Here is a 55,189-nt window from a genome sequence, read left to right as displayed (position 1 = left end):
GAAGAAATCGCGGTGTACGACGTGGACGCCCGCGCCACCGACAAGCTTGTGCGCAACCTGTCGGCTTGGCCGTCGCTCAAGGTCATGCGCGCCAAATCCACCGCGGAGGCGGTGCGCGGCGCCGACATCGTGACCACCGTCACCGCCGACAAGGCCTACGCCACCATCCTCACCCCCGGAATGATCGAGCCTGGCATGCACATCAATGCCGTTGGCGGCGATTGCCCCGGCAAGACCGAACTGCATGCCGATGTGCTGCGCGGCGCGCGGGTGTTCGTGGAGTACGAGCCGCAAACCCGCATCGAGGGCGACATCCAGCAACTGCCGAAAGACTTTCCGGTGGTGGACCTGTGGCGCGTGCTCGCCGGCACCGAGGTCGGGCGCCAGCATGCCGGCCAGGTCACGGTGTTCGACTCGGTCGGCTTCGCGCTCGAGGACTATTCAACGCTGCGCTACGTGCTCGACCAGGCCACCCGGCGCAGCATGGGCGTCGACGTCGAACTGGTGCCCTGGGCCGACGACCCGAAAGACCTGTTCCGCTACACCCGCGCCGGCGCCTCGCGCACCGTGATGCGCCGTGTTGCCTGAGGACGGCACCGGTTGTTGAAGCGCCGCCGGGCACGGTATCGTGCAGGCCATGGACATCGACTTCGCCACCCTTACCGAGCATCAGCGTTACAAACTCATGGCCAGCCTGATCGTGCCGCGGCCGATTGCGCTGGTGACAACGCTCGGGCCCGATGGCGTGGTCAATGCCGCACCCTTCAGCATGTTCAACATGCTGGGCGAGGAGCCGCCGATCGTGATGATCAGCGTCAATCGCCTGCAGGACGGCGTGCTCAAGGATACGGCCGCGAACATCGTGCGCAGTAAGGAGTTCGTGGTGCACCTGGCCGACGAAGACACGGCCGAGCAGATGCACCGCTGCGGCGACCGGCATCCGCCGCACGTGAGCGAGCTCGACGTGGTGGGCTTCACGGCATTGCCAAGCAACGCCGTGAAACCGCCGCGCATTGCCGAAGCACCCGTGGCCTTCGAATGCACGCTGTGGGAAACGCTCGAGACCGCAAGCCGCCAGATCTTCATCGGCCAGGTGCGCTGGATGCATGCGCGCGACGAACTCATCGACACCGAGACCTGGCGTGTGCGGCTGCAGCACTACTTTCCGGTCGGGCGCTTCGGCGCCAGCTTCTATGTGAAGACGCGCGAGCGCTATTCGCTCGGGGATCAGGGCGCCGTGCGCAGCACCCCGATCGACGAGATGTAGCGCCGGCTAGAGCGGAAACGGCACCAGCCCGGCCTGCCCCTCGGCCGCCTTGACCGGCGTGTGTGCCACGTTCATGACCCAGCACACCATCGTGAAGTAGCCGATCAGCGCGCTCAGCTCGACCACGGTGCGGGTGCCGAAGCGCGCATCGGCCGCGCGCCAGGTCGGCTCGCTGATGCCATGCTGCTGCAGCAGCTCGAGTGCCAGGTCGACCGCGAGCTGCTCGTCGTCGGCCAGCGGCACCGCGCGGCGGCCAAGCCGCAGCGCCTCGATCGCATCGACGCTGACGCCGGCCTTGACCGCTGCCGGCGCGTGCATCGCCCACTCGAACTGGTTGCCGGTGTGGCGCGCGACGACGCAGGTGACGAGTTCGCGCACGCGCGGGTCGATCTGGCTGTCGAAGCGCAGGTATTCGCCGGTGCTGCCGATGCGCTCCATCAACACCGGGCTTTGCAGCAGCGGCAAAAAGGGGCCGAACACGGCCTTGCGCGGCCCGTCGATCAGGGCCTGCGCGGCGGTGCGCTGTTCGGCCGACATTGCGTCGGCCGCCGGCATCGGGATGCGTTCGGCCCAGGGTTGGGTGTGTCCTTGCTGGAGCATGGGATTCTTCCTTTCAAAAAGTGGGGGCGGGCCGCTCGCGCCAGAGCCAGGCCGCGCTAGCGAGCAGCGCCAGCGCGCCAACGGCCAGCGCAATGAACAGGCCGGTGAAGTCGTCAGCGCTGCGGGTACTCAGCAGCGATGACAACATCGGCCCCGCCATCTGCCCGATCGCGAACGCCGCAGTCATGCGCCCGAGCGCCGCGGTGGGATTGTCCGACACGCGCGCCCTCGCCTCCTGCATGCCGGCCATGGTCGCCACCATGAACGTGCCGCCGACCAGCAGGGCCGCCGCCAGCACGGAGCCCACCGACAGGTGCAGCACCGGCAGCAGGCAGCCGATCGCCATCAGCAGGTGGCACAGTGCCAGCAGGCGCAGCCGGCCGACACCGCGCAGCAACACGCTGGCGAGCCAGGTGGAAATCGCCGCGGCCGCGCCGAACATCGGCCAGGCCGCGCCGAACACCGCCGGGTCGTCGAGCACGGCGCGCGCCAGCACCGGCAGAAAGGTGGCCGGAAGGATGTAGCCGAAGCCGAGCACCCCGTAGCAGATGACCAGGCTCCAGTCGGCGCGGCCGGTGCCGGCTTCGGCCCGGGCGCCTGCAGCCGCTGGCGCCGGCGCTGCGGGTGTGGTGCGCGGCATCCACACCGCGACCGCGCCCGTTAGCAGCAGCGCCAGCGCGCCGAGCTGCAGCCACAGCGTGTCGGCACGCACGCCCGCAACGCCGGCCTGCCAGCACCAGAGGCCGGCGAGCGCGATGCCCGAGCCAACCCCTGCGTACAGCATGCCGGCCCCTGCAGGGCGCTCGAAACGCGCCAGCCAGGCCAGGCCCCAGACGCTGGTGCTGACCAGCGCCCAGGCGCTCGCCACGCCGGCCACGAAGCGCAGCAGCAGCCAAGGCCCGATCGACGAAGTCCAGCCCATGGCCGCCGTGGTGAGCGCGATGGCGCCCAGCGCGGCCAGCCCGAGCCGCTGCGGCGTGAGCGCAATGCGCGCCGCCGTCAGCGCGCCCACCAGGTAGCCCGCGTAGTTGGCCGCGGCAAGCCAGCCGCCGCTCGCAAGATCGAGGCTGCCCTCGCGAACCATCAGCGGCAGCATGGGCGTGAAGGCGAAGCGGCCGATGCCCATCGCGATGGCCAGCGCCAGCGCGCCGGCAGCGCACACCGCGAGAAAGGAGGTGTGTCCGGCCATCGGCCGGGAGGAAGCAGGGTTGTTGGGGTTGTTCGACATGGCGTCCCATTGGACGCACAATCGTCACACGGCACAAATGAATAATCCAGAACAATCATTCTGTTTATGAGAATCATCGACCTAGACTCGCTCGAAATCTTCCGCACCGTGGTGAGCGAGGGCGGCGTGATCCGCGCGGCCGGCAAGCTCAATCGGGTGCAGTCGAACGTCACCACGCGCATCAAGCAACTGGAAGAGCGCCTGGGCCACAAGCTGTTTCGGCGCGAGGGGCGCTCGCTGGCGCTGTCGCCGGCCGGCGTGGCGCTGCTGCCCTACGCCGACCGGCTGCTGCGCCTGGCGGACGAAGCGGAGAGCGGGTTCAAGAGCGGCCTGCCGCTGGGCACCTTCCGGCTCGGCTCGCTCGAAAGCACCGCCGGCAGCCGGCTGGCGCCGGTGCTCTCGCGCTTTCACCAGCGCTACCCGGGCGTGGTGGTCGAGCTGGTCACGGGCACCACCGGCGCGCTGCTGCAGCGCATTAACGCCTTCGAGGTGGAGGCCGCCTTCGTGTCGGAGCCCTTCTCGGCGCCGGGCCTGCAAACGCAACCGGTGTTCGAGGAAGAGCTGGTGCTGATCACGGCGCGCAGCGTGGCGGCAGTCAAGCGGCCGGCCGACCTGGCCGAATCCACGCTGATCGCCTTTGCCAATGGCTGTTCGTACCGCCGCCTGCTCGAACAATGGCTCGGCAGCGGCGGCGTGGCGCCGACGCGCTCGCTCGAGTTCTCGTCGTACCAGGCCATGATCGCCTGCGTTGCGGCCGGCACCGGTTTTGCGATCGTGCCGGTCTCGGTGCTCAAGGCGCTGCGCGCCACTGCCGATGTGCGCCAGCACGCGCTGCCCGAGCGCATACGCACCAGCCGCACGCACCTGGTGTGGCGCGGAACGCCGTCGGTGGCGCTGCTGCGGCTGACCGAGATGCTGCAAAAACCATAGCGCCAGGCGCCCCGCGCGATAGACGCCGCGAGCCCTTCTTCTACCGTAGCTGCAGATCCTTCGGCAGGGCGGCCGACGCGCAGCGGATCACCGTCCGGCTGCGGGCTTCGGGTTCGATCAGGCGGTGGCAACCGCCGACGGCTGCGCCCCCGCAATCTGCCGCAGCGCCCGCTCGAACACCTCGACCGGCTGCCCGCCCGAGATCAGGTGCTGGTTGTTGATGATGATCGCGGGCACCGAATGGATGCCGGCGTCGGTGTAGAGCTTTTCGCGCGCACGCACCGCGTCGGCGTATTCGTCGCCGGACAGAATCTCGCGGGCGCGGGCCACGTCAAGGCCGGCTTCGCCCGCCACGCGCAGCAGCAGGTCGTGATCCGACGGGTTCTCGCCATCGGTGAAGTAGGCCTTGAACAGCGCCTTCTTCAGCGCGCGCTGGCGTTCCACGCTTTCGAGTTCGGCCCAGTGCAGCAGGCGGTGCGCGTCGAAGGTGTTCCACACGCGCTTGCGCTGGCCTTCGCCGAACACGAAGCCGACCGCCTCACCGCGCTGGCGGATCATTTCCCGCGCCTGCGCCTGCTGCTCGCGCGAGGAGCCGTACTTCTGGTTCAAGTGTTCAAAGATGTCCTGGCCCTCGGGCACCATCCCGGGATTGAGTTCGAAAGGCTGAAAGTGCAGCTCGGCTTTCACATCGGGCGCCACGCGCGCCAGTGCGGCCTCGAGCGCGCCGAGCCCGATGGCGCACCAGGGGCAGGACACGTCGGACACAAAATCGATCTGGAGTGAAGAGGTCATGGCAATCGCCGCACAGGCTGTGAAGAAACAGGAATCCCTGATTCTTCACAGTGGCGGCGACCTTTGCCATTGCAAGGGCTTGCAAGGGCTTGCCGGCCCCGGCTCCCGCCGGGGCGTCTGCGTTCACGCAGCCTGGGCGGCACCGGCGAGCGTCTGCTCGCGCAGCCGGTCGTACTCCGGCCTGGGAACGGGCACCGCATCGGCATCGCCCAGATCGTTCATGTGTACCCGATAGGTCTCGCGGGCGGTAAAGGCCGCGATGGCTGCGACCACGCAGACGCCGAGCGTGATGGAGCCGATCAGCATCGGGATGTTGGTGGCGCCAGGGGGCGCCACGGCCACGAACAGCGCCGGCAGCAGTGCCGTGACGAGCGTGCCGAGGTTCTGCGAGATCGCCATGCCGGAGACGCGGGTGCGGGTCGGGAACATTTCCGGGTAGAAGCTCGGGAACACCGCGTTGTAGCCTTGGTAGACCACGCCCCACATCAGCAGCGACATGACGATCGCCATGGGTACGTTGTGGATGCTGATGGCGTAGAGGTAGCCGAACGACAGCAGCCCGGCACCGATGGCGCCCACCATGATCGGGATCCGGCGGCCGATCTTGTCCGACAGGTTGCCGACGAACGGAATCACGATCACCGCCACGATGTTGCCCATCACCGGGATCCAGAGGTAGACGTCTTTCTCGAAGCCGATGCCGTATCCCGGCTGCACTGCGTACGCCGCGCCGAAGATCGTGGTGACCACCGGGATCACGTTCATCAGCGAGCAGCACATCACGCGCAGCATGTCGCGCCAGCTTTCCATGACGGCCTGGACGACGGGTGCCTTCTGCACCTTGCCGGCCTTGTCGACTTCGGCGAACGCGGGGGTCTCGTCGACCTCGCGGCGAATGATGTAGCCCGCCACGATGACAAGGAAGCTCATCAGGAACGGAATGCGCCAGCCCCACGAATTGAACTGCTCGGCCGGCATGTAGTGCGCCAGCGGCAGAAACACCGCGGCAGCCAGGATCTGCCCGGCCTGCACGCCCTGCAGCGTGAAGCTGGCGAAGAAGCCGCGCCGGCCGAACGGTGCGTGCTCGAGGATCATGGAGCTGGCACCGGAGATCTCGCCGGCCACTGCGAAGCCCTGGATCAGACGCATCAGCACCAGCAGCGCGGGTGCCCACAGGCCGACCTGGTCATAGGTCGGCAACAGGCCGACGGCCACGGTCGAAAAGCCCATCAGGAACATGCACATGATCAGCACGTTCTTGCGGCCGTGCGTATCGCCCCAGTGGCCCAGCACGAAGGCGCCGATCGGCCGCGCCACGTAGCCGACGCCATAGGTCGCGAGCGACGCGATGATGGCGATCTGCGGATCGCCCTTGGGAAAGAAGATCTGCGGAAAGATCAGCGCCGCTGCCGTGGCGTAGATGAAGAAGTCGTAGTACTCCAGCGCCGAGCCGATCCAGCCGCTGGCTGTGGCTTTCTTCGACTGGTGCCTGCCGTGAGGCTCATGCGTGGCTGTATTGGCCATGGTTGTCTCCCTTGTTGATGAGATGAAAAGTCATTCCTGCGCCTGCGATGCCATGCGCGCCGGTGCATTGCTGGCGCCATAGCCGTCGTACGCGTCGATACGCTGCACGATTTCAAAAAACAGTCCCTGCCCGAAACTCTCGGTGTAGCTGTGCAGATAGACGCCGGCCGGCGAGCGGTCGAACAGCACGCCGGCCGCTCGCATGCGCGCGACCAGTGCAGCGTCGATGTCCAGCCGCGTCGGCAGGTCGTCGTAGTAGTTGTCGGAGATCGGCACGAAGCGCGTGCCGTTGGCACGCAGCCGCGCGACCGTGGCGAAGATGTCTTCGCAGCGCAGCGCGATGTGGTGCACCGCGCCGCCGCCGGTCTTGCTCACCGTGCGCGCGGTGCGCGTGCGCTGGCTCTGCGACACGTTGAGCACCAGCCGCACGCTGCGCTCGGCATTGGCCACCCCGCGGCTGCGGATCAGGCCGAACGGGTCGGCCAGCTCCAGGCTCTCGCCCGGCTCCAGGCCCAGCACTGCACGCGAGAACAGCACCCAGGTGTCGAGCTGGTCTGGCGCCAGGCCGAGCGCCACGTGGTCGATGACCTGCAGGCCGGCGTCGGTGGCATCGGCGCCGCCGTCTTCCAGAACGAAGTCGGCCTCGTACAGGCCCGTGGTGCCCAGCGCCGACGAGACGAAGTGAACCAGGTTGCCGCCCGGCGCGATCATGGCCGGCACCGGCAGTTCGCCCGGCCCGAGCGGGCTGTCGTGGCGCTGTGAGCGCATGCCGGTGGCGCGCTCCACTGCCGCCACCGGGTCGGCCGCGCGCAGGCCGAGCGCGCACACCGATGCGCCGTGCGCGTCGAAACGGCCGCGTGCAAACGAAGCCGGCTGCGCATTGACGATCAGGTGGATGTCACCCTGCCGGTACAAGACCACGGCCTTCGAGCGATGGCGCCCGACGCGGCGAAAGCCAAGCTGCCGCAGCAACGTGCCAAGCGTTTCGGCCGCTGCCTCGTCGGCGGCGAACTCGAGGAATGAGAAGCCTGACAGCGCCGGCACCGGGGGCGGGCTGAACAGTTCGACAGTCTCCAGCACGCGCTGCGGGCGTTCTGCCTGCGCGGCCGCCAACCGGGTTCGCGCCTCGCTTTCAAGGTACAGCAGCGAGCGCATCGCATCCACCGCGGTGCGGCGGTTCGGCGTTTCCCGGAACACGTCGTTGAAGATCTCGAGCGAGAGCGGGCCGGTGTAGCCGGCCAGCAATGTCTTCTCGAAGAAGGTCACGACATCGAAGTCGCCCTGCCCCGGAAACGAGCGGTGGTGGCGCGCCCACTGCAGCACGTCCATGGCCAGCAGCGGCGCATCGGCCATCTGCAGAAAGAAGATCTTGTCGCCCGGAATGTCGACGATGCCGGCGGGATCGTCTTTCAGCGACAGCGTGTGGAAGCTGTCGAGAACCAGCCCGAGCTGCGGGTGGTCGGCGCGACGCACGATGTCCCAGGCCTGCCCGTACAGCGAGGTCGCACGGCCCCAGGCCAGTGCCTCGAACCCGACGCGCATGCCGCGCCGTGCGGCGCGCTCGGCCAGTTCGTGCAATTGCGCGGCAGCGCGCGCCGGGTCGTCGAGGGTCAGCGGCGAGGTGTTCGAGCAGCACAGCATCAGCGACGCACCCATCGCCTGCATCAGATCGAACTTGCGCTCGGCGCGTTCCAGGCTGCGCTGGAACTGTGCCTCCGGCATGCCCTCGAAATCGCGGAAGGGCTGGTACAGGTCGATCGACAGGCCAAGGTCGGCGGTGATGCGCCCCAACGCGGCGGCGGTGCCGTTGAAGTTGATGAAGTCGTTCTCGAACAACTCGATGCCGTTGAAGCCGGCGGCCGCAATGGCTTCGAGCTTCTGGCGCAGCGTGCCGCTGAGCGACACCGTGGCGATGGAGCGGTGCATGGTCAGTACTGGTGGATGTGCATGCCGCCGTCGACCTGGATCGCCGCACCGGTCGTGAACGGCAGATCGCCCGCGGCCAGCGTGGCCACGGCCCGGCCCACGTCGTCGGATTTCGGGTTGTTCATGGTGCGTTGTCTCCTGGATCGCGCCGTCCGGATCGACAGCGCGATGCGACTTTAGGAGCCCGCCATGCCTCTCACAACGCTGCCGGCCTAGGGTGTGATCGATCATCGTTCAAATGCGCGCGCTATTCGGACGGACCTGGGGTTTCACCTAGGCCGCCTCGCCCTGCACACCCCCGCGCCGCTTCGCTGCCATTGTTGAGTTCAGGTTAACGACGGTTTCACTTCGAGCTCGAATCAACATCGCCCGCGAAACCTACAGTCCCCGGACTTCCAAGGAGACAGACCATGCAGACACCCGGATTCCGCCCCCGCGCGGCACTGACCGCGCTCGCTCTCGGCCTCGCTGCCAGCGCTGCCGCCGCACAAGGCTGGCCTGCCAAGCCGATCACGCTGGTGGTGCCGTTCCCGCCCGGCGGCAGTTCCGACGTGCTGGCCCGCGCGCTGACCACGCCGCTTTCGCAAAGCCTCGGGCAACCTGTCATCGTCGAGAGCAAGCCCGGCGCCGGTGCCACGTTGGGCGCGGACTATGTGGCCAAGGCCAAGCCGGACGGCTACACGCTGCTGATGGGCGCCGTGCACCACACCATCGCCACCAGCGTCTACAAGAAGCTGCCCTACGACTTCGAGAAGAGCTTCGCCCCCGTCACCACCGTCGCGCTGGTGCCCAACGTGCTGGTGATCAACGCGAAGTCGCCGGCGACAGACGTCAAGAGCCTGGTCGCGCTGGCCAAGGCGTCGCCCGGCAAGCTCTCCTACGGATCGAACGGCAATGGCACCGTTCAGCACCTGATCGGCACGCAGTTCTCGAGCCAGACCGGCATCGACATCCTGCACGTGCCCTACAAGGGCAGCGCGCCCCTCACCACCGACCTGCTCGGCGGCCAGGTCGACATGTCGTTCGACACGCTGCCGCCGGTCGTCCAGCACATCAAGGGTGGCAAGCTGCGCGCACTCGCCGTGACCACGGCCAGGCGCTCGAGCACCCTGCCCGATGTGCCGACGCTGGCCGAGGCCGGCCTGAAGGACTTCGATCAGGGCACCTGGTTCGGCATCCTCGCCCCCGCGGGCACGCCGAAGGAGGTGGTTGCAAAGCTCAATGCCGAGATGGTCAGGATCATCCAGTCGCCCGACTTCAAGAAGCGCATGGAAGAAGCCGGCGCCGAGCCGGTCGGCAACACGCCGGCCGAGATGGCCGCGCAGATCAAGGACGACACGGCGAAGTATGCAAAGCTGGTGAAGGACGCCAAGGTCGCGATCGACTGACCGGCGCCTCAGGCCTTGTCAGGGGCCGACTGCTGCTCGAATGACAGCGCCATGAAGTCCACGAACGCCCGAACCCGCGCGGCCAGCTGATGCCGCTGCGGGTACACCGCGTGGATGTCCGCATCCGGCGTGTGGTACTGCGGCAGCACCTGCACCAAGCGGCCGTTGCGCAGATAGCGCTCGATGTCCCACTCGGCACGCATCAGGATGCCATGGCCATCGAGCGCCCAGTTGACGGCGATCTCGCCGTCGTTGGTGGTCAGGTTGCCCCGGGTCTTGACCGCCTCGACGCTGGCATTGCGCCCTCTTCCGCTGGCCAGGCGCCACACGCCGTAGGCCTCTTCGCCTTGCCGGATGCCGATGCAGTTGTGCCTGGTGAGATCGTTGGGCACCTTCGGCATGCCGTGCTTCGCCAGGTAGGCTGGCGCGGCACACAACAGCCTGCGATTGCCGGCGATGCGCCGCGCGATCACCCGCGAGTCCGGCGGCGCGCCGAAGCGGATGCAGATGTCGAAGGCGTCGTCGGTCAGGGGCGGCGGGTTGACCGACAGCTGCAACTGAACCTCGACCTGCGGGTGCTTGCGCACGAAGCGCGAAATCACGGGCGCCACATGGCTGCGCCCGAAGCCCAGCGTCGCGTTTACGCGCAGCAACCCCTTGGGCGTTGCCTTCGAGACGCCCAGCAGTTCCTCCATGCCGTCGATCTCCCCGAGGATGCGGCGCGCATGCTCCAGGTACAGCTCGCCCTCCGGCGTTAGGCTCATGCGCCGCGTGGTCCGGTTGACCAGCGCCACGCCCACCCTCGACTCCATCAGTGCCAGATGCTTGCTCACGGCGGGCGTGGTCACGCCGAGCTCGCGCGCCGCCGCGCTGAGGCTGCCGGCGCTCGCCAGCGTCGAGAAGAAGCCCAGGTCGGCCGGCTGGATTCCGCTGCTCATGGCGCTCCGATTGTTGAGTTGAGGTTAAGGATGGATTCACTTCGGCGGCGTGCCGAAGCATCCCCTGGTTTTTACAGTACTGCATCCCTTCAACAAAGCGAGCTGGACACCCCATGAAGACCTACAAGATTGCAACCATCCCCGGCGACGGCATCGGCAAGGAAGTCGTGCCCGCCGGCCAGCAGTTGCTGGAAGCGCTGGCCTCGGCCGGCAACGGTTTCCGCTTCGAGTTCGAGAACTTCGGCTGGGGCGGCGACTGGTTCCGCGAACACGGCGTCATGATGCCGGACGACGGCCTGGACGCCCTGCGCGACAAGGACGCGATCCTGTTCGGCTCGGCCGGCGATCCGCACATCCCCGACCACATCACCCTGTGGGGCCTGCGCCTGAAGATCTGCCAGGGCTTCGACCAGTACGCCAATGTGCGCCCGACCCGCATCCTGCCCGGCATCGACGGGCCGCTGAAGCGCTGCGGCCCGGACGACCTCGACTGGGTCATCGTGCGCGAGAACTCCGAAGGCGAATACGCCGGCGTGGGCGGGCGCGTGCACCAGGGCCACCCCATCGAGGCCGCCACCGACGTGTCGATGATGACCCGCGCCGGCGTCGAACGCATCATGCGTTTTGCGTTCAAGCTGGCCGAGGCGCGCCCGCGCAAGCTGCTGACCGTCGTCACCAAGAGCAACGCCCAGCGCCACGCCATGGTGATGTGGGACGAGATCGCGCTGCAGATCAGCAAGGAGTTCCCGGACGTGACCTGGGACAAGGAACTGGTCGACGCCGCGACGGCGCGCATGGTGAACCGCCCCGCCACACTCGACACCATCGTCGCGACCAACCTGCATGCCGACATCCTCAGCGACCTGGCTGCGGCGCTGGCCGGCAGCCTCGGCATCGCGCCCACCGGCAACATCGACCCCGAGCGCCGCTACCCGTCGATGTTCGAGCCGATCCACGGCTCGGCCTTCGACATCATGGGCAAGGGCCTGGCCAATCCGGTCGGCACTTTCTGGTCGGTCGTGATGCTGCTGGAGCATCTCGGCGAGACCGAAGCCGCCCGGATTGCAATGGCCGCGATCGAGCAGGTCACGGCCGACAAGTCGCTGCACACGCGCGACCTCGGCGGCACAGCCACCACGGCGGAGGTCACCCGTGCCGTGTGCGGCCAGGTGATGGCGGGCACGCAGCGCAAGGCGGCCTGATCGGGCCGCGGCCGGCGCGCTGCGCAGAGGAGATCGCTGCGATGCTAGGCGGCACGGGCCGGATGCCCGCTGACGCGGCTGCCGGCATCGCGCGGCAGCCGAACCGCATCGATCAAGGCCAGCAGGGCCAGCAGCGTCACCAGCCCCAGCGCGATGCGGAAGTCGATGGCGCCGGGATGGCCGGCGTTGCCGGTGAAGCGCTCGGCCACGCTGAGCGCGATGGCGCCGAACGCGATGCCGATGCCGGCGCCCAGTTGCTGGAACATGCTGAACAAAGTGGTCGCGCCGCTGGTCTGCGCCGGCGTGGTGTCGCAGAAGGCAAGCGTGTTGAAGGCGGTGAACTGCATCGACCGGCACATGCCGCAGAACACCATCACCGCCGCCATGAGCGCCAGCGGCGTGTCGGCCGAGAGCGCGGCGCAGGCGGCAAAGCCCAATGCCACCAGCAACCCGTTGGCCACCAGCGTGCCGCGAAAACCGAGGCGCCGCATCACCCAACTCGTGGCCGGCTTCATGCCCAGATTACCCGCGAACAGCGCCAGCATCATGAAACCCGAAGCGACCATGCTGAAGCCGAAGGCCAGCTGGAACATCAGCGGCAACAGGAACGGTGCGCTGCTGATCGCGATGCGAAAGAGCGAGCCGCCCAGCACCGACACGCGAAAGGTCTGCACGCCGAATACCGACAGATCGACCAGCGGATGCGGCGTGCGTCGCAGGTGCCACACCGCATAGCCGAGCGCCGCCGCGCCGGTACAGATGAAAGCGCCCGCTTGCGGCCAGTCGATGCGCGTGTGGCTCAGCAGGTCGAGCCCGTACATCAGTGCAGCCAGCCCGGCCCCGCTGGCGACGAAGCCGCGCGCGTCGAACGGGCGCTGCCGTCCCGGCGCGTCGTCGATCCAGCGCAGCGCGAGCAGCAGTGCAATAGCGCCGAGCGGCACGTTCAGGAAAAAGATCCAGTGCCAACTCCAGGTGCTGGCGATCCAGCCGCCCAGCGGAGGGCCCAGCACCGGCGCGGCCAGTCCGGGCCAGGTGATGGTGGCAATGGCCTTCACCAGCCCGCTCTTGGGCGTGCTGCGCAACACGACGAGGCGCCCGACCGGCACCATCAGCGCGCCGCCGATGCCCTGCGCGATGCGCGCCATCACGAACGTCGGCAGGCTCTGCGCCAGACCGCAGGCCACCGAGGCCAGCGTGAACACCAGCACCGCACCGGCGAACACATGGCGGGGCCCGAAACGGTCGGCCACCCAACCACTCACGGGAATGAAGACGGCCAGCGCCAGCAGGTAGGCGCTGATGCCGATCGCCAGCGCCGCCGGCGCCACCCCGAAGCTCTGTGCCATCGCCGGCACGGCAGTGGTAATGACCGTGGCATCGAGGTTCTCCATGAAGAACGCGGCGGCCACGAGCCATGCGATGAGGGTGCCGCGGCGCGGGTCGGTGGCGGATGCCTCGGTTGGAGCAGATGTCATGAAGGCTCCGAGCATAGCCAGCGGAACTGACTTAACCTCCCCGCTCAAGATTGACGAGACACGCCATGGCCGACAAGACTCCTTTCGAACCCGGTGAATCGGCCGGCTCCTCCGGCATGCGCCGTGGCCTGACCAGCTACGGGGATCAGGGCTTCTCGCTGTTCCTGCGCAAGGCGTTCATCAAGGGTGCCGGCTTCACCGACGCGGCCCTCGAGCGCCCGGTGGTCGGCATCGCCGACACCGGCAGTGCCTACAACCCATGCCACGGCAACGCGCCGCAACTGATCGAGGCGGTCAAGCGCGGCGTGATGCTGGCGGGCGGCCTGCCGATGGCCTTTCCGACGATCTCGGTGCACGAAAGCTTCGCAGCACCAACCAGCATGTACCTGCGCAACCTGATGTCGATGGATACCGAGGAAATGGTGCGCGCGCAGCCGATGGACGCCGTGGTGCTGATCGGCGGCTGCGACAAGACCGTGCCTGCGCAATTGATGGGCGCCGCTTCGGCCGGCCTCCCGTCGATCCAGCTCATCACCGGCTCGATGCTGACGGGCAGCCACCGCGGCGAGCGCGTCGGCGCCTGCACCGACTGCCGCCGCTACTGGGCCAAATACCGCGCCGGAGAGATCGAAGCCGAGGAAACCGCCGACGTGAATAACCAGCTCGTGGCCAGCGTCGGCACCTGCTCGGTGATGGGCACGGCGAGCACCATGGCCTGCATCGCCGAAGCGCTGGGCATGACGATGCCGGGCGGCGCCTCGCCCCCGGCAGTGTCGGCCGACCGCATCCGCATCGCCGAGCAGACCGGTGCGCAAGCCGTGCAGATGGCGCGCGACGGCCTCACCATCGACAAGGTGCTGACGCCGGAGGCCTTCGAGAACGCGATGCGCGTGCTGCTGGCCATTGGCGGCTCGACCAATGGCATCGTGCACCTGACCGCGATCGCAGGCCGGATGGGCCTCGAGACCGATCTGGCCGCGCTCGACCGCATGGGACGCGACACGCCGGTGCTGCTCGACCTGAAGCCTTCCGGCCAGCACTACATGGAAGACTTCCACCATGCCGGCGGCATGGCGACACTGCTGCGGGAGCTCAAGCCGCTGCTGCATCTGGGCGCGATGACCGTGACCGGCCGCACGCTCGGCGAAGAACTCGAGCGCGCCGGCCCGGGCTTCCGTCAGGACGTGGTGCGCAGCATCGCCGACCCGATCTACCCGCAGGGCGGCATTGCGGTACTGCGCGGCAACCTGGCGCCGGGCGGCGCGATCATCAAGCAGTCGGCCGCCGACCCGAAGCTCATGGAGCACGAGGGCCGCGCCGTGGTGTTCGAGAACATCGAAGACCTGGTGACCCGGATCGACCGCGACGACCTCGACGTGACGCCGCAAGACGTGCTGGTACTTAAGAACATCGGCCCCAAGGGCGCACCGGGCATGCCAGAGGCCGGCTACATCCCGATCCCGCGCAAGCTGGCGCGTGCCGGCGTGAAAGACATGGTCCGCATCTCGGACGGCCGCATGAGCGGCACGGCCTTCGGCACCATCGTGCTGCATGTGACGCCGGAGTCCGCCATCGGCGGGCCGCTGGCGTACGTGCACAGCGGCGACCGGATACGGCTCAGCGTGGCGAATCGCGAGATCGCACTGCTGGTGTCCGACGAAGACCTGGCGCGCCGTGCCATGGCCGCGCCGGTGGTCGAGCCCAGCGCCGAGCGCGGCTACCTGAAGCTCTTCCTGCAGACGGTGACGCAGGCCGACCAGGGGGTGGACTTCGACTTTCTGCGCGCGCAGAGATCGACGGGCAAAGTGCCGCGCTGAGCGCTCAGAGGCTGCGCCAGAAGTCGATCAGCAGTTCACCGAACTCGGCCGGCTGCTCGACCGCGCTCAGATGCGCAGCGTCAATGGTCACCAGCCGCGCACCCGGGATCGTATCGGCCAGGGCCTGCGACATTTCCATCGGCGTGGCTTCGTCCTGCACGCCGCCGATCACCAGCGTCGGCACGGTGATGCGGCGGTTGCTTTCGCGGAAGTCGATCGCCGCCACCGCGTTGCAGCTTGCGATATAGCCATCCGCGTCGGTGGCTTCCAGCGTCTGCTGCAGCGCCTTGGCGGCGGCCTCTCCTTCGAAGGTCGACGCCCAGGCCGGCGTGAGCCAGCGCGAGACCGCGCCCTGCGAGATCGCGGCCACGCCTTGCGACGCGACGGTTTGCACACGCGCACGCCACGGGGCCTGGTCCGGATAGTGCGACGACGAGTTGGCAATCACCACGCTGCGCAGCAGCTCGGGACGACGCAGCGCCAGCGCCTGCGCCGTCATGCCGCCCATCGACAGGCCGACGAAGTGCACCGGCTCGCCAGCCGCCTCGCGTTCGATCAGCTCGGCGGCGTCGTCGGCCAGCGTCACCATGTGCAGCGCGCCGGCGACCCGCTCCGAGGCGCCGTGGTTGCGGTGGTCGTAGCGCAGCACCGTGTGGGCGCGCGCCAGCTGCGCCGCCAGCGCGTCCCACATGTGCAGGTCGCAGCCGAGCGCATGGCTCAGCACGACGATGGGGCCGTTTCCTTCGCGAACGACGTTGATTTGAATGGTCATCAGGTTTCCTTGTCGGGGGGCGCCAGCGCGGCCAGCAAGCCCTTCTCGCGCAGGATACCGGTCGCGATGCCGAAGGCATGGTTGGCCACCGGCACGCCGCAGTAGATGGCAGCCATCATGATCACTTCCTTGATGTCCTCCGGCGTCAGACGCGACTCGGGCGGCCCATCGAGCGCAGCGCGCACGTGCATCGCGAACTCCTCGTACGCGTGGATGCCGAGCATCATCGAAAGCACCATGTAGCGGCGCGTCTTGTCGCCCAGCGCGGGCCGGCCCCAGATGTCGTTCCAGGCGTGGCGCGTGATCAGCGCCTGGAACTCGGCGTTGAAATCATTGCGGTTGGCGAGCGACTTGTCGACCCACGCGTCGCCCAGCACGCGGCGGCGGTTCAGCAGCCCCTGCTGGTAGTCGTCGGCGGGGGTGGGGGTATCGCTCATCGGGAATTGCCTTTCTTCGGTACGGTGGCCTTGCGCATCTGCCCGACCTGGGCCAGCGCGAGCTGGCCGGCATGCTGCGCGAGCGCGGGATTGAACCATTCGTCGGCTGCATCCTTCGGCAGCTCGGCGCGCAGCCGCTCGATGTTGGCCAGCATGCGGGCCGCGTCGACCTGCAGGCCGGGCAAGGCCGTGGCCAGCGCCCGCACGCTCCCGTGCGCGGACATCAGCAGCTGCGGCCACTCGGCCAGCTCGGCCTGCCAGGCGCCCAGCGCACGCTCGTGCGCCTGCGGCATCGCGGCCAGCAGCGCAGCCACGCGCTGCGGCGCGCGCTGCGCGGCCGCCAGTGCGACCATCGAAGCCACCGGGTTGCGCTTGTGCGGCATCGCCGACGAGCCGCCGCGGCCAGGCTCGCTCGGCTCCATCACCTCGGCCACCTCGTATTGGCCCAACAGCGAAATGTCGAGCGCGATCTTGCCGAGGCTGCCGACCATCAGGCCGAGCTCACAGCCGAGCGCGACCCATTCGTCGCGCTGCGTGTGCCAGGTGGCCTGCGCATCGCCGAGGCCGAGTTCGTCGGCCATGCGTTGCATCACGTCGCCGCCCTTCCCTTTCATCTGCGCCAGCGTGCCGACGGCGCCGCCGAGCTGCACGTTGAGCGCATTGCGGGCGGCCAGCCGCAGCCGGGCCTGGCTGCGCACCAGCGGCGCGACCCACCCGGCGCACTTGAAGCCGAAGCTGGTGACCGACGCAGGCTGCATCAGCGTGCGCGCCAGCATCGGCGTGGTCGCGTGCTGCGTGGCGTGCTGCAGCAGCGCGTCGACGGCGCGCGCCAGGTCGGCCTCGACCAGCGTGATGGCGTTGCGCGTGACCTGTGCCATCGCGGTGTCGATCACATCCTGGCTGGTGCTGCCGAAGTGCACGTAGGGCACGGCATCGGCATTGAACAGGCCGACCGCCTCCTTCAGCGCCTTGACCAGCGGAATCGCGACGCTGCCGGCCCGGCCGCTTTCGCGCACGATGCGCGCCACGTCGAACAGTTCGACCTTGCAGCTACCGATGATCGACTGCGCCGCCGCTTCGGGAATGAGTCCAACCGCGGCTTGCGCGCGCGCGAGGGCCGCCTCGAAACGCAACATCGCGTCGACGAAACTGTGGTCGTCGAACGCGGCGAGCGTTTCGGGTGTTGAAAGAAAGCCTTCAAAGATGCTCATGGAAGCGGAGCCGTGGTGCTCCCGTTCAAACAGCCCAGGTGGGCGATTGGCGTGGTCTCGCCGCTGATCATGGAGCTTACTTGCGAACCTTGGCCAGTTCGTCCTGCATCTCGGCCACCGTGGCGGCGATCGCCACGCCGTGCTTGTCGATCACAGGCTTGAGCTTTTCGCGCAGCTTGGCTTGCTCCGCGGCGCTGAATTCGGTGACCTGCATGCCGGCCTTCTTCAGTTCGGCGAGCGTGCCGGCCGCGGCGTCGCGTGAGGTCTGGCGCTGGAACTTGGCGGCTTCAACCGCGGAGTCCTGCAAAACCTTCTTCTCGGCGCCGGAAAGCTGATCCCACACCTTCTTGCTGAAGATCAGCGACTGCGGGTTGTACTGGTGGTTGGTGATGGCCAGGTGTTTCTGCACCTCTGCAAACTTGTTGGCCAGAATCACGTTGAGCGGATTTTCCTGCCCGTCGATGGCTTTCTGCTCCAGCGCCGCATAGACCTCGGGGAAGGCCAGCGGCGTGGGGTTGGCGCCCAGCGCCTTGACCCAGTCGACGTTGATGGCATTGGGGATCACGCGCAGCTTGAGTCCGGCGATGTCTTCGACGGTGTTGATCGGCTTCTTGCTGTTGGTGATGTTGCGAAAGCCCAGCTCCAGGTAGGCCAGCCCGACGATGCCCTTGTCGGCCAGCTTGGCATGCAGCTTCTGGCCCAACGGGCCATCGACCACGGCGTCCGCCTCCTTCGCGTTGGCGAACATGAAGGGGAAGTCATAGACCTCGAAATCCTTGACCTGCGAAGCCAGGATGCCGGAGTTCAGCGCCACGAGCTCGATGGTGCCACCCTGCAGCGCAGACACGTTGGGCGCGTCGCCGCCAAGCGTGCCACCGGGAAAAACGGTGACCTTCATCTTGCCGCCGGATTTGGCGGCCACCAGTTCGGCGAACTTCTCGGCCCCGGTGGCCAGCGGATGGCCCTTGGGGTTTTGCAGTGCGTACTTGAAAGTGCGCTCCTTGATGTCCTGCGCCAGGGCAGCGTTAAACGGCAGCACGGCGACCAGGGAAGCCACGAGGGCGCGGCGAGCGAATGAAAAATGCATGGTTGTCTCCAAGTAAGTCAAACAGGAAAGAAAACTAAACGGCAAACGCGGCCCCTTCCAGGAACACCGCGGAACCGGCTCTGCCGGGCCGCCGGTGTTGCCCCCTTGAGGGGGAATCGAGCTACACGCAGTGAGCGAGGAACGGGGGTGGGAGTCATTTCAGCCACTGAACCATTTGGCCGGCACCGTGACGAGCTGCGGGAACAGCACCATCAAGAACAGGATCGCGAATTCGGCCAGCATGAAAGGCAGCACACCCTTCGTGACTTCGTCCATCTTCATGCGCCCGACGCCCGCCACCACGTTGAGGACGGTGCCTACCGGTGGCGTGACCAGGCCGATCGAGTTGTTGATGATGAACAGCACGCCGAAGTACACCGGGTCGATGCCCGCCTGCTTGATCACCGGCATCAGCACAGGCGTCAGGATGAGGATGGTCGGCGTCATGTCCATCGCTGTGCCCACCAGCATGCACAGCACCATGATGGCGATCAGCAGCAGCGTCTGGTTGCCCATGAAGGGCTCGAGCAGCGTGATCACCTTGCTCGGCAGGTCGGCCACCGTGATGAGCCAGGCCGACACCAGCGCCGCAGCCACCAGGAACATGATGACCGCGGTGGTCTTGGCCGCACTCACGAACACCGCGTACAACTGGCTGAGCTTGAGTTCACGGTAGATCACCGTGGCCACGAAGAGGGCATACACCGCGGCCACCACCGCCGCCTCGGTCGGCGTGAACACGCCGAAACGCAGGCCCACCAGGATGATCACGGGCAGCATCAGGGCCCAGGTCGCCTGGCGCAGCGCCTTCAGGATTTCGGCGGTGGACTTGCGCGGCGGCGGAACAAGCGTTTCCTTGCGCACCAGGTACATCCAGGTCAGCCACAACGCGGCGCCGATCAGGATGCCGGGAAAGATGCCGGCCAGAAACAGCTTGGAGATCGACACGTTGGCGGCGACGCCGAAGATCACGAAGCCGATCGAGGGCGGAATCACCGGACCGATCACGCCCGAGGCGGCGATCAGCCCGCCCGCCTGCGCCTTGTTATGGCCGGCGGCCACCATCATGGGTAGCAGCAGCGCGGTGAGTGCCGCCGCATCCGCCACCGCCGAACCCGACAGGGCCGACAGCAGGATGGCCGCCACGATGGTCACGTAGCCCAGGCCACCCTTGACGTGGCCGACCAGCGCCAGCGCGAAATCGACGATGCGCCTGGACAGCCCGCCCACGTTCATGATCTCGCCGGCCAGCATGAAGAATGGCACGGCCAGCAGTGGAAAGCTGTCGGCGCCGTTGATCACGTTCTGCGCCAGGATCTGGGCATCGAACATGTCCAGATGCCACATCAGTGCAACGCCGGTGGCCAGCAATGCATAGGCAATTGGAATGCCCAGCGCCATCGCGCCGATCAGGGCGCCGAGGAAGATGGCGACGGTCATGACTTGCTCCCGGGGCGCGTGTCGATGCTGGGAGGCGCCTCGGCGTTCTCACGCGCCAGCTGAGCCTGCAATTCCTCGAGTTCGCCCGCTTCTTCGGATTCCTTGACCATCACCAGCTCGTCCTCCCGCAGCTGGCCGGAAAGGTTGCGCCACAACTCGCGCAGCAGCAGCAGGCCGGCCGACACCGAGAACACCACGCCGGCGGAATAGAAGATCGCCATCGACGCGCCGGTGACCGGTGCCTCGACGTCCAGGTTGATCCTGGCCTGCGCCAGGCTGCCGGAAAAGATCAACCAGGTGATGTAGAGCATCAGGAGCTGGCCCAGCACCAGGCAGATCTTCTTTCCCATCACGGGCAGGCGCGACACCAGCATGTCGCTGCCCAGATGGGCGTGTTCCTTCAGGGCAACGATGGCGCCCAGGAACACCAGCCAAACGAACAACCAGCGCGACACCTCCTCCGACATGGTGATGCCGGTGTTGAAGGCATAGCGCAACACCACGTTGCCGAACACCAGCACCACCATGGCGGCCAGCGCCAGTGCGATCAGGCCATCGAGCAGCTTGCAGTAGCCATCGACCAGCTTGTTCATGACTGTCTCCCTTGTTCTTTCGTTGATGAATCGGTCGCTGTCGCGTCAGGCGACGCTGTCGGAGTGGTAACGCTGCGGTGCGCGGATCTCGCCGGCCATGGCTTCGGGGTAGATCAGCTCGCGCAGGAAGGTTGCGTCCTTGCGCACGCCTGCGGCGGCCTCGCCATAGCCGAAGTAGTCGAGGTAATAGGGAATCTGCTGGATCAGCATCTCGAAGCCGGGCTGCGCACACAGCCCGCGCGCTCGCGCGGCCTGTACCAGCGGCGTGGGCTGACCGCGCAGCAGGATGTCGAACAGGGCGGCATGGCTGTCCATGCGCCCCACGTCACAGGCCAGCGCATCGCCGGGCGCCAGCCCCAGCTGGGTGGCATTGACCACCACGTCGTAGCCGGCCGGATCGTTCGAGCCGACGGCCACCACGGTGGCGTCGAAGAAGGCGTCGAGCTGCGCGGCGAGTCCGGCCGCCTTGCCCGCCATCGGGTCGTAGAAGGCGATGTGCTCGGCGCCGTCGACCGTGCCGCCGTCCGCTAGCGCCACGCCGATGGCCGCGCCGGTTACGCCGGCGCCCAGCAGCAGCACGCGCTTGCCGCGAAACGGAATATTGAAGTAGTCGAGCGCACCGGCGAAGCCTTCGCCATCGAACAGATCGCCTTCGAGTTCACCTTCGGCGGTTCGGCGCACGACGTTGACCGACCCGGCCACCCGGCCGAACAGGCCGCAGCCGTCGAGCAGGCCGACGACCAGCGGCTTGTGCGGTGGCGCGATCACCATGCCCCTGAGGTTCCGGGCGAGAAAACTGGCCTTGAAGAACACCGCCAGGTCGCGCGCTGCAACGCGCGTCGGCGCCAGCACCGCGTTGATGCCGTAGCGCTCGAACACCGCGTTGAACATGCGTGGCACGCGCACGTTCGCCACCGGATCACCAGGGATCAGGTAGAGGTCGGTGTTGCCGTCAATGGGTTGCATGTCTCGCTCCGGGGGTTCGACAATCGCGCTTTTGATGCAGCGATTCGTGCGCGGACTGTAGTGGGCAAATCAGAAAGTGGGTCGGGGGTCAATCCTGATTCCGATCGATGATCGATCGGTACAAAATGATAATCGAACGTTTTTGGGGTTTACCTGAAGGAACCTATGGAGAGAGATGACAGCAGTCCACCGCCCGGCCTCGAAAAGCGCGACTGGATCGCAGGGCTCGAGCGCGGCATCAGCGTGATCGAGGCGTTCGACGATGCCAATCCACGCCTGACCGCCAGCCAGGCCGGCCATCGCACCGGTATGACGCGAACCGCGGCCCGGCGCTACCTGCTGACGCTGCAGCACATGGGCTATGTGGCAAGCGACGGCAAGCTGTTCTGGCTCACGCCGCGCGTGCTGCGGCTCGGGCAGTCGTACCTCGAATCGGCGCGTCTGCCGCGCATCGTGCAGCCCTTCCTGCAACGCGTCGCCGCCGGCACGCACGAGATCGTCTACCTCAGCGTGATGGACGGTGACGAGGTGGTCTACATCGCACGCAACGGACCGAACCGGAGCATGAGCACCGGCTACGTGCTCGGCGCGCGCGTGCCGGCGCAGGTGACGGCTGCCGGCATGCTGATGCTCGCCCTGCGCAGCGATGCCGAGTTGGCCACGTGGCTCGAAACGCACGAACTCAGCGTGTTCACCTCGCACACCATCGCAAGCAAGGATCGGATGCGACTGGAACTGGCGCGCATCCGGACGCAGGGCTGGTCGATTTCGGAGCAGCAGCTAGACCTGAATTCGCGCGGCATCGCGGTGCCGCTGCGCGACCGCCGGGGCGACCTGGTCGGCGCGCTCAACATCACGATGCCGATGGGGCACGAGAGCAGCGAGGACGCAGTCAAGCGGGTGCTGCCGGTGCTGCGCGAAACGGCGCAGGCGATGCGCAACCTGATCTGACGCCAGCGCTGCGCCCTACTGTGCAAGCCCCTGGAGATAGGGCTCCGGGTCGACCGCCGTACCCATCTTGCGGATCTCGAAATGCAGCTTCACCTGGTCGCTGCCGCTGCGGCCCATCTCCGCGATCTGCTGGCCTTCGCGCACCGACTCGTTTTCCTTGACCAGCACCTTGTCGAGGTGGGCATAGGCGGTGATGAAAGTGTCGCCGTGCTTGAGCACGACCATCGTGCCGTAGGCAGGCAGCGCGCTGCTCACCACCACCACGCGGCCTTCGCGCGATGCGAACACCGGGTCGCCAAGATTGCCGCGGATGTCGATGCCCGGATTGAGCCGCCCGTCGAACCGGGCGATCAGTGCGCCCTGCGCGGGTCGCGCGAAGCTGGCGCCGGGCACCCGGGCTGGCGGCCCCGACGGGCGCGCCGGCACGACGATGGCCGGCTCGACCACAGCGGCACGCGGTGACGGCAAGGGAGCAATCGGGGGCAGCGGTACAGACGCGCTGCAAGCGGCCAGCCCCGCGACGACGGCCAGGCCCAACATTCGGGCGGAAAAAAACATCCAGCTACTCCTCGACGAAAGCCTCACTTCGTTTGAACTCCATTGCGGTTTGCATCATAGGCCCCGAGAACCGCCGGGAGCGCCACGCGGCCGCGCTGCTGCCGGCGGCTCAGGCCGCCTTGAGGAACACGTCGTGATCAGGCGCGAAACTGGCGTGCAGCGGGAGCATGGCGCCGCCGAGTGCGCTGGCCCGGGCGCCGGCCTTGCCGCCATGCAGCTGGGGGCGCCACAAGCCCTCCCAGTTGCAGCGCTCGAGCGCCGCGCGGGTCTGCGCCAGCAGTGCGTCGAGCAGCGCGCGCGACATCGACCCGTCCATCACCACATGGCCCAGGTCGAGCACGGCGGTGCCGCTGGCGATGGCATGCGCCAGGGCTGGGGCGGCGCGGGCTAGCCAGGCTTGCGTGGCGGCTGCGAAAGGCGGCTGCAGTGCGCGCTCGTCGTAGGCTGCCGTCGCGTCCAGTCCGGCGCTGCGATAGCCCTGCTCCAGCTCCCACAGCGAAGCCTCGCTGATCAGCTGGGTTCCGGCCTGGCCTGCGTGCGCCGGCTGCAGGGGCAGCGAGGCCAGCGCGCCCGCATTGCCATGCACCCCGGTGTGCAGGTGCGAGTTGACCACCAGGCCGCCGCCCACGAAGGTGTCGACAAAAATGTAGAGAAAGCTCTTGAGGTCGTGCCCGCGGCCGCTCACCAGTTCGGCCACGCAGGCGGCCGCGGTGTCGCGCGCAAAGCTCACCGGCAGGTCGGTGCGCGCCTGGATCTCGGCGCCGAGATCCATCTGGTTCCACAGCTCGGACTGCGCCTGCGACACGCCCAGCATGCGATGCCATCCCCCCAACTGGAACGGTGCCGCCAGACCGACGCCGGCGGTGCGGCTCGCGAGCGGCCCCAGCCCGTCGCGCAATTGCTGGATATACCGCGCCACGGCCGGCAACAGCTTCCTGGCATCGGGAAAGGCGTAGCTCAGCGCGTGCTGCTCGCGCACGCGCGCGGCAAAGTCGATCAGCAGCCACTCGCAACCGCGCCGCCCGATCTTGATGCCGATGGCAAAGGCCCCGTCGGGGTTGAGCGCCAGCGGCACCGAGGGTTGGCCGATGCGCCCGCGAACCCGGCTCTGCTTGACGACCAGCTGGTCTTCCTCCAGCCGCGCCGTGATGAGGCCGATGGTTTGCGCGCTCAGACCCGTCAGCCGCGCGAGGTCGGCCTTGGGCAGGCTGCCATGGACCCGCAGCGCCTGGAGCACCACGCGTTCGTTGAACTGGCGCATGCCGACCTGGTTGGAGCCGCGCGGCCGCAACAGGTCGGGCGCTCCTACCGTGTCGGGCATGCTCAGGCGAGAGCCTCTGGCGGCAATTGCTCGGGCAGCATGGCGCCGGTCATGACCGCCACCGTGTCGCTCATGCTGATGTTGCGCGGGTTGAGCACCGCCGCACGCTTGCCCAGCCGCGCCACGTGAATGCGGTCGGCGACCTCGAACACGTGCGGCATGTTGTGGCTGATGAGCACCACCGGCAGCCCCTTGTCGCGCACCCGGCGGATCAGCTCCAGCACCATGTTGCCCTCCTTGACGCCGAGCGCCGCAGTCGGCTCGTCGAGGATGACCACATGCTCGGCAAAGGCTGCGGCGCGCGCCACCGCCACGCACTGGCGCTGGCCGCCCGACAGCGTCTCGACCGCCTGCGTCATCGAGCGGATGCCGACTTTCAGGTCGTTCATGCGCGCGACGCTCAGCTCCAGCATTCTTTTCTTGTCGAGCATGCGCAGCACATTGCCGAGGAAGCCTTCGCGCCGGATTTCGCGGCCGAGAAACAGGTTCTCGGCGATCGTCATGGCCGGGGCCACTGCCAGATCCTGGTAGACCGTCTCGATGCCGACGCGGCGCGCATCGATCGGGCCCTTGAAGTGGATGACCTCGCCGTCCAGCACGATCTGACCCTCGTCCGGCACGGTGGCACCCGACAGGCACTTGATCAGCGAGGACTTACCGGCACCGTTGTCGCCGATCACCGCCAGGATCTCGCCGGCGCGCAGTTCGAAGTCGGCGCCGTCGAGTGCGGTGACCTGGCCATAGCGCTTCACCAGGCCCTTGGCCTGCATCACGATTCGAGGAGTGGACATCAGCGGCCTCCCCGACGTGAGAGCTGGTCGACCGTGACCGCCACGATCACCAGGATGCCGGTGATCAGCACCTGGTAGACCGACGACACGCCCATCAGCGTCAGCCCGTTGCGCAGCACGCCGACCACGACCGCGCCAACCAGCGTGCCCAGGATCAGGCCGCGGCCGCCGAACAGGCTGGTGCCGCCGAGCACCACCGCGGTGATGGCGTCCAGGTTCTCGGTTTGCCCGGCGTTCGGGTCACCGACGCCGGTTCGCGCCACCGACAGCAGGGAGGCGATGCCGTAGAACACGCCGGCCAGCACGTAGACGCCGAGCAGCACGCGCTCGGGCGGAATGCCGACCAGGCGCGTCGCTTCGGGGTTGTTGCCGACGGCATAGACGTGGCGCCCGGCGCCGGTCTCGCGCAGCCAGAACCAGACGCCCAGGTACAGCAGCATCATCAGCACCGTTCCATAGGCCATGTTGGCGCCGCCGATCGGAAACGTGCTGCCCAGCCAGGTCATCATCGGCGGCACCTCGGTCACGGTCTGCGCGCCCGAGTAAAGCTGCGTGATGGCGAAGGCGATGTTGAAGGTGCCCAGCGTCACGATGAACGGCGGCAGCTTGATGCGCGTGACCAGCAGGCCGTTGACCAGCCCGAACAGCGCCGTGACCGCGATGCCCGCCAGGATGGCCAGCGGTGCGGGCACGCCGGAGTCGGCGGCCAGCTTGGTCATGACGATGCTGCCGAGCGCCATGATCATTCCGCACGACAGATCGATGCCGGCCGTGAGGATGATCAGGGTCTGGCCGATGGCGATCACGCCCACCACCATCACCTGCTGAAGAATCAGCGAGAAGTTCTCCGCGCTGAAGAACCGGTCGGTTGTCAGACCGAACACCACGCATGCGATGAGCAGCGCGATGAAGGGCCCGAGCTGACCGAGCGGCGGGAGTTTCTGTTTCCAGTTTTCCACAGTGATGGCCTGCCGGTCAGCCGCTTACTTCTTGCCCCAGCACAACTCGGTGCCGACCTTGGTGTCCTTGCTGTCGATGCCAGTGACCGACTTGCCGGCGATCAGCGTGACGCCGGTGTCGGTGTAGCCGCTGACCTTCTTGCCGGTCTTGGCGTACTCGATGCCCGCGGCCACGCCCATGGCGGCCATCTTCAGCGGGTACTGCTGCGAAGTGGCGGCGATCTTGCCGCCGGCCACGTCCTTGATGCCGTCGCAGCCGCCGTCAACCGACACGATCATCACGCCCTTGTCCTTGCCGGACTTCTGCAGCGCGTTGAAGGCGCCGGCAGCGGCCGGTTCGTTGATGGTGTAGACGAGGTTGATGTCGGGATTTTTCTGCAGGCAGTTTTCCATCGCGGTCTGGCCCTTGGCGCGATCGCCGAAGCTGTCGGCCATGCACACCACTTCGGCCGGCTTGGCCAGCTCGTTGTTCTTCGCGTCGTTGCTGGCAAGGCCGAAGCCCTTCAGAAAGCCGTTGTGGCGCTGCGCGCCGACTGGGTGGCCGGGGAACAGATCGAGCGTCGCGATCTTGACGGGCTTGCCCGCCATCGCCGCCTTGGCGTACTCGCCGATCAGCACACCGGCCTTGTAGTTGTCGGTGGCGAACAGCGCGTCGGTAGCTTCCTGCGGGTCGGTCGGGCTGTCGAGCGCGATCACCATCACGCCTTTTTCCTGGGCCTTCTTGATCGCCGGGATGATCGCCTTGGAGTCGCTCGGCGTGATCAGGATGGTCTTGGCACCGGCAGCGATCATGTTTTCCATTGCCGCCACCTGGCCGGCGTTGTCGCCATCGGCCTTGCCGGCGCCGCTGAGCAGCTTCGCGCCCTTGGCCTTGGCCTCGGCCGTCGCGCCCTCCTTCATCTTCACGAAGAACGGGTTGGTTTCGGTTTTGGTGATGAGGCCGATCACCGGCTCGCCGGCCGCGAAGGCCGATGGTGCGGCCATCGATGCGGCCAGTGAGAGGGTGGCCAGGGCCAGGGTGGAACGCTTGCTGAACATTGTTTGTCTCCAGTGGGCAGGCGGATCGCCTGCGATGCTTGAAAAAAGAACCTGCGCCGCCTCGGCGAGGTCTTTGCAACGGGGGGCGAGGCAACTATAGTTGCGGTCGACTAATTAAATCAAGTTGTTGTAGTTAGTGATAACCCGAAGGAGACGCAGGATGTTCGTGGTCTGTGGCGAGGCTTTGATGGACGTTTACATGGGCGAGTCCACGCCTGTCGGCATGCTGCTCGATGCGCGCATCGGCGGCTCGCCGCTGAACGTGGCGCAGGGACTGGCCCGCCTGGAACGGCCGGTGGCCTTCCTCTGCGGCCTGTCGACCGACGCACTGGGGGAGCGCTTGTTCGCCTCGTTGCAGGCGGAGCGCGTCGACACCTCGCTGGTGTTGCGCAACGACGCACCGAGCACGCTGAGCGTGGTCAGCGTCGATGCGGGCGGCGTGCCGCGCTATGCCTTCCACGGCAACGGCGCGGCCGACCGACAGCTCACGCCCGCCAACCTGGCGGCGCTGCCGCCGGCGACGCGCGTGCTGCAGTTCGGCTCCTATGCGCTGGCGGTGGAGCCGATCGGCAGTACGCTGCGCGCCCTCGCCGCGCGCGAGCGCGAGCGCTGCCTGATCGCCTACGACCCCAACGTTCGCCTCAACGTGGAACCCGACCTCGCGCACTGGCGCGAAGTGGTCGAGTTGATGGCCTCGCTCGCGCACCTCGTGAAGGTGAGCGACGAGGATCTGGGCCTGCTCTACCCCGCCGAAACGCCCGAGCAGGTTGCGGCCCGCTGGCTGGCCGGCGGCGCGGCGCTGGTGGCGATCACGCGCGGCAGCAAGGGCTCGAGCGCGTGGACTGCCAACGCACAGGCCGATGCGCCAGCGCAGCCGGTGCAGGTGATCGATACCGTCGGTGCCGGCGACACCTTCCAGGCCGCCCTGCTGACCTGGCTGGACGAGCACGATGCGCTGACGCCCGCCGCCCTGGCCGCGCTCGATGCCCGACAGCTGGAAGCGCTGCTGCGCTTCGCCGCCCAGGCCGCCGCCATTACCTGCTCGCGGCGCGGCGCGGACATGCCGCGGCGCGCGGAACTGCCGCGCTGAGCCGCTGAGCCGCTTAGCCGCTCAGTTGCTCAGTTGCTCAGCCGCTACCCCCACGCTAGCGCCGGCCCCAGCCGAACGGCGGCTGCCCCCGCCAGTAGCGCAGCGTGAGCCAGCCGCCCGCGATGCCGCCCAGGTGCGCGAAATGCGCGACGCCGTTCAGGCTGCCGGTGACGCCGAGCCCCAGTTCGACCAGGCCGTAGAGCAGCACGAAGAGCCAGGCCGGCATCGGGATCGGCGGAATCAGCGGCACGATCTTGCGGTGGGGGAACAGCATCGCGAAGCCGAGCAGCAAGCCGAACAGGCCACCCGAGGCACCGATGGTCGGCACCATGCTGCCGCTCAAGGCGGCCACGCCCAGCTGCGCCAGCGCCGCGCACAGCACGCTCACGAAGTAGAAAACCAGCAAGCGCCGCGCGCCCCAGACGCGCTCGAGTTCGGCACCGAACATGAAGAGCCCGAACATGTTGAACACCAGGTGCGAGAGGCCGCCGTGCAGGAACGAATAGCTCAGCAACTGCCAGGGGAGGAACTCGCCGGAGCCGATCGGCCAGAGCGCGAAGGCATCGAGCCCGACCATCGCCTGGGCAAAGTACACGATCACGCAGGACAGGATCAGGGCCTGGGTGGCAGGCGGCATGCGAAACATCGGGATTCCGTTCTCGGGGTCAGGGGGGGTGGCGCCGTCGCGGCGCCTGCGTGCGACTCGTGTCGCGTCTCAGGGTTCCGTGCGGCTACATGCGCTCCAGGCGCTCCGCGCGCTCGATGCGCCCGAGCCGCCACGCGCAGCCGGTGGCCAGCAGGCACAGCAGTGCTGCCACGCCGAACATGATGCCAAAGCCGAAGCGGCTGGCGATCGCACCGCCGAGCAGCACGCCCGCGACGCCGCCGATGCCGTAGCCGACCACGGTGAACAGCGCTTGCCCGCGGCCACGCAGCCGCCCCGGAAAGTAGCGCGTGACCAGCGCGATGCAGGTGGTGTGGTGCGCGGCAAAACTCAGTGCGTGGAGCGCCTGCGCCAGCAGGATCGCCCACAGCCACTGCCCGGCTGCGCCGGTGATGGCCATGCGCGCCACGCCGACCGCGCCGCACACCAGCAGCCAGCGTGCCATCGGCAAGCGCGCGATGAAGCGGCCCTGGCCGAAGAACCAAACCACTTCGGCCAGCACCGAGACGGCCCAGAGAAAACCGATCATGCCCTTGCTGTAGCCGAGCGCGTCGAGGTAGAGCGACAGGAAGCCGTAGACCGCGAAATGCGCCGTGACGTGCAGGCAGAGCGCCGCCAGAAACCAGCGCACCGCCGGCTGTCGCAGCACCGGGCCCACCGGCACCCGCTGCTGGTGCGCAGTGGCCGGCGGCTCGCGCACGTCGGGCAGGCGCCATGCCGCGAACAGCACCAGCGCCAGCGTGGCGCCGGCCCACATTGGAAGGTGGCGCATGCCGAAGCGCTCGAACCACTCGCCCGCGACGAACACTGTCACCAGAAAGCCGGCCGAGCCCCAAAGACGGATGCGGCCGTAGCGGCCCCAGTCGCCGGCCACCAGGTGCGCCATGGCGGCTTCGGTGAGCCCCATCATCGAGCTGGTGTGGGTGAACAGCACCAGCAGCACCAGCGCGATCCACCATGCGCCGCCCTGAAGCCAGAGCCCGAACGACGCCGCGAGCGCAATGGCCGCGCTGATGCGCAGCAGCCGCACCCGCTCGCCGGTGTGGTCGGACAACGCGCCCCATGCGTACGGTGCGAACACGCGCGTGAGCGACTGCACCGCCGCCAGCAGGCTGATCGTGAAGATCGGCAGGCCCTGATCCTTGAGCCAGAGCGGCAGGTACGGATTGAAAAACCCGATGTGCGCGAAGTAGCTGGCCGAGAGCGCCGCAAAGGCAAGCAGATGGCCGCGGCCACCAGGCGCAGGCGCGCCCGCGCTCACAGAAACGAGGACTGCGGGCCCTCGGCCTCGCTCGAAGTGCCGGCCTCCGCGCCGCCGCCCGCAGCCCGGCGACGCTCCTGTGCATGCACGTCACCGTTCTGCGCGCGGTTGCGCAGCGCATGTTCCATCACCACCAGCGCCAGCATGGCCTCGGCGATCGGCGTCGCGCGGATGCCGACGCACGGGTCGTGGCGGCCCTTGGTGATCACGTCGACCGGCTGGTTGTGGACATCGATCGACTGGCGCGGGCTGATGATCGAGCTGGTCGGCTTGATCGCGATGCTCACTTCGAGATCCTGGCCCGAGGTGATGCCGCCGAGCGTGCCGCCGGAATTGTTGGTGGCGAAGCCCTGCGGCGTGATCGAGTCGCCATGCGTGGTGCCGCGCTGCGTGACGCTGGCAAAGCCGGCGCCGATCTCGACGCCCTTCACCGCGTTGATGCCCATCATCGCGTAGGCGATGTCGGAATCCATCTTGTCGAACAGCGGCTCGCCAAGACCGATGGGCACCTTCGATGCGGTCACGCGGATGCGTGCACCGCACGAGTCGCCAGCCTTGCGCAGGGCGTCCATGTAGCCCTCGAGCGCGCCCACGTCGGCCATCGGCGCGAAGAACGGATTGTTCGGCACATGCTTCCAGCTCTCGAACGGAATCACGATCTCGCCGATCTGCGCCATGCAGCCGCGAAACACGGTGCCGTACTTCTCGAACAGCCACTTCTTGGCGACCGCGCCTGCCGCCACCATGGGAGCCGTGAGCCGCGCCGACGAGCGCCCGCCGCCGCGCGGGTCGCGAATGCCGTACTTCTTCCAATAGGTGAAATCGGCGTGGCCGGGGCGAAACTGCTGGGCGATCTGGCCGTAGTCCTTGCTGCGCTGGTCGGTGTTCTGGATCAGCAGCGCAATCGGCGTGCCGGTGGTCTTGCCTTCGTAGACACCGCTGAGGATCTGCACCGCATCCGGCTCGTTGCGCTGCGTCACGTGGCGGCTGGTGCCGGGGCGGCGCCGATCCAGGTCGCCCTGGATGTCGGCTTCGGTCAACGCCATGCCGGGCGGGCAACCGTCGATCACGCAACCGATCGCAGGGCCATGGGATTCACCAAAGTTGGTGACTGCGAAAAGGGTGCCGAAGGTGTTGCCGCTCATGGGGCGGAATTATCTCCCGGAGGGCAGCGCCTATCTGGCTGACACAAAACTTGCACCGAATCGACCGGCCGTGGCCGAACGGCGTATGGACAGTCGCCGCGACGCTGAATAACGTTGCACCCAGTCGAATTTCCGGCCCGCCAGCGCAAAGGTCTTCATGCAGCCCCATCTCCAGATTCGTTGCATCGCCCCCCGGCTTTATGCCTACAGCCTGAGCGCGGGCGGTGCTCCGACGCAGCTTGTCGAAGAAACCACGCTCGAATCCCTCGAACGCTGTCTCGGCGATGCGAGCGATTCCCTGGGCGCCTATTTCGCCAGCGTGCAGATCAGCATCGAAGGCCAGCCCCTCGGCACTTTCGCGGTCGGCCTGGTGCAGCGCAACGCGATAGCGGTGGCGAGCCAGTTGCGCGAGAAGCTCATCCGGGAACACCGGCACGCGGAGGACGCGGCCCTGCTGCCGTAGCCCGGCGTCAAGCCATCTGCGCTCCGCAATCGGGAATGCTTTATGCATGCTGCGACGCAGCATCATCCCACCCGCGAAGGAGCGCCCCATGCTGGATCGAACCGCCACCAAGTTCTCCCACGTCAAACCCGGCGACACGCAATTCGTGTCGGGCGGTTTGCGCGATTTCTTTCTCTACCGCGACCTGGGCGTGGCCGAAGCGACCAACGGCCAGGTGATCGCGCACCTCGTCAAGGCGAACATGCCCCCCGAAGAGGGCACGGGCTGGCACCGACATGAGGCGAATTTCCAGATCGTCATCATGACCAAGGGCTGGGCCAAGTTCATGTACGAAGACCAGGTCACGCTGGTCGAGGCCGGCGACGTGGTGCACCAGCGCCCCGGCATTCGCCACTACCTGTTCGACTACTCGCCCGACATGGAGTACCTGGAGATCGTCTCCCCGGCCGACTTCAAGAGCATCGACGTCGAGCCGGTCTGCGAGATTCCCGCGCCTACGCCCTGGGAGTGAGCAGCGTGCGCGCTGCATTGCGAGTTTTCAGCACTTCTTGAAAACTCCGCAAGCCCAGCGACAATGGCCGCATGGCCTCCGCACCCGCTCTCCCTCCCCTCAACCGCCAGTTCGTCGCCCACTTCGGCGAGATGGGCAGCAAGTGGGGCATCAACCGCACGGTGGGGCAGATCTATGCGCTGATCTACCTGTCGGAGCGTGCGCTCAACGCCGACGAGATCGCCGAGTTGCTGGAGTTCTCGCGTTCCAACGTGAGCATGGGCCTCAAAGAACTGCAGGCCTGGCGGCTGGTGCGGCTGCGGCACCTGCCGGGCGACCGGCGCGAATACTTCGAGGCGCCATCGGATGTGTGGGAGATTTTTCGCGTGCTGGCCGAGGAGCGGCGCCGTCGCGAGATCGAGCCGACGCTGTCGATGCTGCGCAATGCGCTGCTCGAGTCACCCACCAGCGAGGCTGAGCGTCATGCGCAGGAACGCATGCGCGAAATGCACGACCTGATCGACCGGCTGATGAAGTGGTTCGATGACGTGCAGCGGCTCGCGCCCGAAACCGCGATGCAGCTCATGGGCATGGGTGCGACGGTGACGAAGGTGCTGACGCTCAAAGACCGCATCACGGGCGGTTCCGCGAAGAAGAAAAAGCCTGCGGGCGGGTGACTTCCCGGGCTTCGTTCAGGGCGCGATCACGCCGACGGGGTACCTTGCTCCGCGAATGTCCCCCGGGCTTCGCCCTCCTCCTTTATTTCGCTGCGCAAGGCACCCCATCGGCGTGCTCGTCAAGCCCTCAGAGCCGCTCCTGCCCCTCCGGCGATTCAGGAAGCTCGAGCTTCTCCCTGCGGATGGCGTCGTCGTCCATGAGCTCGTACCACATGGCGTTGAGCACGGCGAAAGCGGCTGCCAGCGGCAGGCCGAGGAGCCAAGAGAAGTACCACATGTTGTTGTCCTGGTTGCGCTGATCAGTAGGCGTGTCCGCTCTCTTCGCGGATGGCGGCTTCGTCGACCTTGCCCCACAGCACGTGATAAACCCAGGTGGTGTAGGCCACGATGAGGGGAATGAAGATGCCCGTGACCACCAGCATGATGAACAGCGTGAGATGACTCGACGACGAGTCCCACACCGTGAGGCTGGCGCGCGGGTCGATCGACGAGGGCAGGATGAACGGGAACATCGAGGCGCCCACGCTCAGGATGATGCCGGCGATACCGAGCGCGGCGGCCAGCAGCGCAAGCCCGCCGCGGCGCAGTGCCAGGGCCAGCAGCGCACCCAGCGCGCCGACAAAACCCGCCGCCGGTGCCGCCAGCGTCCACGGGTGCGCCGCGTAGTTGAGAAACCAGGCGCCGGCGTGCAGTTCGGCCGTCTTGAGCATCGGGTTGGACGGGCCGTGCGCATCGACCACGCTGGTGATGCGGTAGCCGCTGATGAACCACCACAGCATCGCGCCGGCCAACGCATAGAGCACGACCGTCAGCACTGCGGCGACCATGCCGTACAGGCGAGCGCGCGCCGCAACCGGCCCCTCGGTCTTGAGCACCAGCCAGGCTGCGCCGTGCATCACCATCATCGCCACCGACACCAGCCCGCACAGCAAGGCGAACGGGTTCAGCAAGCCGAAGAAGGTGCCGTCATAGAAGATGTGCATGTCGCCCGAAAAGCGGAACGGCACGCCCTGCAGCACATTGCCCATCGCCACGCCGAAGATCAGCGCCGGCACGAAGCCGCTGAAGAACAGCACCCAGTCCCAGCGCGCACGCCAGGCCGGCTCTTCGCGCTTGCTGCGGAACTTGAAGGCCACGGGCCGCAGGATGAGCGCCGTGAGGATCACGAACATCGCGAGGTAGAAGCCCGAGAACGAAACCGCATACAGCTGCGGCCAGGCCGCAAAGATCGCGCCGCCACCGAGGATCAGCCACACCTGGTTGCCTTCCCAGACCGGACCGACGCTGTTGATCACAACACGGCGCTCGATATCCGTGCGTGCCGCAAAAGGCAGCAGGATGCCGCTGCCGAGGTCGAAGCCGTCGGTGATGGCAAAGCCCACCAGCAGCACGCCGATGAGCGCCCACCAGATGAGGCGCAATGTGTCGTAGCCCAGAAGTTCGTGCAGGATCATGGCTTACTCCGCTGCGGGAAAGGGAAGGCGCGCCGCCGCTGCGGTGCGTGGGTGCGGGGCGCCGACATCCGGCGCGTGCTCCTGCTCCGGCCCCTTGCGGATGGCCTTGAGCAGCAGCTTCATCTCGATGACGAACAGCACGGTGTAGATCGCGATGAAGCCGCCGAGCGTGAGCAGCAGCGTCTTCACGCCCAGGTTCGACACCGCCACCGCCGTCGGCAGCACCCCTTCGATGACCCAGGGCTGCCGGCCGAATTCGGCCACCAGCCAGCCGGCCTCGATCGCAATCCACGGCAACGGAATTGCGAACACCGCGGCCTTCAGGAGCCAGGGATGGCGGTCGAGCCGGCGGCGCGCCGACAGCACGAAGAAGGTGCCCGTCAGCAGGATCAGCAGCATGCCGATGCCCACCATCACACGAAACAGCCAGAACAACGGCGCCACCTGCGGCACCGTGTCCCATGCAGCCTTGGCGATCTGCTCGTCGGTGGCCTGGCGCGGGTCGTCGACATAGCGCTTGAGAAGCAGCGCATAGCCCAGGTCGGGCCCGTTGGTCTCGAAGCTGTCGCGCACGCCCTGCGAAACGGTCTGCGTGCTGCCGGCCGCGCGGATCTGCTGCAGCGCGTCGTAGGCCTTGACCCCGAGGCGGATACGTACTTCGGCGCGCTTCACGAGTTCGTCGATGCCGGGAATCACCGTGTCTAGCGAGCGTGTGCCGATCAGGCCCATCACGACGGGAATGTGGAGCGCGTAATGTGTCTCGCGCGCCGCCTGGTCCGGGAAACCGAACAGGGTGAACGCGGCCGGCGCCGGCTTGGTTTCCCACATGCCCTCGACCGCAGCGAGCTTCATCTTCTGGTGCTCGGTGGAAAGGTAGCCGCTCTCATCGCCCAGCACCACCACCGAGAGCGATGCCGCCAGGCCGAACGAAGCCGCCACCGTCATCGAGCGCTTGGCCAGTTCGATGTGCCGGCCCTTGAGCAGGTACCAGGCCGACACGCCCAGCACGAACACCGCGGCGCACACATAGCCGGCCGACACCGTGTGCACGAACTTGGCCTGGGCCACCGGATTGGTCAGCACCGCGAAGAAGTCGGTCACTTCCATGCGCATCGTTTGCGGGTTGAAGGCCGAGCCGACCGGGTTCTGCATCCAGCCGTTGGCAATCAGGATCCACAGCGCCGAGAAGTTGGAGCCGATCGCCACCGCCCAGGTGGTGACCAGATGCCCGACCTTGGAGAGCTTGTCCCAGCCGAAGAAGAACAGGCCGACGAAGGTCGCTTCCATGAAGAAGGCCATGAGCCCCTCGATGGCCAGCGGCGCACCGAAGATGTCGCCGACATAGTGGCTGTAGTAGCTCCAGTTCATGCCGAACTGGAACTCCATCACCACGCCCGTGGCCACCCCCATCGCGAAGTTGATGCCGAACAGCACGCCCCAGAACTTGGTCATGTCGCGCCAGATCACGCGGCCCGTCATCACGTAGACGGTTTCCATGATGGCCAGGATGATCGACAGCCCGAGCGTGAGCGGCACGAACAGGAAGTGGTACAGCGCCGTGACGGCGAACTGCAAACGCGAGAGTGCAACGATGTCGAGATCCATGGAGAGTCCTTTCTTCCTTGTTCAATCGGGTCGCAGCGCCAGCAGCGCGGCCCGGAAGGCGTCGCTGCCGCGCTGCAGGTCGGCCACGATGCGCCCCTCGCGCATGCAGACCAGCCTGTCCGCCACCTCGGCTTCGCGCCGCAGATGGGTGGCGATCAGCAGGCTGCGGCCCGCCGCCCGCGCACGCAGCCGCGCCAGCACGTCGTTGGCTGTCGCCGGGTCGAGCGCCTCGGTCGGCTCGTCCATCACCCACAGGGGGGTATCGCGCAGAAAGAGCCGGGCAAGTGCAAGCCGGCGCGATTGCCCGCCCGACAGGCCCAGCCCGCCCTCGCCCAGCGCAGTGTCGAGGCCCCGGGCCATGGCGCGCACTTCGTCGGCGAAGCCCGCCGCCTGCAGCACGGCCCACAGGCGTGCATCGTCGGCCGACGGATCCGCCAGCCGCAGGTTGTCGCGCAGGCTGTCCTGAAAGAGCTCGGTGCGCTGCGTCAGCAGGCAAGCGGCCTGCCGCACCACTGAGCCGTTGCGTGGCGCCATTTCGCCGGTGATGACGGCCAGCAGTGTCGACTTGCCCGCGCCGCTCGGGCCGATCAGCGCCACGCGCTCGCCGGCCGCCATGCGCAGCGAGAGCTGCTGCAGCACTGGCGCGGCGCTGCCGGGATGCACTGCAGTGACGTCGGTCAGTTGCAGGGCGCAAGCCGTTGCGTCGTTGACCGATGGCGCCTCCCTGTTTTCGGAAGCGGCCATGCGCGGCGCGAGCCGCTTCACCGCAAGCCAGGTGCGGCCGGCATCGAGCGCACCGCGCCGAAGCGCTGCAAAGGGCTCGACGGCGGTGAGCGCGACCAGCAATGCCAGCGCCGCGGCCGGCGCGCCGATGGCGCCCTGCTCCACGAGCGCGCCGACACCCAAAAGCACGGCGGCCAGGGTCAGCGTTCCGGCGCTGCCGTAGCCGAGGCCGGCTGCGGTCTCAAGCCGGTTCAGCGCCAGGTCGGCCCTTGCCAAACGGAGGTCGGCACGCGCCAGCGCTTCGCGCTGTGCGTCGATGCGGCCGGCCATCACCAGGTCGGTCTGGCCCGCGACCAGGTCGACCGCGCGGGCACGCAAGGCCTCGATCGCATGCGCGCGCAGGATGGCTGGCCGGCGCGCGCGCCGCGCCACCAGCAGCGCCATGCCCCAGCCGCTGGCGACGAGCCACAGCGCGAGCCCGATGCCCATGCCCGCATGCATGACGCCGAGGATCACGCCGGCCAGCAATGCGGCGCCGAGCGCGGCGACGGCGGGCACGATGAGCCGCAGGTAAAGCGTCTCGAGCGCATCGATGTCCGAGGTCAGCCGAAACAGCAGTTTGGCTGGCTGCATCAGCAGCGCGCTGGCGGCTTCGGCACGGGCCCAGCCGCGGAACAGCCGCACGCGTAACGCGGCCAGCACGCCGAAGGTCGCGTCGTGCGTGACCAGCCGCTCGGCATAGCGCGACAGCGTGCGGCCGACCGCGAGCAACCGGATCCCGGCAGACGGTGCGAACACGTCGAACATGAAGGCCGTGGCGAGGTTGAGGCCAGCCAGCGCGGTCGCCGTGATGAACCAGCCCGACAGGCCGAGCAGCGCCATGCCCATGAGCACGGTCAGCGCCGCGAGCAAGGCGCCCCAGAGCAGCGCGCGCGGCTGCGCGGCAAGGAAGGGGCGCAGCACCGGCCGGAGTTCACGCCACGCGGTCATTGAAGTGCCTTCGCTCATGCGGCCTCCTTCAGGGGCAGTGCATCGAGTTCGATCACGCGCCCCATGCGCGCGGCGAGCACCGGGTCGTGCGTCGCTGCGATCAACGTCTTGCCGCGCGCCAGCACCATCAACGCATCGGCCACGCGCTCGGCGGTTTCGGTGTCGAGGTGCGCGGTGGGCTCGTCGACCAGCAGCAGGTCGGCCTGGGGGTGCACGACCACGCGGGCCAGCGCCAGCCGCACCGCCTCGCCGCCCGACAGGCCATGGCCACCCTCGCCCAGCGCCACGCCCGGATCGGCCTGTGCCACGGCCTGCAACTGGGCGAAGTGCATCGCCGCCTCGACCTGCGCCGTGTCGACCCCGGCGCGTCCGAGCGCGACGTTGGCCCCGACCGGGCCGCTGAACACATGCGGCCGTTGCCCCATCCAGCCGATGCGCTGGCGCAGCGCCGCGACGCTGCGTTCGGTCAGCGGCACGCCGCCGATCTCGATCTCGCCGCGCGCGGCGGGGATCAACCCGGCCAGCAATGACAGCAGCGCCGTCTTGCCCGAGCCGCTGGCGCCCATCAGCGCGACATGCTCGCCGGCCGCGATCCGAAGCTCATAGCCTTCGAACAGAGGTGCTTCGCCGGGGTGTGCGAAGTGCAGGCCGCGCACGGCGACCGACGGCGCCGAACGCGGGTGGCGCGTGCCGAGGTCGGCGTCGGTGCCCACGACGGCCGCGTGCCCGCCGGGCAGCGGCACCGCGGGGTGCCCGAGCTGTGCCAGGGCCTGCAATGCCGCCTCGCCGGCCGCGCGGTCGTGCCACACCGCAGCGAGCTCGCGCAGCGGCTCGAAGAACGCCGGCGCCAGCAGCAGGATGAAAAGACCCTGCCCCAGGCTGAGCGCGTCGCCCCAGGCGCCGAAATGCAGCGTGCCCAGCAGGTGAAAGCCGATGTACACCGCCACCATCGCCACGCCGAGCGCCGAGAACAGCTCCAGCACGGCTGACGAAAGGAACGCGATGCGCAACACGGCCATGGTGCGCCGGCGCAGCGACTGCGCCGCATCGCCCAGCCGGTCGGCCGTGGCGTCGACCGCGCCGAGCGCACGCAAGGTGGCGAGGCCGCGCAAGCGGTCGAGCAGGAAGGCGTTCATGCCGCCCATCTCGACCATCTGCGCCTTGCTCGCCGCCTGCGCACGCAGGCCGACCATGACCATGAACACGGGAATCAGGGGCGCCGCCAGCAGCAGCACCAGCGCGGCCAGCCACGACAGGCTCGCCACCACCGCCAGGATCACGCAAGGCACCACCATGACGCGCCAGCGCGCCGGCTGGTAGCGCACCAGATACGGCACGATGGCCTCGGCCTGCTCCGCCAGCACGCTCGCCGCCAGCCCAGAGGGCGCCCGGCCGCGATCCAGCGGCGAGCCTGCCGACAGCGCGCCGACAACCTGGGCGCGCACCGACGACAAATGGGCACGGGCGCGCGTGAACACGCGCCGCGCGCCCCAGGCCTCGCAGGCGGCCCGCAACAGGCCGAGCAGGAGGATGCCGCCGGCCGGCATCAGCACGTCGGCGAAGCCGGCGCCCGATGCCAGTCCTTGAACCGCCCACGCCAGCAGCGCGGCCTGCGGCAGCCAGAGCAGCGCCGCAGCGCCCTGCACCACGCTGCCGGCCTCCGGCCGGGCAAGCGAACGCAGGGACGCGGCAAGCGAAGGCGGGTGCTTCATTTTTGAATTCGTGTATTTTCAGTAATTACTGAACTTTTCGGAATTTTAACCTGTGCCGCCGCGCCTGAGGAGCCACGCCGCCCCAACGCGAGCGACGCCGGCGCTAAGCTATGCCGTCACGGCGATCCAGCCGACGGAGCAGAGAAGTTGAAGATCCTTTCCATCACGCCGACCTACTTTCCTGAAGTCGGAGGTATCGAGTCGCTCGTGCGGGAACTGGCGATGCGAACCGCAAGCCACGGCTTCCGCATGGACATTGCGCACGTCTCGGCAAAGCATGAGGCGTTTTCCGTGAGCGAGCAAGACGGCCTCAGCGTATACCGGGTGCCGGTGGCCGGCAATCGCCTGGTCGGGTATGCGCGGGGCCTGGGCCGCCTGGCCGCCGGCTACGACCTGCTGCATGTGCACGACCCGCAATTGATGATGCTCACCGGCAACGTGCTGCTGCAGTGCCGCCGCGTTCCTGCGCTGGTCAGCCCGCATGGCGGGTTTCGCCACACACGGCAGCATGGCGCCCTCAAGTGGCTGCACGAGCACCTTCTGCTGCGCCGGCTGCTGTCGCACTACCGCAAAGTCCTGCCGGGCAGCGATTCCGATCTGGCGTACTTCCGCGGCTTTTCGGACAACACCGAGAAGTGCGAACCCGGCGTCAACTGTTCGAAATTCCAGGCCGGCATCCTCACCGCTGCGCCCGATCCGACCCGCTGGATCTACTGGGGCCGCTGGTCGCGCAACAAGCGGATCGACGCCGTCATCGACACCGTGGCGATGGCCCGGGATCGCGGCATCGCGATCGACCTGCTCATCGCCGGGCCCGACTTCGACAAGCTGGGCCCCGGGCTGCAGGCGAAGATCGACGCGCTCGGGCTGGGCGGATCGATCCGCATGCATCCCTACATCGACGATGCCGCCCTGTTGCAGGAGCTGCGCCAGCGCACCGTGTTCATCACCGGCAGCGAATATGAAGGCTTCGGCATCGGCATCATCGAGGCCATGGCGGCCGGCAAGATCGTGCTCTGCCGCGACATCGCGCCGATCAACGGCTTCGTCGACCGCGGCGCCACGGGCTTCTTTCTCGACTTCGACGCTGGCGAACGGGATCTGGCCGTGTTGCGGGAGGTCGCCGGCCTGGGCGCGGAGCGCTGCCAGGCGATGTCGGCGGCCGCGCAGTTGAAGGCCCGGCGCCACGACTGGGACTCGGTGGCGCGGCGATTCACCGAGCACTATGCGCAGGCATTGGCCGGCACCGACGCCGGCGCCGCCATGCGCCCACGCTAATTCGCTGCGATCTAACTCGCCACGATAGCGCCGCAGGCCAGCAGGCCGGCAAACAGGCCCAACACGAGCCGCCACGACGGGGGGCGAGATTCGACCTGACGGTGCAGCACGGCCGCAGCCGCGACCGACAGCACCAGTGCCGCGAGCAACCCCAGCGCATCGACCCAGGCGGACTGCGGCGTCCAGTAGTCCACGACCGCATTGACCGCCAGGATCACCGGGAAGTGGATCAGGAACAGTGCATACGAAATGCGCCCCACCTGCAACAGCGGCAGCGCCGGCGCCGGCCAGCGGGCCGGCGCCAGCCAGTGCCGGCGGTCGGCCAGCACGATCGCGAGTGCCGTGACCAGCGCCACCGCGATGCGGCTGCGCCAGTCGAGCGCAAGGGCCGCAACGCCGAGCAAAGCGAGCAGTGCCACCGCGATGCGCCAGCTGCTGGCGCGCGTGGCGCGGCCGATCCAGAAGCTCAACATGCCGAGTCCGTAAGCGCCGAAGAAATAGATCGCCGTGGCGTCCAGCGCCGGATACCGGTTGAACACCGCCAGCGAGATCGCGACCAGCCCCAGCACCAGCGCAACTGCGAGCCAACGGGCCCGCGCCGGAGGAAAGCACCAACGCCGCTGCATCCAGCCCGCCAGCCCGAACACCGCGAGCGCGAGCGCGAACAGCTGGAAGTCGATGGCCACGTACCAGATGCCGGCCGACAGCGCTTCGTACCCCAGCAGATCGTGCAGCAAGAGTCCGTGCGCGATGAGCTGCGGAAGGCTCGGCGCGTCCGGCACCGCAGCGTCGTCGAGCCAGGGCCGCACGGCGGCTGCGACCAGCACGCTGACGGTCAGCGCCGCCAGGTAGGGCATCACGAGCCGGCCGTAGCGCAACATGATCATGTGTGTGGCCGTGCGGTCATCGCGCAGCACGCCGGCCGGCGCCAGGCTCACGGCCGCGAGGAAACCGGCAATCACCAGGAACACCTGAACCGCAAGCCGGCCGTCTTCGGCCAGCCAGCCGAACAACGCCGGCGCAAGCGGCGCCGCGCCCTCGGCCAGAGGCCCGTAGCGAACCAGGTGATGCCCGACGATCAGCAGGCACGCGATCCCTTTGACGGCATCGAGCAGCGGCATGCGACCAGCCGCAGATTGCTGCGGCAAGGTGGCCACGGTGCAGGCCTGCGGTTAGAGGGAAAGCCGCTGGCGCGCGGCCAGGTATTCGCGCCTGAGCTTCTCGATGTAGGCGGCAGCGCTCGCCACTTCGGTGATGGCGCCGATGCCCTGCCCCGAACCCCAGATGTCTTTCCAGGCCTTCGCCTTGCTGCCCTCGCCGCCACCGAAGTCCATGGTTTTCAGATCGCCTTCGGGCAGGTTTTTCGGATCCATGCCGGCCGCGACGATCGACGGTGCGAGGTAGTTGCCGTGCACGCCGGTGAAGAGGTTGGAATAGACGATGTCATCGGAGGTGCCGTCGACGATCGCCTGCTTGTAGCCGTCGCTGGCGCGGGCTTCTTCAGTCGCGATGAATGCGGTGCCGATGTAGGCGAAGTCGGCGCCCATGGCCTGCGCCGCGAGCACCGCATCGCCGGTCGAGATCGAGCCCGACAGCGCGATCGGGCCATCGAACCACTGGCGGATCTCCTGGATCAGCGCGAACGGGCTCTTCACGCCCGCATGGCCGCCGGCGCCGGCCGCCACGGCGATGATGCCGTCGGCGCCCTTCTCGATCGCCTTCTTCGCGAAGGTGTTGCTGATGATGTCGTGCAGCGTGACGCCGCCGTAGCTGTGCACCGCGTCGTTCACGTCGGTGCGCGCGCCGAGCGAGGTGATGACGACCGGCACCTTGTACTTCACGACCATTTCCATGTCGTGCTCGAGCCGGTCGTTGCTCTTGTGCACGATCTGGTTGATGGCGAACGGTGCGGCCGGCTTGTCGGGATTGGCCTTGTTGTACGCCGCGAGTTCTTCGGTGATCTCGATCAGCCATTCCTCGAGCTGCGCCGCCGGCCGCGCGTTGAGCGCCGGCATCGCGCCGACCACGCCGGCCTTGCATTGGGCAATCACGAGCTTGGGGTTGCTGATGATGAACAGCGGCGAGCCGATGATGGGCAGCGGCAGGTTGGCGAGCACGGGGGGCAGTCTGGACATGTTGTCTCCGGATTCTCGGGATGCAGGTTTATAAGAGAGAAGCGCCTGTAGTGCCCGTCCTATGGGCGACAGGCGCTATCAAATCAATAGCGCAATCAAAACGCCTCGAGCGCCAGCGCGGTGACGCTCTCCGCGCCGCCGACAATGCTGTCGCGGATTCCCGGCGCCTTGTTCAGGATGTGCTCGGCATAGAAGCGCGCGGTCGCGACCTTGGCCTGCATGAAGGCGACATCGACGTTCCGCGATGCCTGGTCTTCGGCAATGACCAGCGAGCGCGCGAGTTGCCAGCCGGCCACGAGGTTGCCGGCCAGCATCAGGTAGGGCACGCTGCCCGCAAACACCGCGTTGGGCGATGCCTTGGTCCGCCCCGCAACGAAGTCCACCACCTCGACGAAGGCCTCGCGCGCGGCCTTCAGGCGCTGGTGCACCGCGGCCGATGCGGCGCTGCCGCGCTTGGCCAGTTCGGCTTCGGTGGCCTCGATCTGCGCGGCGATGGCCTTCGCGGTCTGGCCGCCGTCGCGCGCGGTCTTGCGGCCGACCAGATCGTTCGCCTGGATCGCGGTCGTGCCTTCGTAGATCGTGAGGATCCTGGCGTCGCGCATGTACTGCGCCGCGCCGGTCTCTTCAATGAAGCCCATGCCGCCGTGCACCTGCACGCCGAGCGAAGTCACTTCCTGGCTCATCTCGGTGCTGTAGCCCTTGACCAGCGGCACCATGAATTCGTAGAAGGCCGCGTTTTGCTTGCGCGCATCGGCGTCCGGATGGTGGTGCGCCGCGTCGTAGGCGGCCGCGGCCACCGACGCCATCGCGCGGCAGCCTTCGGTGTAGGCGCGCATCGTCATGAGCATGCGCTTCACGTCGGGGTGGTGAATGATCGGCGCGCTGGCGTTGATCGAGCCGTCGACCGGGCGGCTCTGCACGCGGTCTTTCGCATAGGCGACGGCGTGCTGGTAGGCGCGCTCCGCCACCGCAATGCCCTGCATGCCGACCGCGTAGCGGGCCGAGTTCATCATGATGAACATGTACTCGAGGCCACGGTTCTCCTGACCCACGAGCAAACCCACGGCGCCGGGACCGGCGCTGTCTGCAATGCTCGCCGTTATGCCGTCGCCGAACTGCAGCACCGCGGTGGGCGAGGCCTTGATGCCCATCTTGTGCTCGATGCTGACGCAGTGCACGTCGTTGCGCGCGCCGGGCGCGCCGTCCGCACCGACCACGAACTTCGGCACCACGAACAGGCTGATGCCCTTCACGCCTTCGGGCGCGCCGGTCACGCGCGCGAGCACGAGGTGCACGATGTTCTCGGCCATGTCGTGCTCACCGTAGGTGATGAAGATCTTGGTGCCGAACACCTTGTAGGTGCCATCGGGCTGCGGCTCGGCACGGCTGCGCACCATCGCCAGGTCGCTGCCGGCCTGTGGCTCGGTCAGGTTCATCGTGCCGGTCCACTGCCCGCTGATGAGTTTTTCGAGGTAGGTGGCCTTGAGATCGTCGGAGCCGGCCGTGAGCAGCGCTTCGGTTGCCCCATCGCTCAGCAACGGGCACAGGGCGAAACTCATGTTGGCCGAATTGAGCATCTCGGTGCAGGCTGCGCCGATGGTCTTGGGCAGCCCCTGGCCGCCGAACTCGAGCGGGTGCTGCAGACCCTGCCAGCCGCCGGCCGCGTACTGCGCAAACGCTTCCTTGAAGCCCGGCGTGGTCGTGACCGCGCCATCCTTGAACGACGAGGGGTTGCGATCGCCTGCCACGTTGAGCGGCGCGATCACGTCCTGGTTGAAACGGGCGCACTCTTCGAGCACGGCTTGCGCGGTCTCGAGGCCCGCGTCTTCGAGGCCCGGCATCTGCGCCACCTGCGCGATGTTCGCGAGGTGTTCGATGTCGAACAGCATGTCCTTGATGGGGGCGGTGTAGCTCATGTCTTGTCTCCTGGCGCTGCAGGGGCAGCGGATGCGAAAAGGGCATCGCGAACGATGCCCTCCCGCGTTCGGCAAAGGCGGGTCAGAGCGCCTTGACCAGTTCCGGCACCGCCGTAAACAGATCGGCCACGAGGCCGTAGTCGGCGACCGAGAAGATCGGCGCTTCTTCGTCCTTGTTGATCGCGACGATCACCTTGGAATCCTTCATGCCGGCCAGATGCTGGATCGCGCCCGAGATGCCGGCGGCGATGTAGAGTTGCGGCGCGACGATCTTGCCGGTCTGGCCCACTTGCCAGTCGTTCGGCGCGTAGCCGGCGTCGACAGCGGCCCGCGAAGCGCCGAGGCCTGCGTTGAGCTTGTCGGCCAGCGGGGCCATCACTTCCTGGAACTTCTCGGCGCTACCCAGCGCCCGGCCGCCCGACACGATGATCTTGGCGGCAGTGAGCTCGGGGCGCTCGCTCTTCGTGACCTCGCGGCCCACGAAGCTGCTCTTGCCCGAATCGGCCACGCCTTCGGCGGTTTCGACCGCGGCCGAGCCGCCGGTGGCGGCCGCGGCGTCGAAGCCGGTGGTGCGCACGGTGATCACCTTGATCGCATCGCTGCTCTGCACGATGGCGATCGCGTTGCCCGCATAGATCGGGCGTTCGAAGGTGTCGGGGCTGTCGACCTTGGTGACGTCGCTGATCTGCGCCACGTCAAGCTTGGCGGCCACGCGCGGCGCGACGTTCTTGCCGTTGGCGGTCGAGGGGAACAGGATGTGGCTGTAGTTCGAGGCGATCGCCAGGACTTGCGCGGCGACGTTCTCGGCCAGGTTCTCGGCCAGGCTCGGGCTGTCGGCCACGATGACCTTGGCGACACCGGCGATCTGGGCGGCGGACTTGCCGGCTTCGGCGGCGTTGGCGCCGGCCACCAGCACGTGCACGTCGCCGCTCTGGCAGGCGATGGCCGCGGTCACGGTATTGAGGGTCGCCGGCTTGACGGTGGCGTGGTCGTGTTCGGCAATAACAAGTACGGTCATGTCGTTGTTCCTCAGATCACTTTGGCTTCGTTCTTGAGCTTGTCCACCAGGGTGGCGACGTCGGGCACCTTGATGCCGGCGCCGCGCTTCGGGGGTTCCGAGACCTTGAGGGTCTTCAGGCGCGGCTTGACGTCGACGCCCAGGTCTTCCGGCTTGAAGACGTCGAGCGTCTTCTTCTTCGCCTTCATGATGTTGGGCAGCGTCACGTAGCGCGGCTCGTTCAGGCGCAGGTCGGTCGTGATGACGGCCGGCAGGCTCAGCGAAACGGTCTCGAGGCCGCCGTCGACTTCGCGGGTGACCTGCACCTTGTCGCCGGACACTTCGACCTTGGAAGCGAAGGTACCTTGCGGCAGGTCGGCCAGCGCCGCCAGCATCTGGCCGGTCTGGTTGGCGTCATCGTCGATGGCCTGCTTGCCGAGGATGATGAGCTGGGGCTGCTCCTTGTCGATCAGCGCCTTGAGCAGCTTGGCGACGGCCAGCGGCTGCAGTTCTTCGGTGGTCTCGACCAGGATGCCGCGGTCGGCGCCGATGGCCATCGCGGTGCGCAGGGTTTCCTGGCATTTCGCATCGCCGCAGGAGACGGCGATCACTTCGGTAACCACGCCCTTCTCCCGGAGGCGAACCGCTTCTTCGACAGCGATCTCGTCGAAGGGGTTCATGCTCATCTTGACGTTGGCGATATCCACGCCCGATCCATCCGACTTCACGCGAACCTTGACGTTGTAATCGACGACCCGTTTGACAGGTACCAGAACCTTCATTGGTATGACTCCATTAGATTGGGAAACCGGGGGGATGCAGGGCAACCGATCATTCTAGGGCGCCGGTCTTCTGCAAGACAGAAAATAGAACGATCGTGCTTTTTCGTGATTATAGGCGAGTGTCGGCCGGTGGCCAAACGTTGGCCGGCAAAGACTCGACGCGCACCACGCGCTGGGGATACGGAATGTCGATGCCCGCACTGCGCAGGCCCTCGAGGATCGCGATGTTGATCGCCGAGCGCAGGTTGTCCTTGCCCTTGTCGGGGTCGGCCACCCAGAAATGCAGGCTGAACTCGAGCCCGTCGGGCGCGAAGTTCATGAGGTAGGTCGCGGGCGCCGGATCGGCCATCACGCGCGGCTGCGCGACCGCGGCCGCCGTCAGGATGGCCTGCACCTGGGCCACGTCGCTGTCGTAGCCAACCACGATGCCGGTCGTTATGTTGAACTTGCGATCGGCCAGCGAGAGGTTTTCGACCCGGCTCGTGATCAGCGACTCGTTCGGCACGATCGACTCGCGCCCGTTGCCGGCGCGCACCAGCGTGTAGCGGGTCTTGATGTCGGTGACGCGGCCCTCGAATCCGTCGACCTTGACGTTGTCGCCGATTCGGATCGAGCGCTCCAGCAGGATCACGAATCCGCTCACGTAGTTGGCCGCGAGCTTCTGCAGGCCGAAGCCCAGGCCCACGCCGAGCGCGCCGCCGAGCACCGACAGCGCGGTCAGGTCGACCCCCACCGCCGACAACGCAAACAGCAATCCGATCAGCAGCAGAAAGGCGCGGATCGCATTCGACGCGACCTTGCGCATCGACAGATCGGTGACCGCTTCGCGCAGGATGCGCTTCTCGATGGTCGACGCGATCCAGAGCGCGATCACCAGCACCACGCCGGCCGAGAAGATGCCCTCGAAAATGGTGCGCAGGCTCACGCGCGATTTGCCGAACGCCAGCGTGATCTGGTCGAGCTCGGCCAGCACCGGCGGCAGCAACCCGACGATCCAGAGCACGGCGGCGATCCAGGCCAGCCAGGAAATGGTGCGCTCGATCAGCTTGGCCAGCGCCGATTGCGGAAACACCCGCTGCAACACCCGTGCGAACAGCCGGATCGCTGCCAGCGACAAGAACACCGGCACCGCAATGCGCAGCACCAGCACCGGCTGAAAGCCGAGCACCGCGCGCCGCGCCAGGTCGGTCAGCAGCAGCGCGAGCAGCGGAAACAGCAGCCCGTCGATGGTGCGTTGGCCGAACCAGATCGAATCCCGGGGCTGGTCGCGCCCGAACCATCTGCAGAGGGCCCAGGCCAGCCCCACGCAAGCAATCAGCGCCGCCAGCTCGACCGAGAGCGTGCGAAATTCGACCTGGCCCAGGCGCTGGCTGAAGTCGCTGATGAACATCTACAGATCGGCCAGCGCGCGCACGTGCGCTTCGACGCTGCGGGCCAGCGCATCGAGGTTGTAGCCGCCTTCGAGCAACGAGACGATGCGGCCATCCGAATAGGCGCGCGCCACATCGCGGATGCGGCCGGTGATCCAGGCGTAATCGTTTTCGTTGAGGCCCATCTGGCCCATGTCGTCGTCGCGGTGCGCGTCGAAACCGGCACTGACGAAGATCATCTGAGGCTGGAATTCCTCGAGCCTGGGGATCCACATCATCTCGACCAGTTCGCGCACGTCCATGCCCTTGGTGTAGGCCGGCACCGGCAGGTTGAGCATGTTGGACGCAGGATGCTCGGTGCCGCTGAACGGGTAGAACGGATGCTGGAAAAAACCGACCATCAGCACGCGCGGGTCGTTCGAGAGGATGTTCTCGGTGCCATTGCCGTGGTGCACGTCGAAGTCGACGACGGCAACGCGCTCCAGGCCATGAACCTCGATCGCATGGCACACCGCGATCGCAATGTTGTTCAGAAAGCAGAACCCCATCGCATTGTCGCGGCAGGCATGGTGGCCGGGCGGGCGCACGGCGCAGAACGCGTTCTCGACTTCGCCGCGGATCACGGCGTCGGTGGCTGCGATGGCGGCGCCGGCGGCGCGGCGCGCAGCCAGCAGCGTGAATCTGGTGAGCGTGGTGTCGGGGTCGATCTGGGCGTGATCGGGGCCGCCGGCCGGTGCATCGGCCACCAGCCGCTGGCTCAGTTCTTCAAGGTGCTCTAGGTGTTCGACGCTGTGCGCCAGCGTGATCTGCTGCAGCGTGGCGAGCGGCACATCAATGCGCTCGAGCGCATCGCTTACGCCCGTCATCAGCAACCTGTCCTCGATCGCGTCGAGCCGCTCCGGGCATTCCGGGTGGCCTGCACCCATGTGATGCTTCCAGAAATCGCGGTGTGTCAGATACCCGGTTTTGGCCATGTCTCTTGTCGCGCGCCGACCTTATACGGCCAAGGGCCGTGGGCCTTACGGTATTGTTTGCATATGGATACAAAAATGGACGTCGCAGCGAAGCTCGCCAGTTTGCTTGGTCAGCTTAACACGGTGATCGTGGGCAAAGAGGCACAGGTCCGCGACTGCGTGGCCTGTCTTCTGGCCGGCGGCCACCTGCTGATCGAGGATGTGCCGGGGGTCGGCAAGACCACCCTCGCGCATGCGCTCTCGCACACTTTCGGGCTTCAGTTCTCCCGGGTGCAGTTCACCGCCGACCTGATGCCGGGCGACCTCTCGGGCGTGGCCATCTACGACCGTGCCCAGCAGGCCTTCGTGTTCCACCCCGGGCCGATCTTTGCGCAGGTGCTGCTGGCCGACGAGATCAACCGCGCCAGCCCGAAGACCCAGAGCGCGCTGCTCGAAGCGATGGAAGAAAAGCAAGTCACGGTGGAAGGCGAAACACGGCCGCTGCCCACGCCGTTCTTCGTGATCGCCACACAGAACCCGCACGACCAGCTCGGCACCTTCGCCCTGCCCGAATCGCAGCTCGACCGCTTCCTGATGCGCATTTCACTCGGCTACCCGGATCGCGCGGCCGAACGCGAACTGCTGGCCGGCGCCGACCGGCGCGAGATGCTGGCCACCCTGCCCGCCTTGCTGACCGCCGGCGAACTGACCGCGTTGCAGCAGCGCGTGCAGCAGGTGCACGCGGCCGACCCGCTGCTCAACTATGTGCAGGATCTGATGGCTGCCACCCGCAATGGCCGCTGGTTCCTGCAGGGCTTGTCGCCGCGCGCCGGCATCGCGGTGCTGCGCGCCGCCAAGGCGCAGGCGCTGCTGGCCAATCGCGACTATGTGGCGCCCGACGATGTGCAGGCGGTGCTGCCGCAAACCGTGGCGCACCGCATGACGCCGGTGGGCGATGCAGGCCGCGGCGCCGTCGAGCAGGTGCGCGCCATGATCGCAGCCGTGCCGTTGCCCTAGCAATGGCTCACCCCCAGTCTTCGCGCACTGCGTGTCGCTTCGCCAACCCCCTTGCAGGGGGCAACACCAGCGGCCCGGCAAAGCCGGTTCCGCGGTGTTCCGCGGCGCACCCAAGCTCATGATCGCGGCCTTACGCAAACGCGTCGACGGCTGGTTCCTGTCGCGCCGGCCGCCGTCCGACACCATCGAGCTGACGCAGCGCAACGTCTACATCGTGCCGACGCGCGCCGGCTGGATGCTTGGCGCTACGCTGCTGGTGCTGCTGATCGCCTCCATCAACTACCAGCTCAACCTGGGCTACCTGCTGACCTTCCTGCTGGCCGGCAGCGTCGCCGTCGGCATGCACGTGTGCCATGGCACGCTGCGCGGACTCGCCATGCATCTGATAGCGCCCGATGCGCAGTACGCGGGCACTGCAGCCGTCTTTCGCGTGGTGCTGCACAACGCGCGGCGCGGCGTGCGCTACGGCATCGGCCTCAGCGTGCGCGGCAGCGGGCAATGGGCCTGGGCCGACGTGCCGGCCGAGGGCCGTGAAACGGTCGAAGTCGCCTTCAAACCCTCGACCCGCGGCCTGCATGCCGTGCCGACGCTGACCGCCGAGACGCGTTTTCCGCTCGGCACCTTCCGCGTGTGGACAGTCTGGCGGCCCGCGGCCAGGGTGCTGGTGTACCCGTCGCCGGAACCGCATCCGCCGCCGCTGCCACCGGGCGAGCCGCTGGCCGGACAAGCCTCTTCCGCCATGGCCGCGTCGCAGATCGCGGGCGAGTATGACGGCGTGCGGGCTTACCGTCGCGGGGATCCGCTCAAGCTGGTGGTCTGGAAGAAAGCGGCGCGGGCACAGGCGGCCGGCTCGAGCGAACTGGTGAGCCGCGACACGCAGCAGGCCCAGCGCCACGAACTCTGGCTCGATGCGCAGGCAGCGGCCTTGCCGGAACTCGAAGCCCGGCTGTCGCGCCTGTGCGCCTGGGTGCTGATGGCGGATCGGCTCGGCGTGGACTACGGCTTGCGTGTCGGTGCCCTGCAAGTGAAACCGGCGCAAGGCGAGGCGCATCGCAGGCGCTGCCTGGAGGTGCTGGCGACATGCTGAAGCAACTCGCCTCGCTCCCGAGAGACGCCAGGGACACGCTGTTCCTGCTGGTGGTGATCGCACTCATCGTGCTGCCGCAGGTCGGCAACCTGCCCCTCTGGTGCAGCGCCCTCACCGCCATCGTGCTGGTCTGGCGCGGCAGCCTCGCGGTGGAGGCCAAGCCGCTGCCAAGCCGATGGTGGCGCGTCGCCCTGCTGGCCGTGACGCTGGCCGCCACCTTCGCGACGCACCGCACCCTGCTCGGCCGCGATCCCGGCGTGACCATGGTGGTTGTGCTCCTCGCGCTCAAGACGCTGGAGCTGCGCGCGCGGCGCGACGCGTTCGTGATCTTCTTCCTGGGCTTCTTCGCGATGCTCACCAACTTTTTCTATTCACAGTCGCTGCTGACCGCGCTGGCGATGCTGCTGGCGCTGCTGGGCCTGCTGACCGCACTGGTCAACGCCCACATGCCGGTGGGCCGCCCGCCGCTGCTGCAGGCCGCACGCACGGCCGGCTGGATGGCGCTGCTGGGCGCGCCGATCATGCTGGTGCTGTTCATGTTGTTCCCGCGGCTCGCGCCGCTGTGGGGCACGCCGGGCGACGCGATGGCCGGGCGCAGCGGACTGTCGGGCACGATGAAGGTCGGCAGCATCGCCCAGCTGGCGCTCGACGAGAGCATTGCGGCCCGCATCCGGTTCGAGGGCCCGCCGCCGCCGCAGCGCGAACTGTATTTCCGGGGGCCGGTGCTGGCCCGCTTCGATGGCCGCGAGTGGAGTGCGCTGGAGCCTTGGGCACGCGGATCGGTGCCAGCCAACCTGCGCGTCGAAGGCGCCCCGCTGCGCTACCAGGTCACGCTGGAAGCCAGCAACAAGCCCTGGCTGCTCACCCTCGATGCCGCGAAGGACGCGCCAAAGGTGCCGGGCTATGAAACCTTCAGCGCGCCGGATCTGCAATGGTTCGTGAACCGCCCCATCAACGACCTGCTGCGCTACAGCGCCGAGAGCTATACGCAGTTCCGCAGCGGCCCGGTGCGCCGAACGCCCGGCCTGCAGACCTACATGAACCTGCCGCCGGGTTCCAACCCCCGCACCGTCGCACTTGCCGCGCAGATGCGCCGCGAGCTGCCCGGCGCCGACGCGCCGGCCTTCGTGCAGGCCGCGCTGCGGCGCCTGCGCACCGGGGGCTACACCTACACGCTCGACCCCGGCATCTACGGCAACGACACGGCCGACGAGTTCTGGTTCGACCGCAAGGAAGGGTTCTGCGAGCACATCGCCTCGTCATTCGTGGTGCTGATGCGCGCGCTCGACATTCCCGCGCGCATCGTCACCGGCTACCAGGGCGGCGAGATCAATGCGGTCGACGGTTTCTGGGTGCTGCGCCAAAGCGACGCGCACGCCTGGGCCGAGATCTGGCAGGAAGGCACGGGCTGGGTGCGCGTCGACCCGACCGGTGCCGTGTCGCCGGGCCGCGTCGGCGCGTTCAACCGGCTGGCGCCGCAACCCGGCTTGTTCGCGGGCGCGATCGGCACCATGAGCCCGACGCTCGCGCAGAACATGCGTGCGGTGTGGGAGGCCGTGAACAACGGCTGGAACCAGTGGGTGCTCAGCTATACCCAAAGCCGCCAGCTCGACCTGCTGAAAAACCTCGGCTTCGACGCGCCAAGCCTGCAGGATCTGGCGACCGTGCTGATCTGGCTGCTGGTGGTCGTGAGCATTGGCGGCGCCGGCTGGACGCTGTGGGAGCGCAGCCAGCACGACCCCTGGCTGCGCCTGCTGGGCCAGGCCCGCAAGCGCCTGCGCCAGGCCGGGCTCGACCTGCCCGACGCTGCGCCGCCGCGCCGGATGGCACAGCACGTCAACGAGCGCTTCGGTGCGGCCGGCCAGCCGGTGCACGACTGGCTGCTGCGGCTGGAAGCGCAGCGCTACGCCAAGGCGCCGGGCGCCGGCTTGTCGCGGCTGCGCACCGAATTCCGCCGACTGGCCTGGCCGCATTGAAACCAACCGTGACGGCGTCCGAAGCCTGCCGGCGGGCCGGCACAATCCTCCCCCATGCGACGTCTTCTCTCCCACGCCCTCCCTGCCGCCGTCGCCTTGATGGCTTTCTGCGCCTCTCCCACAGGGGCTGCACCCCAGAAAGCTTCTGAAAAACGGGTGACTGCGGTGCGTGGCGGCGCGCCATATGCGACGCGCGAGGACGCGATGCGCTTCGCCGATGACGTGGCGTCGCGCCGCAACCTCGACCGCGACTGGGTGCGCGCCACCATCGGGGGCGCTCACCTGCTGTCGAATGTGCCGCGCCTCATGCTGCCGGGGCCGAAGGGATCGCCGAAAAACTGGAACGCCTACCGCAGCCGCTTCATTGACCCGGTACGCATCGCGGCCGGAGTGCGCTTCTGGCGCGCCAACGCCGACACGCTGGCCCGCGCCGAAGCCGAGTTCGGCGTGCCGGCCGAAATCGTCGTGGGCATCATCGGCGTGGAGACCATCTACGGCCGCAACATGGGCAGCTTCCGCGTGATCGACGCGCTGGCCACGCTCTCGTTCGACTTCCCGCAGGAACACCCGCGCGCGGCCGAGCGGCGCGCCTTCTTTCGCGGCGAACTCGAGAGTTTTCTGAGCACCGAGAGCCGCACCGCCGAAGACCCGATGGTGCCGCTCGGCAGTTATGCCGGCGCGATGGGCATGCCGCAGTTCATGCCGAGCAGCATCGCCAAGTACGCGATCGATTTCGACGGCGACGGCAAGATCGACCTGGTGAACAGCCCGGCCGACGTGATCGGCTCGGTGGCCAACTACTTCAAGGGTTTCGGCTGGCAGCCGGGCATGCCCTCGATCTTTCCGGTGCGCTTCGACACTGCGCGGCTCAACATGCCGGTGCTGATGGCGCCCGACATCCTGCCGAGCTTCAGCGCCGACAGCTTTGTCGCCGCCGGGGCCGTGCTCGAGGGCGAGGCGCTCAAATACCCCGGCCTGCTGGCGCTGATCGAGCTGCAGAACGGCCCCGACGCGCCGATCTACGTGGCCGGCACGCGCAACTTCTACGTCATCACGCGCTACAACTGGAGCAGCTACTACGCCATGTCGGTGCTGGATCTCGGCCACGAGGTCAAGGCCGCCATGGCGCAATAGCCGTATCGTCGGCGATGACGCCCTCTGACTTCGAGGCTTGCTGGGGCGGCGCATGGGCGGCTCTGGAACTGCATCCGCCACCGGGGCTGCTGGACGAGTTGCTCGCGCGCTATGCCGAACCGCAGCGCCGCTATCACACGCTGCAGCACTTGGGCGAATGCCTTGCCGGTTTCGAGCGCGAGCAAGCGCATGCGGTGCGCCCAGGCGAGGTCACCCTCGCGCTCTGGTTCCACGACGCGATCTACGACGTGCAGGGCCACGACAACGAGGCCCGCAGCGCCGACTGGGCGCGCGTTGCATTGCAGCGGGCAGGTGCATCCGACGCCGTCGCGGAGCGGGTGCATGCGCTGGTGATGGCGACCTGCCACGACGCCCGGCCGGTAGACGCCGATGCGCGGCTGCTGGTCGACATCGACCTGTCGATCCTCGGTGCGCCGCCCCCGCGTTTTGCCGAGTACGAACGCCAGATCCGCGCCGAATACGCGCATGTGCCGCCCGCGACTTTCGAGCCGCGCCGACGCGAGATCCTGGGCCGCTTCCTGGCGCGCGATCCGCTCTACCTGACCCCGGGTCTGCGCGCGGCGTGCGAAGCCCAAGCCCGCGTCAACCTGCGCGCGGCGATCGGCTGAGTCATACGGGATCGCACTCGAAGACGAAGAGCCCTGGCTTTTGCCGGTAGAAGCATTGCGCGCCCGTGGTTCGTGCTTCGTGCTTCGTGCTTCGTGCTTCGTGCTTCGTGTTCGGTGTTCCATGTTCGGTGCTTGATGTTTTGGGGGTCGGCCGCCGGCGGCGGGTGGCCCCTTCCGCGAATGTCCCCCGGCCTGCGGCCTCCTCCTTTATTTCGCTGCATGGGCCACCCACCACCATCGGCCAGGGCACGCTCTGAATGTTCAGCGCGAACATTCACGCCGCTTCCAGGATCAGGGCGGTGGGGCACGCTGCGCAGCGAAATAAAGACACCGTTGTGCCTGTCAAGCGGTGCCCGTCAAGCGCAAGCCGTCTTGCGGTAGTTCGCATCGAAGGGCTTGCCCGACCTCAGGACGCCGTAGGCGATGGCCA

Annotated in this window: 52 protein-coding genes (1 of these 52 cut by a window edge); 17 read left to right on the top strand and 35 right to left on the bottom strand. The window is 67.6% G+C overall.

Annotated elements, in window-relative coordinates; all coding sequences use genetic code 11:
• Positions 1-588, top strand: partial view of an ornithine cyclodeaminase gene (locus ACSFA8_RS21760; RefSeq protein ID WP_435481562.1) — the 3' portion only. The gene continues 462 nt to the left of window position 1, outside the view; the window shows 588 of its 1,050 coding nt (coding positions 463-1,050); its start codon lies beyond the left edge, outside the window; the stop codon is at positions 586-588.
• A 49-nt stretch (positions 589-637) separates the two neighbouring features.
• The gene (locus ACSFA8_RS21755) at positions 638-1,267 is read left to right on the top strand and encodes a flavin reductase family protein (protein ID WP_435481561.1); all 630 of its coding nucleotides are present in this window, start codon (positions 638-640) and stop codon (positions 1,265-1,267) included.
• Positions 1,268-1,273: 6 nt separating this feature from the next.
• On the opposite strand, the gene ACSFA8_RS21750 is transcribed toward ACSFA8_RS21755, so the two are convergent.
• Together ACSFA8_RS21750 and ACSFA8_RS21745 are read right to left on the bottom strand one after the other, a co-directional pair.
• A complete protein-coding gene (locus ACSFA8_RS21750; protein WP_435481560.1) occupies positions 1,274-1,867 on the bottom strand; it encodes a carboxymuconolactone decarboxylase family protein in 594 nt (197 codons plus the stop codon).
• A 13-nt stretch (positions 1,868-1,880) separates the two neighbouring features.
• Entirely contained in the window at positions 1,881-3,095 is a 1,215-nt protein-coding gene (locus ACSFA8_RS21745) for a YbfB/YjiJ family MFS transporter (protein ID WP_435481559.1), read from the bottom strand.
• A 66-nt stretch (positions 3,096-3,161) separates the two neighbouring features.
• Between ACSFA8_RS21745 and ACSFA8_RS21740 the strand changes: the two genes are divergently transcribed.
• On the top strand, positions 3,162-4,025 hold the full coding sequence (locus tag ACSFA8_RS21740) for a LysR family transcriptional regulator (RefSeq protein WP_435481558.1): 864 nt from the start codon (positions 3,162-3,164) through the stop codon (positions 4,023-4,025).
• A gap of 117 nt (positions 4,026-4,142) precedes the next feature.
• On the opposite strand, the gene ACSFA8_RS21735 is transcribed toward ACSFA8_RS21740, so the two are convergent.
• The 4 genes from ACSFA8_RS21735 to ACSFA8_RS21720 form a co-directional block, all read right to left on the bottom strand.
• Entirely contained in the window at positions 4,143-4,817 is a 675-nt protein-coding gene (locus ACSFA8_RS21735; protein WP_435481557.1) for a DsbA family oxidoreductase, read from the bottom strand.
• Positions 4,818-4,940: 123 nt separating this feature from the next.
• Positions 4,941-6,341, bottom strand: a complete 1,401-nt coding sequence (locus tag ACSFA8_RS21730; protein WP_435481556.1) for an MFS transporter — start codon at positions 6,339-6,341, stop codon at positions 4,941-4,943.
• A 30-nt stretch (positions 6,342-6,371) separates the two neighbouring features.
• Positions 6,372-8,267, bottom strand: coding sequence for a bifunctional sugar phosphate isomerase/epimerase/4-hydroxyphenylpyruvate dioxygenase family protein (locus ACSFA8_RS21725; protein ID WP_435481555.1), 1,896 nt, complete (start codon positions 8,265-8,267; stop codon positions 6,372-6,374).
• A 2-nt stretch (positions 8,268-8,269) separates the two neighbouring features.
• The gene (locus tag ACSFA8_RS21720; RefSeq protein ID WP_435481554.1) at positions 8,270-8,392 is read right to left on the bottom strand and encodes a hypothetical protein; all 123 of its coding nucleotides are present in this window, start codon (positions 8,390-8,392) and stop codon (positions 8,270-8,272) included.
• Between the two features lie 285 nt (positions 8,393-8,677).
• On the opposite strand from ACSFA8_RS21720, the gene ACSFA8_RS21715 reads away from it, so the two are divergent.
• The gene (locus ACSFA8_RS21715) at positions 8,678-9,655 is read left to right on the top strand and encodes a Bug family tripartite tricarboxylate transporter substrate binding protein (RefSeq protein WP_435481553.1); all 978 of its coding nucleotides are present in this window, start codon (positions 8,678-8,680) and stop codon (positions 9,653-9,655) included.
• A gap of 8 nt (positions 9,656-9,663) precedes the next feature.
• Here ACSFA8_RS21715 and ACSFA8_RS21710 read toward each other — a convergent pair whose 3' ends face one another.
• Positions 9,664-10,593 (bottom strand): LysR substrate-binding domain-containing protein, encoded by a 930-nt coding sequence (locus ACSFA8_RS21710; RefSeq protein WP_435481552.1) that lies wholly within the window; start codon positions 10,591-10,593, stop codon positions 9,664-9,666.
• 113 nt (positions 10,594-10,706) lie between these two features.
• Between ACSFA8_RS21710 and ACSFA8_RS21705 the strand changes: the two genes are divergently transcribed.
• On the top strand, positions 10,707-11,795 hold the full coding sequence (locus ACSFA8_RS21705) for a tartrate dehydrogenase (RefSeq protein ID WP_435481551.1): 1,089 nt from the start codon (positions 10,707-10,709) through the stop codon (positions 11,793-11,795).
• A gap of 44 nt (positions 11,796-11,839) precedes the next feature.
• On the opposite strand, the gene ACSFA8_RS21700 is transcribed toward ACSFA8_RS21705, so the two are convergent.
• Positions 11,840-13,270 carry an MFS transporter gene (locus ACSFA8_RS21700; protein WP_435481550.1) on the bottom strand — a complete coding sequence of 477 codons (1,431 nt, stop codon included), beginning with the start codon at positions 13,268-13,270 and terminating at the stop codon, positions 11,840-11,842.
• Positions 13,271-13,335: 65 nt separating this feature from the next.
• Between ACSFA8_RS21700 and ACSFA8_RS21695 the strand changes: the two genes are divergently transcribed.
• Positions 13,336-15,087 (top strand): IlvD/Edd family dehydratase, encoded by a 1,752-nt coding sequence (locus ACSFA8_RS21695; RefSeq protein ID WP_435481549.1) that lies wholly within the window; start codon positions 13,336-13,338, stop codon positions 15,085-15,087.
• 4 nt (positions 15,088-15,091) lie between these two features.
• Here ACSFA8_RS21695 and ACSFA8_RS21690 read toward each other — a convergent pair whose 3' ends face one another.
• The 7 genes from ACSFA8_RS21690 to ACSFA8_RS21660 form a co-directional block, all read right to left on the bottom strand.
• Positions 15,092-15,859: an alpha/beta fold hydrolase gene (locus ACSFA8_RS21690; RefSeq protein WP_435481548.1), complete on the bottom strand. Its 768-nt coding sequence runs from the start codon at positions 15,857-15,859 to the stop codon at positions 15,092-15,094.
• A complete protein-coding gene (locus tag ACSFA8_RS21685; RefSeq protein ID WP_435481547.1) occupies positions 15,859-16,296 on the bottom strand; it encodes a carboxymuconolactone decarboxylase family protein in 438 nt (145 codons plus the stop codon). Before ACSFA8_RS21685 ends, ACSFA8_RS21690 begins: the two co-directional genes overlap by 1 nt.
• A complete protein-coding gene (gene pcaB / locus ACSFA8_RS21680; protein ID WP_435481546.1) occupies positions 16,293-17,507 on the bottom strand; it encodes a 3-carboxy-cis,cis-muconate cycloisomerase in 1,215 nt (404 codons plus the stop codon). Before pcaB ends, ACSFA8_RS21685 begins: the two co-directional genes overlap by 4 nt.
• A gap of 76 nt (positions 17,508-17,583) precedes the next feature.
• Entirely contained in the window at positions 17,584-18,594 is a 1,011-nt protein-coding gene (locus ACSFA8_RS21675) for a TRAP transporter substrate-binding protein (protein WP_435481545.1), read from the bottom strand.
• Between the two features lie 159 nt (positions 18,595-18,753).
• Positions 18,754-20,034, bottom strand: coding sequence for a TRAP transporter large permease subunit (locus tag ACSFA8_RS21670; protein WP_435481544.1), 1,281 nt, complete (start codon positions 20,032-20,034; stop codon positions 18,754-18,756).
• Entirely contained in the window at positions 20,031-20,627 is a 597-nt protein-coding gene (locus ACSFA8_RS21665) for a TRAP transporter small permease (RefSeq protein ID WP_435481543.1), read from the bottom strand. Before ACSFA8_RS21665 ends, ACSFA8_RS21670 begins: the two co-directional genes overlap by 4 nt.
• 45 nt (positions 20,628-20,672) lie before the next feature.
• Entirely contained in the window at positions 20,673-21,593 is a 921-nt protein-coding gene (locus ACSFA8_RS21660; protein WP_435481542.1) for a shikimate dehydrogenase family protein, read from the bottom strand.
• A gap of 165 nt (positions 21,594-21,758) precedes the next feature.
• On the opposite strand from ACSFA8_RS21660, the gene ACSFA8_RS21655 reads away from it, so the two are divergent.
• Entirely contained in the window at positions 21,759-22,544 is a 786-nt protein-coding gene (locus tag ACSFA8_RS21655) for an IclR family transcriptional regulator domain-containing protein (protein WP_435481541.1), read from the top strand.
• Between the two features lie 15 nt (positions 22,545-22,559).
• On the opposite strand, the gene ACSFA8_RS21650 is transcribed toward ACSFA8_RS21655, so the two are convergent.
• The 5 genes from ACSFA8_RS21650 to ACSFA8_RS21630 form a co-directional block, all read right to left on the bottom strand.
• Positions 22,560-23,102 carry a murein hydrolase activator EnvC family protein gene (locus ACSFA8_RS21650; RefSeq protein WP_435481540.1) on the bottom strand — a complete coding sequence of 181 codons (543 nt, stop codon included), beginning with the start codon at positions 23,100-23,102 and terminating at the stop codon, positions 22,560-22,562.
• 109 nt (positions 23,103-23,211) lie between these two features.
• Positions 23,212-24,423, bottom strand: coding sequence for an ROK family transcriptional regulator (locus ACSFA8_RS21645; protein ID WP_435481539.1), 1,212 nt, complete (start codon positions 24,421-24,423; stop codon positions 23,212-23,214).
• A gap of 2 nt (positions 24,424-24,425) precedes the next feature.
• Entirely contained in the window at positions 24,426-25,214 is a 789-nt protein-coding gene (locus tag ACSFA8_RS21640; RefSeq protein WP_435481538.1) for an ATP-binding cassette domain-containing protein, read from the bottom strand.
• Positions 25,214-26,173, bottom strand: a complete 960-nt coding sequence (locus ACSFA8_RS21635) for an ABC transporter permease (RefSeq protein ID WP_435481537.1) — start codon at positions 26,171-26,173, stop codon at positions 25,214-25,216. The genes ACSFA8_RS21640 and ACSFA8_RS21635 overlap by 1 nt, the downstream gene beginning before the upstream one ends.
• Before the next feature lie 24 nt (positions 26,174-26,197).
• Positions 26,198-27,211, bottom strand: coding sequence for a sugar ABC transporter substrate-binding protein (locus ACSFA8_RS21630; protein ID WP_435481536.1), 1,014 nt, complete (start codon positions 27,209-27,211; stop codon positions 26,198-26,200).
• A gap of 160 nt (positions 27,212-27,371) precedes the next feature.
• Between ACSFA8_RS21630 and ACSFA8_RS21625 the strand changes: the two genes are divergently transcribed.
• The gene (locus tag ACSFA8_RS21625) at positions 27,372-28,301 is read left to right on the top strand and encodes a carbohydrate kinase family protein (RefSeq protein WP_435481535.1); all 930 of its coding nucleotides are present in this window, start codon (positions 27,372-27,374) and stop codon (positions 28,299-28,301) included.
• A 55-nt stretch (positions 28,302-28,356) separates the two neighbouring features.
• Here the strand turns inward: ACSFA8_RS21625 and ACSFA8_RS21620 are convergent, their stop codons facing one another.
• The 3 genes from ACSFA8_RS21620 to aroC all read right to left on the bottom strand — a co-directional run bounded on the left by ACSFA8_RS21620 (position 28,357) and on the right by aroC (position 31,371).
• Positions 28,357-28,938, bottom strand: coding sequence for a rhomboid family intramembrane serine protease (locus ACSFA8_RS21620; protein ID WP_435481534.1), 582 nt, complete (start codon positions 28,936-28,938; stop codon positions 28,357-28,359).
• A 94-nt stretch (positions 28,939-29,032) separates the two neighbouring features.
• Positions 29,033-30,226 carry an MFS transporter gene (locus ACSFA8_RS21615; RefSeq protein ID WP_435481533.1) on the bottom strand — a complete coding sequence of 398 codons (1,194 nt, stop codon included), beginning with the start codon at positions 30,224-30,226 and terminating at the stop codon, positions 29,033-29,035.
• Positions 30,223-31,371, bottom strand: a complete 1,149-nt coding sequence (aroC, locus tag ACSFA8_RS21610) for a chorismate synthase (protein WP_435481532.1) — start codon at positions 31,369-31,371, stop codon at positions 30,223-30,225. Before aroC ends, ACSFA8_RS21615 begins: the two co-directional genes overlap by 4 nt.
• Positions 31,372-31,528: 157 nt before the next feature.
• Between aroC and ACSFA8_RS21605 the strand changes: the two genes are divergently transcribed.
• From ACSFA8_RS21605 to ACSFA8_RS21595, 3 genes are all read left to right on the top strand, one after another.
• Positions 31,529-31,834, top strand: coding sequence for a hypothetical protein (locus ACSFA8_RS21605; protein WP_435481531.1), 306 nt, complete (start codon positions 31,529-31,531; stop codon positions 31,832-31,834).
• Between the two features lie 88 nt (positions 31,835-31,922).
• Entirely contained in the window at positions 31,923-32,345 is a 423-nt protein-coding gene (locus ACSFA8_RS21600) for a cupin domain-containing protein (RefSeq protein WP_435481530.1), read from the top strand.
• Positions 32,346-32,416: 71 nt separating this feature from the next.
• On the top strand, positions 32,417-33,001 hold the full coding sequence (locus ACSFA8_RS21595; RefSeq protein ID WP_435481529.1) for a GbsR/MarR family transcriptional regulator: 585 nt from the start codon (positions 32,417-32,419) through the stop codon (positions 32,999-33,001).
• Between the two features lie 127 nt (positions 33,002-33,128).
• Here ACSFA8_RS21595 and cydX read toward each other — a convergent pair whose 3' ends face one another.
• From cydX to cydD, 5 genes are read right to left on the bottom strand one after another with little or no spacing between them, the layout of a single operon-like run.
• Complete coding sequence (gene cydX / locus ACSFA8_RS21590; RefSeq protein ID WP_435481528.1) at positions 33,129-33,278, bottom strand: cytochrome bd-I oxidase subunit CydX; 150 nt, start codon at positions 33,276-33,278, stop codon at positions 33,129-33,131.
• Between the two features lie 22 nt (positions 33,279-33,300).
• Positions 33,301-34,455 carry a cytochrome d ubiquinol oxidase subunit II gene (cydB, locus tag ACSFA8_RS21585; protein ID WP_435481527.1) on the bottom strand — a complete coding sequence of 385 codons (1,155 nt, stop codon included), beginning with the start codon at positions 34,453-34,455 and terminating at the stop codon, positions 33,301-33,303.
• Between the two features lie 3 nt (positions 34,456-34,458).
• A complete protein-coding gene (locus ACSFA8_RS21580; protein ID WP_435481526.1) occupies positions 34,459-36,060 on the bottom strand; it encodes a cytochrome ubiquinol oxidase subunit I in 1,602 nt (533 codons plus the stop codon).
• A gap of 21 nt (positions 36,061-36,081) precedes the next feature.
• The gene (gene cydC, locus ACSFA8_RS21575; RefSeq protein WP_435481525.1) at positions 36,082-37,791 is read right to left on the bottom strand and encodes a thiol reductant ABC exporter subunit CydC; all 1,710 of its coding nucleotides are present in this window, start codon (positions 37,789-37,791) and stop codon (positions 36,082-36,084) included.
• Positions 37,788-39,485: a thiol reductant ABC exporter subunit CydD gene (gene cydD / locus ACSFA8_RS21570; protein ID WP_435481524.1), complete on the bottom strand. Its 1,698-nt coding sequence runs from the start codon at positions 39,483-39,485 to the stop codon at positions 37,788-37,790. The genes cydC and cydD overlap by 4 nt, the downstream gene beginning before the upstream one ends.
• A gap of 147 nt (positions 39,486-39,632) precedes the next feature.
• Here cydD and ACSFA8_RS21565 point away from each other — a divergent pair, with 147 nt between their 5' ends.
• Positions 39,633-40,763 carry a glycosyltransferase family 4 protein gene (locus tag ACSFA8_RS21565; RefSeq protein ID WP_435481523.1) on the top strand — a complete coding sequence of 377 codons (1,131 nt, stop codon included), beginning with the start codon at positions 39,633-39,635 and terminating at the stop codon, positions 40,761-40,763.
• Between the two features lie 11 nt (positions 40,764-40,774).
• On the opposite strand, the gene ACSFA8_RS21560 is transcribed toward ACSFA8_RS21565, so the two are convergent.
• The 7 genes from ACSFA8_RS21560 to ACSFA8_RS21530 form a co-directional block, all read right to left on the bottom strand.
• Entirely contained in the window at positions 40,775-41,884 is a 1,110-nt protein-coding gene (locus ACSFA8_RS21560) for an acyltransferase family protein (protein ID WP_435481678.1), read from the bottom strand.
• A 51-nt stretch (positions 41,885-41,935) separates the two neighbouring features.
• Positions 41,936-42,898 (bottom strand): NAD(P)H-dependent flavin oxidoreductase, encoded by a 963-nt coding sequence (locus ACSFA8_RS21555; RefSeq protein WP_435481522.1) that lies wholly within the window; start codon positions 42,896-42,898, stop codon positions 41,936-41,938.
• A 95-nt stretch (positions 42,899-42,993) separates the two neighbouring features.
• Positions 42,994-44,814 (bottom strand): acyl-CoA dehydrogenase, encoded by a 1,821-nt coding sequence (locus ACSFA8_RS21550; RefSeq protein ID WP_435481521.1) that lies wholly within the window; start codon positions 44,812-44,814, stop codon positions 42,994-42,996.
• 82 nt (positions 44,815-44,896) lie between these two features.
• Positions 44,897-45,832, bottom strand: coding sequence for an electron transfer flavoprotein subunit alpha/FixB family protein (locus ACSFA8_RS21545; protein WP_435481520.1), 936 nt, complete (start codon positions 45,830-45,832; stop codon positions 44,897-44,899).
• Positions 45,833-45,843: 11 nt separating this feature from the next.
• Positions 45,844-46,593, bottom strand: coding sequence for an electron transfer flavoprotein subunit beta/FixA family protein (locus ACSFA8_RS21540; protein ID WP_286545200.1), 750 nt, complete (start codon positions 46,591-46,593; stop codon positions 45,844-45,846).
• 109 nt (positions 46,594-46,702) lie between these two features.
• A complete protein-coding gene (locus ACSFA8_RS21535; protein ID WP_435481519.1) occupies positions 46,703-47,983 on the bottom strand; it encodes a mechanosensitive ion channel family protein in 1,281 nt (426 codons plus the stop codon).
• Positions 47,984-48,937, bottom strand: a complete 954-nt coding sequence (locus ACSFA8_RS21530) for a histone deacetylase family protein (protein ID WP_435481518.1) — start codon at positions 48,935-48,937, stop codon at positions 47,984-47,986.
• A gap of 75 nt (positions 48,938-49,012) precedes the next feature.
• Between ACSFA8_RS21530 and ACSFA8_RS21525 the strand changes: the two genes are divergently transcribed.
• The 5 genes from ACSFA8_RS21525 (at position 49,013) to ACSFA8_RS21505 (ending at position 54,759) form a co-directional block, all read left to right on the top strand.
• Entirely contained in the window at positions 49,013-49,933 is a 921-nt protein-coding gene (locus tag ACSFA8_RS21525; protein WP_435481517.1) for an AAA family ATPase, read from the top strand.
• A gap of 118 nt (positions 49,934-50,051) precedes the next feature.
• Positions 50,052-51,020 carry a DUF58 domain-containing protein gene (locus ACSFA8_RS21520; protein WP_435481516.1) on the top strand — a complete coding sequence of 323 codons (969 nt, stop codon included), beginning with the start codon at positions 50,052-50,054 and terminating at the stop codon, positions 51,018-51,020.
• Positions 51,014-52,996 carry a transglutaminase TgpA family protein gene (locus tag ACSFA8_RS21515; protein ID WP_435481515.1) on the top strand — a complete coding sequence of 661 codons (1,983 nt, stop codon included), beginning with the start codon at positions 51,014-51,016 and terminating at the stop codon, positions 52,994-52,996. Before ACSFA8_RS21520 ends, ACSFA8_RS21515 begins: the two co-directional genes overlap by 7 nt.
• A 54-nt stretch (positions 52,997-53,050) precedes the next feature.
• Positions 53,051-54,130, top strand: a complete 1,080-nt coding sequence (mltB, locus tag ACSFA8_RS21510; RefSeq protein ID WP_435481514.1) for a lytic murein transglycosylase B — start codon at positions 53,051-53,053, stop codon at positions 54,128-54,130.
• Between the two features lie 14 nt (positions 54,131-54,144).
• The gene (locus ACSFA8_RS21505) at positions 54,145-54,759 is read left to right on the top strand and encodes an HD domain-containing protein (protein ID WP_435481513.1); all 615 of its coding nucleotides are present in this window, start codon (positions 54,145-54,147) and stop codon (positions 54,757-54,759) included.
• Positions 54,760-55,189: the final 430 nt, after the last annotated feature.

The organism is Variovorax nitratireducens (assembly GCF_051216545.1).
Lineage (GTDB): Bacteria > Pseudomonadota > Gammaproteobacteria > Burkholderiales > Burkholderiaceae_C > Variovorax.
The sequence above is the reverse complement of the archived record's forward strand: the minus strand, read 5'-3'. Positions and strand labels throughout refer to the sequence as shown.

Bases quoted from the DNA above. Each gene is read 5' to 3' on its own strand.
- ACSFA8_RS21730 (WP_435481556.1), bottom strand. From the start codon at position 6,341: ATGGCCAATACAGCCACGCATGAGCCTCACGGCAGGCACCAGTCGAAG.
- ACSFA8_RS21560 (WP_435481678.1), bottom strand. From the start codon at position 41,884: ATGCCGCTGCTCGATGCCGTCAAAGGGATCGCGTGCCTGCTGATCGTC.
- ACSFA8_RS21535 (WP_435481519.1), bottom strand. From the start codon at position 47,983: ATGTTCATCAGCGACTTCAGCCAGCGCCTGGGCCAGGTCGAATTTCGC.
- ACSFA8_RS21515 (WP_435481515.1), top strand. From the start codon at position 51,014: ATGCTGAAGCAACTCGCCTCGCTCCCGAGAGACGCCAGGGACACGCTG.
- cydB (WP_435481527.1), bottom strand. From the start codon at position 34,455: ATGATCCTGCACGAACTTCTGGGCTACGACACATTGCGCCTCATCTGG.
- pcaB (WP_435481546.1), bottom strand. From the start codon at position 17,507: ATGAGCATCTTTGAAGGCTTTCTTTCAACACCCGAAACGCTCGCCGCG.
- ACSFA8_RS21530 (WP_435481518.1), bottom strand. From the start codon at position 48,937: ATGGCCAAAACCGGGTATCTGACACACCGCGATTTCTGGAAGCATCAC.
- ACSFA8_RS21545 (WP_435481520.1), bottom strand. From the start codon at position 45,832: ATGACCGTACTTGTTATTGCCGAACACGACCACGCCACCGTCAAGCCG.
- ACSFA8_RS21620 (WP_435481534.1), bottom strand. From the start codon at position 28,938: ATGCCGCCTGCCACCCAGGCCCTGATCCTGTCCTGCGTGATCGTGTAC.
- ACSFA8_RS21690 (WP_435481548.1), bottom strand. From the start codon at position 15,859: ATGACCATTCAAATCAACGTCGTTCGCGAAGGAAACGGCCCCATCGTC.
- ACSFA8_RS21720 (WP_435481554.1), bottom strand. From the start codon at position 8,392: ATGAACAACCCGAAATCCGACGACGTGGGCCGGGCCGTGGCCACGCTG.
- cydX (WP_435481528.1), bottom strand. From the start codon at position 33,278: ATGTGGTACTTCTCTTGGCTCCTCGGCCTGCCGCTGGCAGCCGCTTTC.
- ACSFA8_RS21660 (WP_435481542.1), bottom strand. From the start codon at position 21,593: ATGCAACCCATTGACGGCAACACCGACCTCTACCTGATCCCTGGTGAT.
- ACSFA8_RS21705 (WP_435481551.1), top strand. From the start codon at position 10,707: ATGAAGACCTACAAGATTGCAACCATCCCCGGCGACGGCATCGGCAAG.
- ACSFA8_RS21740 (WP_435481558.1), top strand. From the start codon at position 3,162: ATGAGAATCATCGACCTAGACTCGCTCGAAATCTTCCGCACCGTGGTG.
- ACSFA8_RS21520 (WP_435481516.1), top strand. From the start codon at position 50,052: ATGATCGCGGCCTTACGCAAACGCGTCGACGGCTGGTTCCTGTCGCGC.
- ACSFA8_RS21540 (WP_286545200.1), bottom strand. From the start codon at position 46,593: ATGAAGGTTCTGGTACCTGTCAAACGGGTCGTCGATTACAACGTCAAG.
- aroC (WP_435481532.1), bottom strand. From the start codon at position 31,371: ATGAGCGGCAACACCTTCGGCACCCTTTTCGCAGTCACCAACTTTGGT.
- ACSFA8_RS21645 (WP_435481539.1), bottom strand. From the start codon at position 24,423: ATGCCCGACACGGTAGGAGCGCCCGACCTGTTGCGGCCGCGCGGCTCC.
- ACSFA8_RS21555 (WP_435481522.1), bottom strand. From the start codon at position 42,898: ATGTCCAGACTGCCCCCCGTGCTCGCCAACCTGCCGCTGCCCATCATC.
- ACSFA8_RS21550 (WP_435481521.1), bottom strand. From the start codon at position 44,814: ATGAGCTACACCGCCCCCATCAAGGACATGCTGTTCGACATCGAACAC.
- ACSFA8_RS21725 (WP_435481555.1), bottom strand. From the start codon at position 8,267: ATGCACCGCTCCATCGCCACGGTGTCGCTCAGCGGCACGCTGCGCCAG.
- mltB (WP_435481514.1), top strand. From the start codon at position 53,051: ATGCGACGTCTTCTCTCCCACGCCCTCCCTGCCGCCGTCGCCTTGATG.
- ACSFA8_RS21630 (WP_435481536.1), bottom strand. From the start codon at position 27,211: ATGTTCAGCAAGCGTTCCACCCTGGCCCTGGCCACCCTCTCACTGGCC.
- ACSFA8_RS21675 (WP_435481545.1), bottom strand. From the start codon at position 18,594: ATGCATTTTTCATTCGCTCGCCGCGCCCTCGTGGCTTCCCTGGTCGCC.
- ACSFA8_RS21580 (WP_435481526.1), bottom strand. From the start codon at position 36,060: ATGGATCTCGACATCGTTGCACTCTCGCGTTTGCAGTTCGCCGTCACG.
- ACSFA8_RS21595 (WP_435481529.1), top strand. From the start codon at position 32,417: ATGGCCTCCGCACCCGCTCTCCCTCCCCTCAACCGCCAGTTCGTCGCC.
- ACSFA8_RS21700 (WP_435481550.1), bottom strand. From the start codon at position 13,270: ATGACATCTGCTCCAACCGAGGCATCCGCCACCGACCCGCGCCGCGGC.
- ACSFA8_RS21505 (WP_435481513.1), top strand. From the start codon at position 54,145: ATGACGCCCTCTGACTTCGAGGCTTGCTGGGGCGGCGCATGGGCGGCT.
- ACSFA8_RS21750 (WP_435481560.1), bottom strand. From the start codon at position 1,867: ATGCTCCAGCAAGGACACACCCAACCCTGGGCCGAACGCATCCCGATG.
- ACSFA8_RS21695 (WP_435481549.1), top strand. From the start codon at position 13,336: ATGGCCGACAAGACTCCTTTCGAACCCGGTGAATCGGCCGGCTCCTCC.
- ACSFA8_RS21665 (WP_435481543.1), bottom strand. From the start codon at position 20,627: ATGAACAAGCTGGTCGATGGCTACTGCAAGCTGCTCGATGGCCTGATC.
- ACSFA8_RS21605 (WP_435481531.1), top strand. From the start codon at position 31,529: ATGCAGCCCCATCTCCAGATTCGTTGCATCGCCCCCCGGCTTTATGCC.
- ACSFA8_RS21600 (WP_435481530.1), top strand. From the start codon at position 31,923: ATGCTGGATCGAACCGCCACCAAGTTCTCCCACGTCAAACCCGGCGAC.
- ACSFA8_RS21735 (WP_435481557.1), bottom strand. From the start codon at position 4,817: ATGACCTCTTCACTCCAGATCGATTTTGTGTCCGACGTGTCCTGCCCC.
- cydC (WP_435481525.1), bottom strand. From the start codon at position 37,791: ATGAGCGAAGGCACTTCAATGACCGCGTGGCGTGAACTCCGGCCGGTG.
- ACSFA8_RS21655 (WP_435481541.1), top strand. From the start codon at position 21,759: ATGGAGAGAGATGACAGCAGTCCACCGCCCGGCCTCGAAAAGCGCGAC.
- ACSFA8_RS21755 (WP_435481561.1), top strand. From the start codon at position 638: ATGGACATCGACTTCGCCACCCTTACCGAGCATCAGCGTTACAAACTC.
- ACSFA8_RS21640 (WP_435481538.1), bottom strand. From the start codon at position 25,214: ATGTCCACTCCTCGAATCGTGATGCAGGCCAAGGGCCTGGTGAAGCGC.
- ACSFA8_RS21650 (WP_435481540.1), bottom strand. From the start codon at position 23,102: ATGTTTTTTTCCGCCCGAATGTTGGGCCTGGCCGTCGTCGCGGGGCTG.
- ACSFA8_RS21525 (WP_435481517.1), top strand. From the start codon at position 49,013: ATGGACGTCGCAGCGAAGCTCGCCAGTTTGCTTGGTCAGCTTAACACG.
- ACSFA8_RS21670 (WP_435481544.1), bottom strand. From the start codon at position 20,034: ATGACCGTCGCCATCTTCCTCGGCGCCCTGATCGGCGCGATGGCGCTG.
- ACSFA8_RS21715 (WP_435481553.1), top strand. From the start codon at position 8,678: ATGCAGACACCCGGATTCCGCCCCCGCGCGGCACTGACCGCGCTCGCT.
- ACSFA8_RS21625 (WP_435481535.1), top strand. From the start codon at position 27,372: ATGTTCGTGGTCTGTGGCGAGGCTTTGATGGACGTTTACATGGGCGAG.
- ACSFA8_RS21745 (WP_435481559.1), bottom strand. From the start codon at position 3,095: ATGTCGAACAACCCCAACAACCCTGCTTCCTCCCGGCCGATGGCCGGA.
- cydD (WP_435481524.1), bottom strand. From the start codon at position 39,485: ATGAAGCACCCGCCTTCGCTTGCCGCGTCCCTGCGTTCGCTTGCCCGG.
- ACSFA8_RS21710 (WP_435481552.1), bottom strand. From the start codon at position 10,593: ATGAGCAGCGGAATCCAGCCGGCCGACCTGGGCTTCTTCTCGACGCTG.
- ACSFA8_RS21685 (WP_435481547.1), bottom strand. From the start codon at position 16,296: ATGAGCGATACCCCCACCCCCGCCGACGACTACCAGCAGGGGCTGCTG.